The organism is Pseudomonas sp. TSRC2-2, assembly GCF_049897785.1.
In the GTDB taxonomy this organism is placed as follows: domain Bacteria; phylum Pseudomonadota; class Gammaproteobacteria; order Pseudomonadales; family Pseudomonadaceae; genus Aquipseudomonas.
Genome location: NZ_JAFCWZ010000001.1, coordinates 281186 through 336888 on the forward strand (window position 1 = coordinate 281186; position 55703 = coordinate 336888).

54 protein-coding genes (2 of these 54 running past the window's edge) are annotated in these 55703 nt (G+C 59.7%); 25 read left to right on the forward strand and 29 right to left on the reverse strand.

Going from position 1 to position 55703, the window contains the following annotated elements:
- Together ACP7D9_RS01305 and ACP7D9_RS01310 are read right to left on the reverse strand one after the other, a co-directional pair.
- Window positions 1–391 carry the 5' portion of a LysE family translocator gene (locus tag ACP7D9_RS01305; RefSeq protein WP_426155190.1) on the reverse strand. Its footprint begins 206 nt before the window's first position, so 391 of the gene's 597 nt are visible here — the first part of the coding sequence; its start codon is at window positions 389–391; its stop codon lies off the left edge, out of view.
- A gap of 54 nt (window positions 392–445) precedes the next feature.
- A complete protein-coding gene (locus ACP7D9_RS01310; protein ID WP_426155192.1) occupies window positions 446–1282 on the reverse strand; it encodes an AraC family transcriptional regulator in 837 nt (278 codons plus the stop codon).
- A 682-nt stretch (window positions 1283–1964) separates the two neighbouring features.
- Between ACP7D9_RS01310 and ACP7D9_RS01315 the strand changes: the two genes are divergently transcribed.
- On the forward strand, window positions 1965–2183 hold the full coding sequence (locus ACP7D9_RS01315; protein ID WP_101155291.1) for a hypothetical protein: 219 nt from the start codon (window positions 1965–1967) through the stop codon (window positions 2181–2183).
- A gap of 79 nt (window positions 2184–2262) precedes the next feature.
- Here the strand turns inward: ACP7D9_RS01315 and ACP7D9_RS01320 are convergent, their stop codons facing one another.
- Genes ACP7D9_RS01320 through ACP7D9_RS01330 form a run of 3 tightly spaced genes read right to left on the reverse strand, consistent with a single transcriptional unit; the run spans window position 2263 to window position 5807 of the window.
- Window positions 2263–3501, reverse strand: a complete 1239-nt coding sequence (locus ACP7D9_RS01320) for a nucleoside permease (protein WP_313004712.1) — start codon at window positions 3499–3501, stop codon at window positions 2263–2265.
- A gap of 43 nt (window positions 3502–3544) precedes the next feature.
- Window positions 3545–4627 (reverse strand): sugar phosphate isomerase/epimerase family protein, encoded by a 1083-nt coding sequence (locus tag ACP7D9_RS01325; protein WP_426155195.1) that lies wholly within the window; start codon window positions 4625–4627, stop codon window positions 3545–3547.
- Window positions 4617–5807 carry a Gfo/Idh/MocA family protein gene (locus ACP7D9_RS01330; protein ID WP_426155197.1) on the reverse strand — a complete coding sequence of 397 codons (1191 nt, stop codon included), beginning with the start codon at window positions 5805–5807 and terminating at the stop codon, window positions 4617–4619. The genes ACP7D9_RS01325 and ACP7D9_RS01330 overlap by 11 nt, the downstream gene beginning before the upstream one ends.
- Before the next feature lie 180 nt (window positions 5808–5987).
- On the opposite strand from ACP7D9_RS01330, the gene ACP7D9_RS01335 reads away from it, so the two are divergent.
- The gene (locus tag ACP7D9_RS01335; RefSeq protein ID WP_426155199.1) at window positions 5988–7001 is read left to right on the forward strand and encodes a LacI family DNA-binding transcriptional regulator; all 1014 of its coding nucleotides are present in this window, start codon (window positions 5988–5990) and stop codon (window positions 6999–7001) included.
- A 5-nt stretch (window positions 7002–7006) separates the two neighbouring features.
- Here ACP7D9_RS01335 and ACP7D9_RS01340 read toward each other — a convergent pair whose 3' ends face one another.
- A complete protein-coding gene (locus ACP7D9_RS01340; protein WP_397478887.1) occupies window positions 7007–9388 on the reverse strand; it encodes a DUF3772 domain-containing protein in 2382 nt (793 codons plus the stop codon).
- Window positions 9389–9552: 164 nt separating this feature from the next.
- On the opposite strand from ACP7D9_RS01340, the gene ACP7D9_RS01345 reads away from it, so the two are divergent.
- The 6 genes from ACP7D9_RS01345 to ACP7D9_RS01370 all read left to right on the forward strand — a co-directional run bounded on the left by ACP7D9_RS01345 (window position 9553) and on the right by ACP7D9_RS01370 (window position 12707).
- A complete protein-coding gene (locus ACP7D9_RS01345; RefSeq protein ID WP_426155201.1) occupies window positions 9553–10062 on the forward strand; it encodes a CinA family protein in 510 nt (169 codons plus the stop codon).
- The gene (locus ACP7D9_RS01350; RefSeq protein ID WP_101155279.1) at window positions 10059–10577 is read left to right on the forward strand and encodes a hypothetical protein; all 519 of its coding nucleotides are present in this window, start codon (window positions 10059–10061) and stop codon (window positions 10575–10577) included. The genes ACP7D9_RS01345 and ACP7D9_RS01350 overlap by 4 nt, the downstream gene beginning before the upstream one ends.
- Before the next feature lie 7 nt (window positions 10578–10584).
- Entirely contained in the window at window positions 10585–11040 is a 456-nt protein-coding gene (locus tag ACP7D9_RS01355) for a DUF421 domain-containing protein (RefSeq protein WP_101155277.1), read from the forward strand.
- Between the two features lie 86 nt (window positions 11041–11126).
- A complete protein-coding gene (locus ACP7D9_RS01360) occupies window positions 11127–11354 on the forward strand; it encodes a PLD nuclease N-terminal domain-containing protein (RefSeq protein WP_024012535.1) in 228 nt (75 codons plus the stop codon).
- Between the two features lie 40 nt (window positions 11355–11394).
- Window positions 11395–12564: a zinc-dependent alcohol dehydrogenase gene (locus ACP7D9_RS01365; RefSeq protein ID WP_426155204.1), complete on the forward strand. Its 1170-nt coding sequence runs from the start codon at window positions 11395–11397 to the stop codon at window positions 12562–12564.
- Window positions 12561–12707: a hypothetical protein gene (locus tag ACP7D9_RS01370; protein ID WP_178081127.1), complete on the forward strand. Its 147-nt coding sequence runs from the start codon at window positions 12561–12563 to the stop codon at window positions 12705–12707. The genes ACP7D9_RS01365 and ACP7D9_RS01370 overlap by 4 nt, the downstream gene beginning before the upstream one ends.
- A gap of 50 nt (window positions 12708–12757) precedes the next feature.
- Here the strand turns inward: ACP7D9_RS01370 and ACP7D9_RS01375 are convergent, their stop codons facing one another.
- The gene (locus ACP7D9_RS01375) at window positions 12758–13930 is read right to left on the reverse strand and encodes an MFS transporter (RefSeq protein ID WP_426155582.1); all 1173 of its coding nucleotides are present in this window, start codon (window positions 13928–13930) and stop codon (window positions 12758–12760) included.
- 158 nt (window positions 13931–14088) lie between these two features.
- On the opposite strand from ACP7D9_RS01375, the gene ACP7D9_RS01380 reads away from it, so the two are divergent.
- On the forward strand, window positions 14089–14544 hold the full coding sequence (locus ACP7D9_RS01380; RefSeq protein WP_426155207.1) for a winged helix-turn-helix transcriptional regulator: 456 nt from the start codon (window positions 14089–14091) through the stop codon (window positions 14542–14544).
- Between the two features lie 25 nt (window positions 14545–14569).
- Here the strand turns inward: ACP7D9_RS01380 and ACP7D9_RS01385 are convergent, their stop codons facing one another.
- A complete protein-coding gene (locus ACP7D9_RS01385; protein ID WP_426155209.1) occupies window positions 14570–15433 on the reverse strand; it encodes an MBL fold metallo-hydrolase in 864 nt (287 codons plus the stop codon).
- 92 nt (window positions 15434–15525) lie between these two features.
- On the opposite strand from ACP7D9_RS01385, the gene ACP7D9_RS01390 reads away from it, so the two are divergent.
- From ACP7D9_RS01390 to ACP7D9_RS01400, 3 genes are all read left to right on the forward strand, one after another.
- A complete protein-coding gene (locus ACP7D9_RS01390; RefSeq protein WP_008086967.1) occupies window positions 15526–15867 on the forward strand; it encodes an ArsR/SmtB family transcription factor in 342 nt (113 codons plus the stop codon).
- 167 nt (window positions 15868–16034) lie between these two features.
- Window positions 16035–17279 (forward strand): FAD-dependent oxidoreductase, encoded by a 1245-nt coding sequence (locus ACP7D9_RS01395; protein ID WP_426155211.1) that lies wholly within the window; start codon window positions 16035–16037, stop codon window positions 17277–17279.
- A 9-nt stretch (window positions 17280–17288) separates the two neighbouring features.
- Window positions 17289–18089 carry a sulfite exporter TauE/SafE family protein gene (locus ACP7D9_RS01400; protein WP_426155213.1) on the forward strand — a complete coding sequence of 267 codons (801 nt, stop codon included), beginning with the start codon at window positions 17289–17291 and terminating at the stop codon, window positions 18087–18089.
- Window positions 18090–18182: 93 nt separating this feature from the next.
- On the opposite strand, the gene ACP7D9_RS01405 is transcribed toward ACP7D9_RS01400, so the two are convergent.
- The 6 genes from ACP7D9_RS01405 to ACP7D9_RS01430 form a co-directional block, all read right to left on the reverse strand.
- Window positions 18183–19463 carry a TRAP transporter large permease gene (locus tag ACP7D9_RS01405; RefSeq protein WP_394503466.1) on the reverse strand — a complete coding sequence of 427 codons (1281 nt, stop codon included), beginning with the start codon at window positions 19461–19463 and terminating at the stop codon, window positions 18183–18185.
- The gene (locus ACP7D9_RS01410; RefSeq protein ID WP_101155260.1) at window positions 19463–19990 is read right to left on the reverse strand and encodes a TRAP transporter small permease; all 528 of its coding nucleotides are present in this window, start codon (window positions 19988–19990) and stop codon (window positions 19463–19465) included. Before ACP7D9_RS01410 ends, ACP7D9_RS01405 begins: the two co-directional genes overlap by 1 nt.
- 75 nt (window positions 19991–20065) lie before the next feature.
- Entirely contained in the window at window positions 20066–21040 is a 975-nt protein-coding gene (locus ACP7D9_RS01415) for a TRAP transporter substrate-binding protein (protein ID WP_101155258.1), read from the reverse strand.
- 60 nt (window positions 21041–21100) lie between these two features.
- Entirely contained in the window at window positions 21101–21994 is an 894-nt protein-coding gene (locus tag ACP7D9_RS01420) for an SMP-30/gluconolactonase/LRE family protein (RefSeq protein WP_313004952.1), read from the reverse strand.
- A gap of 44 nt (window positions 21995–22038) precedes the next feature.
- The gene (locus tag ACP7D9_RS01425; protein WP_426155217.1) at window positions 22039–22863 is read right to left on the reverse strand and encodes an NAD-dependent epimerase/dehydratase family protein; all 825 of its coding nucleotides are present in this window, start codon (window positions 22861–22863) and stop codon (window positions 22039–22041) included.
- A 277-nt stretch (window positions 22864–23140) separates the two neighbouring features.
- Window positions 23141–24436 carry an OprD family porin gene (locus ACP7D9_RS01430; RefSeq protein WP_101155252.1) on the reverse strand — a complete coding sequence of 432 codons (1296 nt, stop codon included), beginning with the start codon at window positions 24434–24436 and terminating at the stop codon, window positions 23141–23143.
- Between the two features lie 371 nt (window positions 24437–24807).
- Here ACP7D9_RS01430 and ACP7D9_RS01435 point away from each other — a divergent pair, with 371 nt between their 5' ends.
- The 4 genes from ACP7D9_RS01435 (at window position 24808) to ACP7D9_RS01450 (ending at window position 29599) form a co-directional block, all read left to right on the forward strand.
- Window positions 24808–26463, forward strand: coding sequence for an MFS transporter (locus tag ACP7D9_RS01435; protein WP_101155250.1), 1656 nt, complete (start codon window positions 24808–24810; stop codon window positions 26461–26463).
- Entirely contained in the window at window positions 26460–27602 is a 1143-nt protein-coding gene (locus ACP7D9_RS01440; RefSeq protein WP_426155219.1) for an HlyD family secretion protein, read from the forward strand. Before ACP7D9_RS01435 ends, ACP7D9_RS01440 begins: the two co-directional genes overlap by 4 nt.
- 105 nt (window positions 27603–27707) lie before the next feature.
- Window positions 27708–29204, forward strand: coding sequence for a helix-turn-helix transcriptional regulator (locus tag ACP7D9_RS01445; RefSeq protein WP_426155221.1), 1497 nt, complete (start codon window positions 27708–27710; stop codon window positions 29202–29204).
- A gap of 137 nt (window positions 29205–29341) precedes the next feature.
- Entirely contained in the window at window positions 29342–29599 is a 258-nt protein-coding gene (locus ACP7D9_RS01450; RefSeq protein ID WP_101155245.1) for a DUF1652 domain-containing protein, read from the forward strand.
- 907 nt (window positions 29600–30506) lie between these two features.
- Here the strand turns inward: ACP7D9_RS01450 and ACP7D9_RS01455 are convergent.
- The 6 genes from ACP7D9_RS01455 to ACP7D9_RS01480 all read right to left on the reverse strand — a co-directional run bounded on the left by ACP7D9_RS01455 (window position 30507) and on the right by ACP7D9_RS01480 (window position 35210).
- Window positions 30507–31274, reverse strand: coding sequence for an SDR family oxidoreductase (locus tag ACP7D9_RS01455; RefSeq protein ID WP_024013283.1), 768 nt, complete (start codon window positions 31272–31274; stop codon window positions 30507–30509).
- Between the two features lie 36 nt (window positions 31275–31310).
- Window positions 31311–32378, reverse strand: a complete 1068-nt coding sequence (locus ACP7D9_RS01460) for a phosphotransferase family protein (protein ID WP_101155241.1) — start codon at window positions 32376–32378, stop codon at window positions 31311–31313.
- A gap of 163 nt (window positions 32379–32541) precedes the next feature.
- On the reverse strand, window positions 32542–33510 hold the full coding sequence (locus tag ACP7D9_RS01465) for a 2-hydroxyacid dehydrogenase (protein ID WP_426155223.1): 969 nt from the start codon (window positions 33508–33510) through the stop codon (window positions 32542–32544).
- Between the two features lie 167 nt (window positions 33511–33677).
- Entirely contained in the window at window positions 33678–34100 is a 423-nt protein-coding gene (locus ACP7D9_RS01470) for a hypothetical protein (protein ID WP_426155225.1), read from the reverse strand.
- Between the two features lie 15 nt (window positions 34101–34115).
- A complete protein-coding gene (locus tag ACP7D9_RS01475; RefSeq protein WP_426155227.1) occupies window positions 34116–34598 on the reverse strand; it encodes a DUF4822 domain-containing protein in 483 nt (160 codons plus the stop codon).
- Between the two features lie 228 nt (window positions 34599–34826).
- Window positions 34827–35210 (reverse strand): tautomerase family protein, encoded by a 384-nt coding sequence (locus tag ACP7D9_RS01480; RefSeq protein ID WP_426155229.1) that lies wholly within the window; start codon window positions 35208–35210, stop codon window positions 34827–34829.
- 341 nt (window positions 35211–35551) lie between these two features.
- Here ACP7D9_RS01480 and ACP7D9_RS01485 point away from each other — a divergent pair, with 341 nt between their 5' ends.
- Window positions 35552–36832 (forward strand): HAAAP family serine/threonine permease, encoded by a 1281-nt coding sequence (locus tag ACP7D9_RS01485; protein WP_426155231.1) that lies wholly within the window; start codon window positions 35552–35554, stop codon window positions 36830–36832.
- 173 nt (window positions 36833–37005) lie between these two features.
- Here ACP7D9_RS01485 and acnB read toward each other — a convergent pair whose 3' ends face one another.
- On the reverse strand, window positions 37006–39615 hold the full coding sequence (acnB, locus tag ACP7D9_RS01490) for a bifunctional aconitate hydratase 2/2-methylisocitrate dehydratase (protein WP_203422059.1): 2610 nt from the start codon (window positions 39613–39615) through the stop codon (window positions 37006–37008).
- A 467-nt stretch (window positions 39616–40082) separates the two neighbouring features.
- On the opposite strand from acnB, the gene ACP7D9_RS01495 reads away from it, so the two are divergent.
- The gene (locus tag ACP7D9_RS01495) at window positions 40083–40553 is read left to right on the forward strand and encodes a DUF1289 domain-containing protein (protein WP_101155227.1); all 471 of its coding nucleotides are present in this window, start codon (window positions 40083–40085) and stop codon (window positions 40551–40553) included.
- An 86-nt stretch (window positions 40554–40639) separates the two neighbouring features.
- Here the strand turns inward: ACP7D9_RS01495 and ACP7D9_RS01500 are convergent, their stop codons facing one another.
- A complete protein-coding gene (locus ACP7D9_RS01500) occupies window positions 40640–41503 on the reverse strand; it encodes a universal stress protein (RefSeq protein WP_426155233.1) in 864 nt (287 codons plus the stop codon).
- 160 nt (window positions 41504–41663) lie between these two features.
- On the opposite strand from ACP7D9_RS01500, the gene ACP7D9_RS01505 reads away from it, so the two are divergent.
- The 3 genes from ACP7D9_RS01505 (at window position 41664) to ACP7D9_RS01515 (ending at window position 44444) form a co-directional block, all read left to right on the forward strand.
- Entirely contained in the window at window positions 41664–42272 is a 609-nt protein-coding gene (locus ACP7D9_RS01505; RefSeq protein WP_041480839.1) for a tRNA-(ms[2]io[6]A)-hydroxylase, read from the forward strand.
- Between the two features lie 177 nt (window positions 42273–42449).
- Entirely contained in the window at window positions 42450–43157 is a 708-nt protein-coding gene (locus tag ACP7D9_RS01510; RefSeq protein ID WP_426155235.1) for a response regulator, read from the forward strand.
- The gene (locus tag ACP7D9_RS01515; protein ID WP_426155237.1) at window positions 43158–44444 is read left to right on the forward strand and encodes an ATP-binding protein; all 1287 of its coding nucleotides are present in this window, start codon (window positions 43158–43160) and stop codon (window positions 44442–44444) included. It begins immediately after the preceding gene.
- 32 nt (window positions 44445–44476) lie between these two features.
- Here the strand turns inward: ACP7D9_RS01515 and ACP7D9_RS01520 are convergent, their stop codons facing one another.
- Entirely contained in the window at window positions 44477–44965 is a 489-nt protein-coding gene (locus tag ACP7D9_RS01520) for a GFA family protein (protein ID WP_426155239.1), read from the reverse strand.
- 139 nt (window positions 44966–45104) lie between these two features.
- On the opposite strand from ACP7D9_RS01520, the gene glsB reads away from it, so the two are divergent.
- Both glsB and ACP7D9_RS01530 read left to right on the forward strand, forming a co-directional pair.
- Window positions 45105–46013 (forward strand): glutaminase B, encoded by a 909-nt coding sequence (gene glsB / locus ACP7D9_RS01525; protein ID WP_024013269.1) that lies wholly within the window; start codon window positions 45105–45107, stop codon window positions 46011–46013.
- 101 nt (window positions 46014–46114) lie between these two features.
- On the forward strand, window positions 46115–47617 hold the full coding sequence (locus tag ACP7D9_RS01530; RefSeq protein WP_426155241.1) for an aldehyde dehydrogenase family protein: 1503 nt from the start codon (window positions 46115–46117) through the stop codon (window positions 47615–47617).
- 50 nt (window positions 47618–47667) lie between these two features.
- On the opposite strand, the gene ACP7D9_RS01535 is transcribed toward ACP7D9_RS01530, so the two are convergent.
- A complete protein-coding gene (locus ACP7D9_RS01535) occupies window positions 47668–48327 on the reverse strand; it encodes a carbonic anhydrase (protein ID WP_426155243.1) in 660 nt (219 codons plus the stop codon).
- A gap of 58 nt (window positions 48328–48385) precedes the next feature.
- On the reverse strand, window positions 48386–48853 hold the full coding sequence (cynS, locus tag ACP7D9_RS01540; RefSeq protein WP_426155245.1) for a cyanase: 468 nt from the start codon (window positions 48851–48853) through the stop codon (window positions 48386–48388).
- A 121-nt stretch (window positions 48854–48974) separates the two neighbouring features.
- Here cynS and cynR point away from each other — a divergent pair, with 121 nt between their 5' ends.
- Window positions 48975–49856 (forward strand): transcriptional regulator CynR, encoded by an 882-nt coding sequence (cynR, locus tag ACP7D9_RS01545; RefSeq protein ID WP_426155247.1) that lies wholly within the window; start codon window positions 48975–48977, stop codon window positions 49854–49856.
- A 79-nt stretch (window positions 49857–49935) separates the two neighbouring features.
- Here cynR and ACP7D9_RS01550 read toward each other — a convergent pair whose 3' ends face one another.
- Together ACP7D9_RS01550 and ACP7D9_RS01555 are read right to left on the reverse strand one after the other, a co-directional pair.
- Window positions 49936–50265, reverse strand: a complete 330-nt coding sequence (locus ACP7D9_RS01550; RefSeq protein WP_073471181.1) for a hypothetical protein — start codon at window positions 50263–50265, stop codon at window positions 49936–49938.
- A gap of 543 nt (window positions 50266–50808) precedes the next feature.
- Window positions 50809–52752, reverse strand: coding sequence for a DNA topoisomerase III (locus tag ACP7D9_RS01555; RefSeq protein WP_426155249.1), 1944 nt, complete (start codon window positions 52750–52752; stop codon window positions 50809–50811).
- Between the two features lie 193 nt (window positions 52753–52945).
- Between ACP7D9_RS01555 and ACP7D9_RS01560 the strand changes: the two genes are divergently transcribed.
- Window positions 52946–53308 carry a DUF427 domain-containing protein gene (locus ACP7D9_RS01560; RefSeq protein WP_313004788.1) on the forward strand — a complete coding sequence of 121 codons (363 nt, stop codon included), beginning with the start codon at window positions 52946–52948 and terminating at the stop codon, window positions 53306–53308.
- Window positions 53309–53362: 54 nt separating this feature from the next.
- On the opposite strand, the gene ACP7D9_RS01565 is transcribed toward ACP7D9_RS01560, so the two are convergent.
- Window positions 53363–54985: an MFS transporter gene (locus ACP7D9_RS01565; protein WP_101155206.1), complete on the reverse strand. Its 1623-nt coding sequence runs from the start codon at window positions 54983–54985 to the stop codon at window positions 53363–53365.
- A gap of 127 nt (window positions 54986–55112) precedes the next feature.
- Window positions 55113–55703: the final stretch of a GMC family oxidoreductase gene (locus ACP7D9_RS01570; protein ID WP_426155252.1), read on the reverse strand. It continues 1077 nt past the right edge of the window; the window shows 591 of its 1668 coding nt (coding positions 1078–1668); the start codon falls outside the window, past its right edge — the gene reads right to left on this strand; the stop codon is at window positions 55113–55115.

Genomic DNA, 55703 nt, shown 5'->3' on the forward strand with positions numbered 1-55703 from the left:
CGCTGACCACGGCCACGGCCATCATCCACACCTTGGGATTGACCAATTGCAGCAGCGCCGCGCCGAATACGCTCAAACCTCGTTCTTGTGCGGCACTGGGGTCCACCGACGGCGGTGGGCTGCGAAAAATCTGCCACGCCAGCCAACTCAACCAGAGCACGCCAGCCCAAGCCATGGCTTGCTGCACGCGCGGAAAGCGCAACAGGGTTTCACCAGCACCGAGCCCGACCAGCAGCACAATCAACGCCGCCGCCGCGCAGGCGCCGAAAATGATCGGCAGCGTGGCGATCAACCCGCGCCGCGAACTGTGGCTCAGCACCAGAATATTGGTCGGCCCCGGAGTGATCGAGGCGACGAAAGCAAACAGCAGAAAGGGCAGTAAAGAAGCCATGGTGCAAATTCCTGAAAGTCGAAACAGGGCACCATGATCCTCAGCGGCGGGGCGTCAGTCTGGAAGATTTGAGCAGCGTTTGCGGTAGTCCGCCGGGGTCAGTTGATAAGCGCGGCGGAACCAGCGCCCAAGATGACTCTGATCGGCAAATCCGAGCACGCTGGCCACCTGTGCCGGCGTCTCACCGCGCGCGAGCAATTGCCGCGCTTTGGCCAGGCGCAACTGGATGAGATAAGCGTGCGGCGCCAGGCCGAAAGCGGCCTTGAACGCGCGGGTCAGGCGAAAACGATCGACGCCGCACGCTTTGGCGAGGTCGTCGAGGCCGATGTCTTCGTAGGTGCGGGCATGCAGATAGTCGCGCGCAACCTGCGCAACCAGTGGCAGGCGCGGATCGACGTCCTGACGCTTGCGCCAGTCGAGATGGCGGGTGAGGGACGCCAGCAGGCCATCCAGCGCCGTCTGCCGGACGATACGCAAGTCACCGTCGTGCAAGGCGTGGAAGGCTTGCACGATTGCCATCGACAGACGCGGATCGTGGCTCAGGGTATCGGCAAAGCCCGGGTGGCTGTCGGCGGGCGCCTCTTCGAACAGCGCGTGCAGTTCGCGCTCCAGCCAGTGCGGATCGAGGTACAGCATCGAGTAGGTGAAGCCGTCCTCGGTCGGCGCATGGCCATCGTGGATTTCACCCGGCTCGAGCAAAAACACATGCCCCGGCGTACTGCGATGACGCACACGTCGACAATTGAACTGCTGCACGCCTTGCTCGGTAACGCCGACGAGAAAACTGTCGTGCCAGTGCGGATCGTAAGCATGCCCACGGAAATGCGCACGAATCGACTCGATCCCGGTATCGACATCCTGGGACAGGGAGATCCAGTTGCGTTTGTCCATGGGAGTACTCCAGGGGCGGTTGAGCAGGGGCGTTTTTACGATACCGCGTGGAGCTGGAGAGTGTTTAGAAGATTTGTGCAGGTGAGGAGGGGAACTCGAGCTGGGAGATGTGATGGGAGAAGGGTTTCGCAAGAAAATGCAGACGAAAAAAAACCGCCTTCGCGGGGCGGTTTTTGGTTGGCCTCAATTTGCGATCGAAGCCATGTGCTTCACCAGCCACCTTAACCAGTCGGCTGAAGGCACGCATGGTCCGGTAAGTTTGCTGCAGGTTTGGCCGCCAGCCCTGGAGGCCTAAACGTTTGAAGCTTTTGCTGCGAACGCTGAGCCTTGTAATGGGGATTGTTGAAAGCCTTGCGCTTTTACGAGTTCCTGCGAGATCACTTTGACGACTTGTAAAGGTTGTCTGAGTGAGAAAGACCCGTTTCGGTTTCGACTGGTACGGGTCTTTTTCGTGTGCATAAGGCTGTCAAATATAAGATTTTCGGTTGTATGCTTTTCGACTTTGTAAGGCGTTTCGCTTGGAGACGTAAGCAATATCACGAATATCGACCCGATGGTGGCTCATGCTCAACCAGCTATTGATTGCGTCAATAACAACCATTAAGTCAATGAAGTTCTCATATCCACGGTGCGGCGTAAGATCAGTTCCATTCCCAATCACTGCACCTCGGAGCACACCATCATGAAACGCCAGACTATCCTCGGTATCGCTTTCTCGGTTTTTGCACTGAATGCCTTCGCTGCCACTGAAACCGACCCACTGTTCAGTGACGCCGTAGCCGCGACCGAAACCGATCCATTGTTCAGCGATGCAGTCGCTGCCGACGGCTCCGATCGCCTGAAAGGTAACCTGGTCGCTGAAGGCGGTGCCGACCGCCTGCTCGAACGCCGTACAGCTTGAGTGCAACAATGAGCATCGACAGCGAATGCCGCCTCAAACACAAGCGGCATTCGTTTGGCTCAAGCGCCACGATGTTCAGTTAAATCGTCGTCGGCAGTACGGCCTTGTCGCGATTGCGACCCTTGAACGTTGCCCAGAAACACAGCAATACCGCCACGGAAAAACCGGCAGGGAACAGCCAGATGCTTCTCCAGTCATGGCCCGCACTCGAAGTGAAGTGGTCAGTGATCCGCCCCGCAATCCAGAAACCCATCAACATGCCCAACCCGTACGTGGCCAAGGTGATCAAGCCTTGCGCTGAGCTGCGGAAGCGTTCCGGTGCCTTTGCGTCGGTGTAGATCTGCCCGGAAACGAAAAAGAAGTCGTAGCACACGCCGTGCAGGGCAATGCCGATCAGCAACATGAATGCCTGATCGTCGTTATTGCCGAAAGCAAACAGCACATAACGCAACGCCCATGCCGCCATGCCCACCAGCAGGGCGATTTTGATACCAAAACGATGGATGAACAGCGGCAACAGCAGCATGAACAGCACTTCCGACACCTGACCGATGGTCATCTTTGCCGTTGGGTTGGGCACGCCGATCTCGGCCAGAAACGGATTGGCATTCTGGTAATAGAACGCCAGTGGGATGCAGATCAGGATTGAGGCAAGGAAGAACACCAGATAACTGCGATCCTTGAGCAAACCCAGCGCATCGACGCCGAGCATCTGCTTGAGGCTGGATGCGCCTGCGGCGTTCTTCAGCGGCGCAGTGTTCGGCAGGCTGAAGCTGTAAAGCCCCAACAGCAGCGACGCCACGGCGGACATCAGGAAAGTATTGCGCAAGCCTCCCGCCACGATGCTTTGTTGCGAGTCCCAGGCGAATACGAAGCTGATAACCACGCCGGCGACAATCCAGCCCACCGTGCCCCACACGCGAATGCGCGAGAACTCCAGCGCCGGATCTTTGATCTGGCGGAACGCCACGGCGTTGACCAGTGCCAGCGTTGGCATGTAGACCATCATGTAGGCGAGTACGTAGGGATAAAACACGCTGAAGTCCGCTGCGCGATAGAGCTGATAGAGCAGCACCGCGCCGAGCAGATGCAGCACCGCAAGAATGCGTTCGGCATTGAAAAACCGATCGGCAATCAGGCCAATGACAAACGGCGCCACAATCGCGCCCCAGGATTGCGTAGCGAACGCCATGCCGACCTGCGCACCGCTGGCAGCGAGCGTCGTAGCCAGAAAAGTGCCGAGGGTGACGAACCAGCCACCCCAGATAAAAAACTGCAAAAACATCATCACGCTGAGTCGCGCATTCATTACGTTCATTTCAGATCACCGTATTGTTTTTATGTCGGTAAACGCGGCTGAATCAGTCGTCGGCCAGGCCGAGCAGGCGCCGATTGGAAGCGGCGTCAGCGCTGACCCCGGCGAAATCGTCGAAGGCCTTGGCGGTCTTGCGGATCATGTGCCGCTCGATGAAAGCCGCACCCTCGGCCGCACCCTGCGCGGAATCTTTCAGACAGCATTCCCACTCCAGCACCGCCCAGCCGTTGAACTCGTATTGGCACAATTTGCTGAAGATCGATTTGAAATCGATCTGGCCATCGCCCAGCGAACGGAAGCGCCCGGGGCGTTCGACCCAGCCCTGATAACCGCCGTAGACGCCGGAACGCGCATCGGGGCGAAATTCGGCATCCTTGACGTGGAACATGCGGATGCGGTCGTGGTAGCGATCGATGAAGCCGAGGTAGTCCATCTGCTGCAGTAACAGATGGCTCGGGTCATACAAAATCGCAGCGCGAGGATGATGATTCACCGCTTCGAGAAACTGCTCGAACGACGCGCCGTCATGCAGGTCCTCGCCAGGATGGATTTCGTAGCACAGATCAACGCCAGCCTCTTCGAAGCAGTCGAGTATCGGCAGCCAGCGTTTGCCCAGTTCAGCGAAGCCTTGCTCGACCAATCCAGCCGGGCGTTGCGGCCACGGATAGACGTAGGGCCAGAGCAGGGCGCCGGAAAAAGTTGCGTGGGCGGTGAGTCCCAAGCGCTGACTGGCACGGGCCGCCAGTTTCAGCTGTTCGATGGCCCACTCGGTGCGCTCGCCGGGTTTGCCGCGCAGTGCCGCTGGGGCGAAGTCGTCGAACAGGCTGTCGAATGCCGGATGTACCGCGACCAGTTGCCCTTGCAGGTGCGTCGATAACTCGCTGATGACTACACCGGCGCGGGCGCAGACGCCGATAAGTTCGTCGCAGTAATCCTGACTTTCAGCAGCGCGCTGCAAATCGATGAACCGTGTGCCGAGGGTCGGTACCTGGATGGCTTTGTAACCTTGCGACGCCGCCCATTTGGCGATGTTGGCGAGCGAGTCGAAGGGCGCTTCATCAGCGATGAACTGTGCGAGGAAGATGCCTGGGCCTTTCAGGCCCGTAGCGGTCTGCTGATCATTCATCATTGTTCGTGGCTCCTGTCAGTTGGCCCGGGATCTCGCTCCACTTTGCGTTGCCCAGGTGATTGGCAATGGCGGTTTCGATGAAAGCCATGCCGCGCAGGCCTGTCTCGATACCCGGTACACCCGGCGCCTGATGGCGTCCGGTGTCGTGAAGAATTGCCTCTGCGAGATCGCCGTACAGATTGGCCATGGCCTCCAGATAACCTTCAGGATGCCCGGCAGGCAGGCGCATGCGTTGGTTTGCGGCGGCACACAACCACGGCTGACCGACCCCGGATCGCAGCACGCGCATCGATTCATTCAATGGCCGATGAATCAGAGTGGCCGGCTCTTCCTGCCGCCACTCCAGCCCACCCTTGTCCCCGTAGACGCGGATCTTCAGCGGATTTTCTTCACCGGCGCAAACCTGACTGGCAAGCAATACGCCGCTGGCGCCGTCGCTCATCCTGAACAGCATCGCCACATCGTCATCCAACTGCCGGCCCTCGACATGCGAACCAAGCATTGCACTGATGAACTGCATCGGCTGACCGGCAACAAATTCGGCCAGGGAAAATGCGTGGGTGCCGATGTCGCCGATGCAGCCGCCGATCCCGGATTGCGCCGGGTCGTCGCGCCAGCCGGCCTGTTTGTTGCCTTGCCCGGCGACATCGGAGCTGAGCCAGCCTTGCGGGTATTCGACGATGACTTTGCGCACGCGCCCGAGCACGCCGCTGGCGACCATTTCGCGGGCCTGCCAGACCATCGCATAGCCGAGGTAGGTGTGCGCCAGCGCGTAAATGCGCTGGCTATTGATGACCACCGAATGCAGCGCTTGCACCTCGGCCAGGTTAAGCGCCGCGGGTTTCTCACTGAACACGTGGAAACCGGCGCTCAATGCTTCACGGGCAATCGGTGCGTGCAGATGATTGGGCGTGACGATGATCAGCAGTTGCATGCGCTGTTCGGCGGGCAGTGCGGCCTCGCCGGTGAGCAGTGTTTGCCAATCGTCGTAACAACGCTCGGCGGGCACACCCAGTGCAGCAGCGGTGCGCTGATTATTCTCGCAGTCGCGGCTGAACGCGCCGCAGACCAGTTCGAAGCGTCCATCCAGGCCGGCAGCTTGCCGGTGGGCGCGGGCGATGAAGGCGCCTTCACCGCCTCCGACAAAACCCATTCTTATTTTTGTTGCGGCAGCGTACATGGCAGTCGTCTCGGTAGCTGGATGCAATTCTGATCAATGATGTAACCGGTTACATCGTGGAGCAAAATCTAGGCGCGAAACAGCCGGGTGTCAAACGAGAGCGGATGATTGACAGCATTTCGATCGGTCGTCGCCTGCGGTAAGCTCCGCGCCTGATCGGTGTTAAACAACGAGGTGGTTTTGTCCAATATTCGCGAAGTGGCTCGGCTGGCAGGCGTTTCCGTGGCGACGGTGTCGAGGACGCTGAAATCGCCCGAGCGCGTCCTCGCGCCAACCCGTGAGCGCGTGATGGCCGCGGTGGAGCAGGCGGGCTATCGGCCGAACCTCATGGCGGTGCAATTCCGCTCGCGGCGCACCGGCAATCTGGTGATTCTGGTGCCGACCATCGCCAACACCTTTTTCGCCCGGGTCATCAGCGGCGCGCAGCAAGCGGCGCAGGCCGCCGGCTATCGCTTGCTGCTCTGCGACACCCAAGGGCGGGAAGAGCTGGAGCGGCAGTTCGCCGAGCTGGTGTACGCCCATCAAGCCGACGGTGTGATCCAGTTGCGCGCCTACGATCCATTCGAAAACGCGCCAGCAGACGCCGATTTGCCGCCGCTCGTCAACGCTTGTGAAGTGATCAAGGCAGGGCGTTATCCGACCATCAGCCTGGACAACGTCGCCGCTGCCAAAGCCATGACCGAGCACCTGATCACTTTGGGGCATCGACGCATCGGCCTGATCAAAGGCTCGAAGAACAGCCCGCTGACCCGTGATCGTCTGGAGGGCTACGAAGCGGCATTGCGTCAAGCCGCTATCGCCTTCGACGAGGCACTGATCTGTCATGGCAACTTCAGCCTCGAAGCCGGTTTCGCCGGAGCGGAAAAGATGCTTGCGCTGACCAACAGACCCACTGCGCTGTTCTGTGAAAATGATGAAATGGCCATCGGCGCGCTCAAGCGCATCCGGCAAGCGGGGCTGCGGGTGCCCGAGGACATTTCACTGGTCGGCTTCGACGACATTCCCATGGCCGCGTACTGCGATCCGCCGCTGACCACCATCTCGCAACCGGCCGAGGCCTTTGGAACAAAAGCGGTCGAGATGCTGATTGCCCTGATCGAAAAACAGCCGCTGCCAGACAGGCACGTGATCCTGCCGTTCGAGCTGACGCCACGCACCAGCACGATCGGCATCGACAGTTCGGGCGAGCGGTAACCGAATCACGTCGCTGGCGGCTTCGCCAGCACAATTCCAGCGGCGCCCAGGCGCTTGAGCACTTCGAACAACAGGTCGCTTTTGGTCAGCCCGACGATCCTTGGGCTGCCGACATAACCGGTGACCGTCAACGTAATGCCGTCCGGGGACAATTTGCTGAAGCGCACGAACGGCCCGGGTTTGTCGAGGATGGTTTCGTTCTCGTGATAGATGTCGAGCAGCAGTTGCTTGACCTCCTCAGGATCGATATCCAGTGGAAACACCAGCTCCAGCGACGCCACGCCCTGAGCGCTGCCGCCGAGGGTAACGTTGCGCAGATTCTGCGAGATCAGTTGTGAGTTGGGCACGATCACGATCGAGCGGTCGCTGAGCTGGATTTCCGTGGCGCGCACGTTGATCCGCCGGATATCGCCCTCGACGCCGCTGATGCTGATCAGGTCGCCGACCTTGACCGGGCGCTCGGTGAGCAGAATCAGGCCGGAAACGAAGTTCTTGACGATCTCCTGCAAGCCAAAGCCGATGCCCACCGAAAGCGCACTGACAATCCACGCCAGGTTGGTCCACTGCACACCCAACGACGACAGCGTCAGCAGAATCACAAAGGCGTAGCCGATGTTGGAAAACAGCGTGCTCAGCGACGCGCACATGCCCGGGTCCATGTCGGTCTTGGGCAAAAATTCATTGTCGAGCCAGCGGCTCAATGCGCGGATCAGCCAGATGCCGATCAGCAGCGCCAGCAGCGCGTTGAGCAGATGCCCCGGCACGATGTTCAGCTTGCGCAAACCCGCGCCGCCGAGGATCGACATGATGTTGGTCAGCAACTGGCCGAGCGTGGTGCCAATGCCGCCGACGAACAATGAAATCAGGGCCATCAACATCAGTCCGGCGCGACTGAATCCGGACAGCAGAATCGAAATCTGATCGAGGCGCCGATCGCTGATGCCGAGCAGTTGCTTGAGTGCTTTGCCGCTCGCGTGTTTGGGCGAAAAAAGGTGTTCGCAGGCGTCCTTGACCAGCTGAATCAGCAGGTAGAAGCCCGACAGCACGATGTAGCCCCACACCAGTTCATAACTGATGAACCGCGCCAGCGAGACATACCCCGCCAGCAACGCGATGGCCGAGACAAACATCGAAACGCTGGCAACGCTGTAGATCAGCCCGGCGAACACGCTGTTTACCGCCGTGGCGTCATTGGCCGCGACCAGCGCCTTGCGCACGTTGCCGACGCGCAACAACATCGTGCCGATGATCGCCAGTACCACCATCGAAATAACGCCGCGCCCGGCCATGACGATGTGGCTGCTCATGCCCGTGGCGTTGCCAACCTGTACCAGCGTCACCAAGACCAGTAGAGAGCAGGCGAGGATTCGCGGATAAGGCTTGAGGGCGAGCGCCACCGGATCGGCAATGGCCGGCAGGCGCCACGACGGATGTTCGGTCGACAGCAGCGCGCGGCTGAGCCCGGTGATCAGTACGCAGGCATACACGACTTTTTCGAACTCTTCGGAAAACGTTTCCAGCACCGGCGGCAGGGCTTCGTGGCGAGTGCAGGCGTAGAACAGCAGTTTCAGGGCGATGGCGGTGGTGATGAAGGTCGCGATGGCTGAGGCGAATGCCAAGGCACTGCGGCGAAGGCGGCCTTCCGCCACCCGGTGAATGCAGAACCAGGTCAGCCCGCGCTCAGCCAAACGCCGGCCGAGCGTCCAGACCAGCAGCGCCAACAGCACCAGTACGCAGGTAAAAAAACGTTCGCCCGGCGCCCAGACCGTGGCCCAGACGTCACTCACCTGCGCAACGAACAGTCGCAGCCGCTGGCGGTCGTCCTCGCTTGGATTGGCCAGTGGCGCCCAGAAATTCGGGCTCAATACGCTGCGGGTACTCAAGGTCAGTTCGCTTTCCAGCAGCGTGCGACGGATGCCCGCGATTTGCGTGATCAGATCGGCGGCATTCTGTTTCAGTGCGGCGAGGCTTTTGAGCGTGCCATCGACCTTGCTTTTCTGCTCCGCCAGTGCCGCCCGCTGCGCGACGATATCGGCTTGCTCGGCGGCCACCTCGGCGTCTGGCGCCGTGCCGAGCACGCCCAGTTGCACGGCCAGTTGCGCCTGCTGCGGCAACAGCGCAGCCGACAATCGGTCGACATCGAGAATGAACGCCTGGACCCGATCCTGCGGACCTTCGAGCTGGTTGTAGTTGTTTGCAGCCGAAATCTGCTGCTTGAGCCCATCGAGGCGTTGTTGCAGGGCTTGCAGATCGCTTTGCGAAATCACCGGCAACGGCGCTGCGCCTGAGTTGGCCGGCGCTGCAAGGTCCGCCGCCCACAGCGCAGCGCTGCCCGGTATCAGCAGCAGGAACAGGATGAAAAACAGTGGCTTGAATGAACAGCGCATGGGGACGGCGGACTCAAGTGGTTCACACAGTCTATGAGGGTAGGTGATCGCGCTGGACAGGGCGGAAAACTTTCTCTGCAAGAGGCTTCATACGCTCATCCAATCCAGCGGAATGATCAGCGCAGCGCACGGTCAACCGGCAATAACAGCTTCGAGAGCACGCCATGTCCATTGCCAAGGAAACGATTGAATACCTGCGTCAACAGTCGTTGGTGATCACCACCGCCGAATCCTGCACGGCCGGGGAAATCGTCATGCTGCTGTCAGAAGTGCCCGGCAGCGGCAAACTGATCGAATGCGGTTACGTGGTCTATTCGCCGCAGGCCAAGCAGCGCTTGCTGCACGTCAGCCCGGCGACCATGGAAACCTTCAACCTGACCAGCGTTGAAGTCGCCAGTGAAATGGCCATCGGTGCGCTGCGCGACAGCACGGCCAATGTAGCAGTCGCCACCACCGGCATTCTCGGTCCCGACGATATGGATGGGATCAAAGCGGGAACGGTATGTTTCGCCTGGGCATTTCAGTTCGATCAGCAACATTTTCTGTTCAGCACCCAGCAATGGTTTCCCGGGTCACGCAGCGAAGTGCAGACCCGAGCCTCGGAATTCACCTTGCAGCAACTGCCGGATTTTCACCGTCGTGCCTTGCGCGGTGAAGGAGGGTGGCGCCAATGAAGGATGATACTGACCATCCCGATCTGCGTAGCAGGCAGTTCCCGGTACAGGAGGACATGGCTTATCAACTGAAGGTCTGGCGCTTCGAACACATCGGTTGGTACCTGTTGGTGGTGTGCATGCTCTTGGGCCTGTTGGGGCTGTTTTCCCGTGGTGTGCTGAGTTCGCAGGACGCCCGCAGCGCCGATGGCAGGGTTCAGGTCGAATACGAGATGTTCCACCGCAACGGCTCGACCAATCCGCTGAAACTCAGCGTGCATGTGGCGCCTGAAGCCACCGTCGAACTGGACATCGGCGGCGAACTGCTCGATGGCTTCAGCATTGAAACGCTGCAGCCGGCGCCGGTGCGCATGCGTAGCTCAAAACAGGGCATGCGCCTGTGGTTGCAGGCGGATGCGCAGGGCCAGGCAACGCTTTACCTGACGCTGCGCGGCGACGGACTGGGCCTGTTTCGCAGCCATATCCGCATGCCCGGCTCGAGCGACGTGAAGCTCAATCAATTCATTTATCCATAGGTGACCCATGGATTCGGTCTTGCGCGCACTCGCGATGTATCTGGCACTGATGGTGCTGTTCAAAATTGCCGGCCGGCGTTCGCTGGCCGAGCTGACGACGTTTGATTTCGTCTTGCTGATGATCATCGGCGAAGCCACCCAGCAAGCATTGCTGGGCGATGATTTCTCGCTGACCAACGCGTTTCTGGTGATCATCACGCTGATCGCCGTGGATGTCGGTTTTTCCCTGCTCAAGCAACGTTCCGGCTGGGTGTCGCGGCTAATCGATGGCGAGCCGACGATCATTGTCGAGAATGGCAAGCTGTTGCACCGACGGCTGCGCCATGCGCGGCTGGTCGAGGCGGATATCATGGAGGCGGCCCGCTCCAGCCAAGGCATTGAAACGATTGAGCAGATCAAATTCGCAATCATCGAACGCAACGGCAAGATTTCGGTGATCCCGCAGGATTCAGGAAAAGGTTGAGCCGCCGGTGATGTTCGCCGGCAATTTTTTTGAACGCTCAATCGCCCCTAAAGCCCAATGCTTACCAGTCATTGGAGGATCGCGAAATGAACGAGGCAGCGAGTTATTTTTCCATCGCCGTGGCGGTGATCATTCTGCTGGTCGACCTGTGGGCGATTGTCAGCGTGTTTCGCAGCAACAAGAGCGTCGGCGTCAAAGCCGCCTGGGCGATTGGCTTGATCGTGTTCCCGGTGCTCGGCCTGATCGTGTGGGGCATCGCTGGCCCGCGCGGCGTCAAGGAAGGGCCTTCGTCGCCGGAGCACAGCAAGGGCTGAGAACGCGGATTAGCGCCATCCGGAAAATTGGAGGTGAACGATGAAAGCTGTTGTATTTCATGGCGTCGGTGATATTCGGCTGGACGATGTGCCCGAGCCAACCATTCAAGCGCCAACCGATGCCATTGTCAGGCTCACCGCATCGGCTATTTGCGGCACCGATCTGCATTTCATTCGTGGCAGCGCGCCGGACATGCAGCCCGGTACGATTCTCGGACATGAAGGCGTGGGCATCGTCGAAGCGCTTGGCGAAGACGTGCGTAATCTCAAGATTGGCGACCGCGTGCTGATTCCTTCGACCATTGCCTGCGGCAATTGCTCGTACTGCCGTGCCGGCTATTTCGCCCAGTGCGATGTGGCCAACCCCAACGGAAAAACCGCTGGCACTTCATTCTTCGGCGGGCCGAAAACCACCGGGCCGTTCGATGGCCTGCAAGCCGAAAAAGCGCGAATTCCCTTTGCCAACATCGGCCTGATCAAACTGCCGGATGCCATCACCGACGACCAGGCAATCGCCATGTCGGATATATTTCCTACAGCCTGGTTTGGCGCCGACATGGCGCGAATCAAGGACGGCGACACGGTGGCAGTGTTCGGCTGCGGGCCGGTCGGACTGTTTGCGATTATCAGCGCGAAGCTGATGGGCGCGGGTCGCGTGTTCGCCATTGACGGGCTGGAAGATCGCCTCGCTCGCGCTCAAGCGCTGGGTGCCGAGTGCATCAACTTCGAAAAAGAAGATCCAGTTGAAACCATCGCTCGCTTGACGGCCGAAATTGGCGTGGATCGCGTGATCGAAGCCGTGGGCATCGACGCTAACCATTGCCATCACGGCCATCATCATCCTGCGCAGTGGCAACCCGGAGACGCGCCGTCGCAAGCGCTGGAATGGGCGGTGAAGGCTGTGGCCAAGGCCGGCACGATTTCCATCATCGGGGTCTATCCCGCCGGGTTCGACAGCTTCCCGATCGGCGAGGCGATGAACAAGAACGTGCGCATCAACATGGGCAACTGTCATCACCGCAAATACATTCCCAAGCTGATCGAAATGACCCAGGCCGGGCGCGTCGATCCTGGGAAAGTGCTGACTCAGGATGAGCCGTTGACTGATGCGATTTCCGCATTCAAGGCGTTTGATCAACATCAATCCGGATGGATCAAGGTCAAGCTTGAACCGGGTAGCGATACCACTGCTGACAGGAGACCGTCATGAAAAAAATCTGTGCATGTCTGGGGCTCTGTTCAATGTTTCTGTTGAGCGGCTGCTTTGACTCCAACGACGCACCCAACAAGGACAGCGACAAGAGCAAGCCGTCGGTGCAAATGCAGACCGAAAAGCCCGAGGAGGGCAAGTAGCTCCCTTGGTAAAAACCTGTGGGAGCGAGCAGGCTCGCTCCCACAGGCGTTCAGTCGCGCAAGTGACCCCGCGCCAGCCAGAGCCAATACACCAACGCAACAGTGCTGATCCCGGCGCCCAGTATGCACACCCCCACCCAGCCAAACAGCGCGTAGCTATAGGTCGCCGCGATGGCGCCCAAGCCGCTGCCTACCGAGTAAAAACACATATAAGCGCCGACCAGTCGGCTCTGCGCGTCGGGTCGTGCGGCGAAGATCAGGCTCTGATTGGTCACATGCACTGCTTGCACGGCGAAGTCGAGCAGGATCACGCCAACGGCCATCGCCAGCAGCGAATGCTCGACAAGCGCGATAGGCAGCCAGGACAGGGTCAACACTGCCAAGGCGATGCCGGTGGTGCGATTGCCCAGCCCCCGATCCGCCAGATGCCCGGCCCGCGCAGCGGCAAGCGCGCCCGCCACCCCGGCCAGACCAAACAGGCCGATCTGCGTATGCGACAGCGACAGTGGCGGCGCGCTGAGTGGCAGCACCATCGATGTCCACAGAACGCTGAATGCGGCGAAGATCAGCAGGGCGAACGTGCCTCTGATGCGTAATACGCGCTCAGTCAAAAACAATTGAAACACCGAGCGCAGCAATCGCCAGTAACCGCGCTGCGCGGGAGGTTTCGCCGTGGCGGGCAGGGTACGCCATAGCAGCAGCGCCATGCCGACCATCAGTGCTGCAGAGACCAGATAGACAGCGCGCCAGCCCGCCAGATCGGCAACTACCCCGGAGGTGAAACGCGCCAGCAGGATGCCGAGCACCACGCCGCTGGTGACGGTGCCCACGGCTGCACCACGCTCATCCGGGCTCGCCAGGCTGGCGGTGCAGGCGACCACTACTTGCACCACCACCGCCAGCAGACCTACCAACGCCATCGCACCGAGTAGCACGCCCCAGCTCTCGGCCAAGCCGACTGCACACAGCGCCACCGCCGACAACAGCAATTGGCTGACGATGAGTTTCTTGCGATCGAGCAGATCACCCAGCGGCACGATGAACAACAGGCCGAGGGCATACCCGGCTTGTGTGGCTGTGACAACAACGCCGATTGCCCCGGATGAAACACCGAGGCTTTGCGCCATGGTTTCGAGCAACGGCTGAGCGAAGTAAACGTTGGCCACGGCCATGGCGCAGGTGATTGCAAAGAGAAACGTCTGTAGGCGACTCAGGCCAATCATTGTGCTGTCAGCTGCGGTGTGCGCGGTGATCAGGGTTTGCGTCTGGCAGGGCATCCTTGCATCCTCGTAATGTGGTTTTGAAACGAGACCGATGCATTGATCTTTATCCATTCGAGTTGTTAAATGCAACCACATTCAGCGACCACCCCAGGAGCAACATGGCCCGACAGCAATTACTGGCTCAGAGCGAATGCCCCGTCGCCCGGACCCTTGAAGCGATCGGCGATCGCTGGGCCTTGATGATCATTCGCGATGCGTTCGATGACGTACGCCGGTTCAGCGAATTCCAGAAGCGACTGGGCCTGGCGAAGAACATCCTCTCGGTCAAACTGAAAATGCTCGCCGAGCTCGGTGTATTGCAGATTCAACCGGCGTCCGACGGCAGTGCTTACAAGGAATACGTGCTCACCGACATGGGCCGCGCGGTGTTTCCGATCGTCGTCAGCCTGCGCCAGTGGGGCGAGCGCTTCCTGTTCGCGCAAGGCGAGGAGCATTCGGTGTTGCTCGACAACGAGCGGGCCGAGCCCGTCGAAACCATAGCGGTGCGTTCGGCGGCCGGCGCAGTGCTGACTCCGGCCGAATGCCACCGAAAGCTGGTGACACGCGGGGGATGAAGCGGACCGGCTGCAATGTCGTGTGTCAGAGTTTGTTGAGCGGGATTTTCAAGTACACAACGCCGTTGTCTTCGGCCGCTGGCAGGTTTCCCGCGCGCACATTTACCTGAATGGCCGGCAGCAGCAACGTCGGCATTCCAAGCCCGGCATCACGCTGGTTACGCATCTGGACAAATGCCGCTTCATCGATGCCGTCGTGTACATGAATGTTGTTTTTGCGCTGTTCGCCGACCGTGGTCCGGCATTGTGAGGCGCGGCCCTCGGGCGGGTAATCGTGGCAGACGTAAAGCGTCACGCTGGCCGGGAAAGCCAACAGCTTCTGGATCGATTTGAACAATTGCTGCGCATTGCCGCCGGGGAAATCGCAGCGCGCTGTGCCGACATCGGGCATGAACAGCGTGTCGCCAACGAGGATCTGTTCACCGCCGATCAGATAGGCCATGTCCGCTGGGGTATGGCCGGGAACGTGCAGGGCAGTGGCTTTGAGATTGCCGATCATGAACGACTCATTCGGTGCAAACAGATGGTCGAATTGCGAGCCATCGACGCGAAATTCCGGCTCGAGATTGAACAGCGCCTTGAACACGTTCTGCACTTTGCTGATCGATTCGCCAATGGCGATCTTGCCGCCCAGCTCCCGACGCAAATAAGGCGCGGCTGACAGGTGGTCGGCGTGAGCGTGAGTTTCCAGCAACCACTGCACCTGCAGGCGGTGTGCGCGCACGAACGCGATGATCTTGTCTGCCTGCACAGTGCCGGTGCGCCCGGCGGCACCGTCGTAATCGAGCACCGGGTCGACGACTGCGCAATGCCCGCCGTCGGCTTCGTAGACCACATAGCTGTAGGTCGAGGAGGCGGGGTCGAGAAACGCTTCAATCAGGGCGGGCATGGCAGAAACCTGTGCTGGGGAATTTCGGGTTGCAACAGTTTATGTAAAAACATAATGTTCGCAGCTTAAGTGACCTTCAAGGCCTCGTGCAAATGCAATCCAGTCTGACCGAATGTGAAGTCGCCCAACTACGCGCCTCGGCGTCCAAAGCCTGCGCGCTGCTCAAAGCGCTGGCCAACGAGGATCGCCTGTTGATTCTCTGCCAACTGACACAAGGCGAACGCAACGTCGGCGAGCTGGAAACCATGACCGGCGTACGCCAGCCGACGCTGTCCCAGCAACTGGGTATCTTGCGCGACGAAGGGCTGGTCGCGACTCGCCGGGAAGGCAAATACATTTTCTATGGCCTGGCCAGTCACGAAGTAATCCAGGTGATGAAGACCCTCTCGGGGCTTTATTGCGGAGCGGTGCTCAAAAGCTGGGAACAGCCATAAATGCCAGCTATCACACCCTTTCAGTTGTGGGAGCGGGCTTGCTCGCGAAAGCGGCGTGTCAGTCGAACATTCATTGCCTGACACGACGCCTTCGCGAGCGAGCCCGCTCCCACACTGCTTTGGGGTGTGAAGACTGAAACCCTTGCGTGCAGCAAAAGGAACAAGCAATGAACGATCAACACTGGGGCCCATCCATCAGTGCAGACATCGTGGTCATCGGCGGCGGGACGGCCGGCATCGGTCTAGTCGCCAGCCTGCTCAAGCGTGACCCGCATCTCAACATCACCGTGATCGAACCGAGCTCACAGCACTACTACCAACCGGCATGGACGCTGGTCGGCGGCGGCGCTTTCGATGTGAAAGACACCGTCAGACCGATGAGCAAAGTCATGCCGCGACAGGCGACCTGGATTCAGACCAGCGTCAGCGCCATCGACCCGCAAAGCCGCCAGCTCACCCTCGATGATCAACGCACCGTCAGCTATCAGAACCTGATCGTCTGCCCCGGCCTGCGCCTGGCCTGGGAGAAAATCGAAGGGTTGCAGGAAAGCCTCGGTCAGCACGGCGTCACTTCCAACTACAGCTATCAACACGCCCAATACACTTGGGATCAAGTGCAGAAACTGCGCGGCGGCCGGGCGCTGTTCACCCAGCCGGCGATGCCGATCAAATGCGCCGGCGCGCCGCAAAAAGCCCTGTACCTGTCCTGCGACCATTGGCGCAAAAGCGCGGTGCTGCACAACATCATTGTTGAATTCAATCTCGCCGGCGCCGCACTGTTTGGCGTGCCGACCTTCGTGCCGCCGCTGATGAAATATATCGAACAGTACAACGCGCAACTCGCGTTCAACTCAAACCTCGTCAAGGTCGATGGCCCGGCGCAAACCGCGTGGTTTGAAGTCAAAGATGCCGATGGCAACGTCAGCCGCGTAGCGAAAACCTTTGATCTGCTCCACGTCGTCCCACCCCAGGTGTCGCCGGACTTCATCGCGCAGAGCCCGCTGGCCGATGCCGGCGGGTGGTGTGAGGTCGATCCGCACAGCCTGCAGCATCCGCGCTATCGCGAAGTGTTCGCCCTGGGCGATGCCTGCGGCACCAGCAACGCGAAAACCGCGGCCGCGGTGCGCAAGCAGGTTGTCGTCGTTGCGCAAAACCTTCTGGCCGCACGCAAAAAACAGCCGCTGCCACTCAAGTACGACGGCTACGGCTCGTGCCCGCTGACGGTGGAGAAGGGCAAGGTGATCCTCGCCGAGTTCGGCTATGGCGGCAAACTGCTGCCGACTTTCCCGCTGGATCCGACCGTACCCCGGCGGTCGGCGTGGTGGCTGAAAGCAACATGGCTGCCATGGTTCTACTGGCACGGCATGCTCAAGGGCCGCGAGTGGCTGACGCGTCTGTCCAAGGTCGACTGAGAAAACCCTATGTTGCTGGCAAGTCTGTTTGGCGTGGTGATGGGGTTGGTCCTCGGCCTGACCGGCGCGGGTGGCGGGATTCTCGCCGTGCCGGCGCTGGTGCTCGGGCTGGGCTGGACGATGACGCAAGCGGCGCCGGTGGCCCTGTTTGCGGTCGGCAGCGCGGCGGCGATCGGGGCCATTGACGGTTTGCGACGTGGTCTGGTGCGTTACCGTGCGGCGTTATTGATCGCAGCATTGGGCGCGGTGTTTTCGCCGCTGGGGATCTACTTTGCACATCAGTTGCCGGAGAAGGTTCTGATGATCCTGTTCAGCCTGCTGATGGTCCTGGTGGCCTGGCGAATGTTGCGTAAAGAGCGTCAGCAAGCGGGACCGAGCGATCACGGCCATGCCAGTTGGGGCCAGAAGAACTGCATGCTCAACGAGCAGACCGGTCGCTTCGACTGGACCACCAAATGCACCGCCACGCTGGCTGCTCTGGGGGCGATTACCGGTGTGGTCTCGGGATTGCTCGGCGTCGGTGGCGGGTTCCTGATCGTCCCGGCCTTCAAGCAACTGACCGATGTGCAAATGCGCGGTATCGTCGCCACGTCCTTGATGGTGATCAGTCTGATTTCAGCGATCGGCGTGATCGGCTCGTTTCAGGCGGGCGTGCGCATCGACAACCAGGGCGCAGCCTTCATTGTCGCCAGCATCGTCGGCATGATCATCGGCCGCAGGCTGTGCGCGCAGGTGCCGGCGCGGGCGTTGCAGGTGGGATTTGCCAGTGTCTGTCTGGTGGTGGCGGGGTACATGTTGTTTCGGGCGTGACGATTATAAGATCGCAGCCTCGTTGCACTCGACAGCTCCTACAACAGATTGCGGTTCTGTAGGGCTGCCGGAGGCTGCGATCTTTTCAGCGGTTTACAACACCAGGTGCGGCAGCCACAGCGAAATGGCCGGCACGTAGGTGACGAGCAGCAGCACCATGAACAGCACGGCGTAGAACGGCAGCAGCGCTTTGACGGTGCTTTCGATGCTGACTTTGCCGATCGCCGAACCGACGAAGAGCACGGCTCCCACCGGCGGTGTTATCAATCCGATCCCCAGATTGACCAGCATGATCATGCCGAACTGCACCGGGTCGACTCCGATCCCCAGAATCACCGGCATCAGGATCGGTGTAAGGATCAGGATCAGCGGCGCCATGTCCATCACCGTGCCCAGCAACAGCAGCATGACGTTGATGCACATCAGGATCACGTAACGGTTGTCCGACAGGGTCAGAAACAGCGTGGTGATCTTCGCCGGGATCTGCATCAGGGTCATGACGTAGCCGAAGCTAGCAGCGAAACCGATCAGGATCATTACGATGGAAATCGTCCGCACCGTGCGGTGCATCAGCTTGGGCAGCTCGCTCCATTTGTAATCGCGATAAATGAACATGGTCACGAAGAACGACCACAGCACCGCGATGGCTGCCGATTCAGTGGCAGTGAAAATCCCCGAGAGGATGCCGCCAAGAATGATCACCATGGCCATCATGCCCCACAGCGCTTCACCGACGATTTTCAGCGCCTGGCGCATCGGGATCACTTCGCCCTTGGGGTAGTTGCGCTTTTTCGCGAAGATCAGGCACAGCACCATCAGGCACGCGCTCATCATCAAGCCCGGGACAATGCCGGCCATGAACAGCGAAGCAATCGACACCGTACCGCCGGCAGCCAGCGAGTAGAGCACCGAGTTATGGCTTGGCGGCGTCAGCAGGGCTTGCACCGAACCGCTGACGGTCACGGCGGTGGAGAACTCCCGCGGATAACCCTTGCGTTCCATTTCCGGAATCAATACCGAACCCACCGAAGCGGTATCGGCTACGGACGAACCGGAGATCGCACCGAAGAAGGTTGACGCGACAATGTTGACCAGTGACAGGCCACCGCGCACGAAACCGACCAGCACTCCGGCACACGCCACCAGACGGCGGGACATGCCGCCCTCGGCCATGATCGCACCGGCCAGTACGAAGAACGGAATGGCCAGCAGCGAGAATTTGTTTACCCCCGAGGCAACCTGGATCATCACCGCCTGGAATGGAATGTCGATCCACCATGCACCGATCAGCGCGGCGGCGCCCAACGCGTAGGCGACGGGCATGCCAACCAGGATCAACACGATAAAACTGCCCAGCAGAATCAGAGCGTCCATTAAACGGCACCTTCACTTTCTTCAACCAGGTCGAACTGCACGACCCGACGTTTGCTCTGGTCACCGAGCAGGAGTTTTTCCAGGACGAAAATCAGCGTCAGCAAGCCGCCCAGCGGAATCGGCAGGTAGGTCACGCCAACCCGCAGATCGGGCAGGGCGGCCATGAACTGGTTCCAGGTGGACATGCACAACTTGGCGCCCCAAATGGTCATGAAGATGCAGATTGCCGCCATCAGCAGTTGGGAGAAAATCGCCGCTGCGGATTTCAGCTGCGCTGGCATACGGTCGGTGAGCATGGCCACGGCCATGTGCGCACCGGCGCGGTAACTGGCGGCAGCACCGATGAAGGTGAACACCATCATCAGCAGAATCGCCGTGGGCTCAGGCCAGCTCGAGCCAGTGCCGAGCACGTAGCGGGCGAACACGCCCCAGGGAATCATCAGGGAAATCGCCAGGACGGAAAGGCCGGCGACCCAGATGCACGTCATGTAGATCTTGTCGTTGATACGCAGCAGCAAATTCTTCATCGGGTTCCACCGTAACCGGGCGCGCCTGAGTCATCAGGTGCGCCGGGCCTTTTTCAAAAGTACGAGCGGGGGGCGTTACTGAACGGCTTCGATTTTCTTGATCAGGTCGGCGTATTTCGCGCCGTATTTTTCCCGTACTGGAGCGGTGGCGTCGTAGAAGGGTTTCTTGTCGACTTCGATGAACTCGACACCGGCGGCCTTGAGCTTTTCTTCACTGGCAGCGGACTTCTTGTCCCACAACACGCGTTCTTCAGCCTGGGCAGCCTTGGCGGCTTTCTTGACCAGGGTCTGCTGATCCGGGGTGAGTTTTTCCCAGGTGATTTTCGACATCACGATCGGCTCTGGCAGGATCAGGTGACCGGTCAGGCTGTAGAACTTGGCGTTCTGGAAGTGGTTGTGTTCGAGCAGGGTCGGCGGGTTGTTTTCCGCGCCGTCGATCACGCCGGTCTGCAGGGCGCTGAAGATCTCGCCAGTGTCCATGGCAATGCCGTTACCGCCCATGGCGTTCATCATGTCGATGAACATCGGGTTGCCCTGCACACGGATTTTCATGCCCTTGAGGTCTTCGAGCTTGCGCACTGGTTTTTTGGTGTAGATGTTGCGCGTGCCGCCGTCCATCCACGCAAGAGCCACCAGGCCGAATTCGGAGTTGGTGATTTTATCGAGGATCTCGTCGCCCACCGGGCCATCGATGACGTTACGCATGTGTTGCTGATCGCGGAAAATGAACGGCATGTTGAACACGTTCACGTCCGGCACCACCGGGCCGACGATCCCCAGGCTGACGCGCGACAACTGGACAGCACCGACCTGCATCTGCTCGATGACTTCCTTTTCCGAACCCAGCACGCCGCCCGGGAAGTATTGGAACGTCAGCTCGCCGTTGGTTTCCTTGGTCAGGGTATCGCCCATGGATTTTTCGGCCACTACGGTTGGATAACCGGCGGGGTGAATGTCAGCAAATTTGAGTTTCATTTCTGCCTGAGCGCCACCAGCAAAGGTGAACATCAGCGGGAGTGCAGCGGCGAGCAAGGTGCGTTTGAAGTTCATGGGGGTGAGTCTCCAGTCTTGTTATTTTTGTGTTCAGGGCGCAGCGGTGCAGCAGAGGGTCTAAAGCAAATCGTTGAATTGCGGTTCGGCGAGGCCCTTGACGCCAGGCTTCAGGGCGAACACGCCGCCGGCCAGGGATTGCGGATCATGGTCGTCGCCGGGGCGAATCGAGGCGACGAACAGGGTGCTCATGTCGCTGCCGCCGAAGGCACACATGGTCGGTTTCTTTACCGGCACTTGCAGTGAAAAATCCAGGCTCCCGTCCGGGGCGAAGCGGTGGATCAGTCCCGCGTCGTTGGCGCAGATCCAATAGCAACCTTCGGCATCCACGGCGGCGCCATCGGGGCGGCCGGGGAAATGATTCATGTCGACGAAGATTCGGCGATTCGATGGCGTGCCGGTTTCGCTGTCGTAATCGAAAGCCCAGATCAGTTGCACGTTGGGGTGCGAATCCGACAGGTACATGGTTTTGCCGTCAGGGCTGAAGCCGAGGCCGTTGGGCACGATGAAGCCGTCGAGTTGCGCTTCGATCACGCCGGACTGGCCAGCGCTGTAGCGATAGAGCCGGCCTTCAGGCGCGTTGAGGCCCATGTTCAGCACCATGCTGCCGGCCCAGAAACGCCCCTGACGGTCGCAGCGGCCATCGTTCAGGCGCATGTCGGGGCGACTGTGCTCGACGGTTGCAAGCAATTCGCTGTCGAGGCTGCCATCACTGTGCGGGTGCAGGCGAAAGAAGCCGCTTTCCAGGCCGGCCACCCAGCCACCGCTGCGGTGGGGCGTGATGCAGGCGAGCATTTGCGGGGCTTTCCACGACGCAACATGCCCGGTGTCGGCGCTCCAGCGTTGCAGTCCGCCGTTGGGGATATCCACCCAGTACAGCGCGTTTTCCTGCGGCACCCAGACCGGGCTTTCACCGACCGCATTGCGGGCGTCGACGATCAATTCGGCTTGCATACTCATTCCCATGGTTTTTATTGGAGGGGGATCAAGTCGAGCGGTCAATCGCCAAAAGGCCCTGCTGCAACAAAGGCGCCGCCCTGGTAGATCCGCGCCGGATCATCGTCGGCCGGCATCGGCTGCGCTTCGACCTTGTCGCGGAACACCTCGGAGGTGTCCTTGGCTTCGAAACCGAGGTGGTTGGCGTAGCGGTTGTCCCACCAGACGTCTTTGTTGGCGGACATGCCATAGACCACGGTGTGGCCGACATTCGGTGTGTACAGCGAGCGTTCGAGCAGTTGCGTGAGGTCGTCGAAGCTCAGCCAGGTGTGCATCATCCGGCGGTTCTGCGGCTCGGGGAACGAAGAGCCGATGCGGATGCTGACAGTCTCGATGCCGTAGCGGTCGAAGTAGAAACTGGCCATGTCTTCGCCGTAGGACTTGGACAAGCCGTAGTAACCGTCGGGGCGGCGTGGAGACGTGGCGTCGAGCTTCTCGTCCTGCTTGTAGAAACCAATGACGTGGTTGGAGCTGGCGAAGATCACGCGCTTGACGCCATGGCGGCGTGCGGCCTCGTAAATGTGGAAGACGCCGCTGATGTTGGCGCCCAGAATTTCTTCAAACGGACGCTCCACCGAAACGCCGCCGAAGTGCAGGATCGCATCGACGCCTTCGACCAGTTGATGCACGGCTTGCTTGTCGGCGAGGTCGCAGAGCACGACTTCTTCGTGTTCATCCACGGCCGGGGTGAGTGCGGCGATGTCGGACAGGCGCAACACGTTGGCGTAAGGGCGCAGGCGTTCGCGCAGGACTTTGCCCAGGCCTCCGGCGGCACCGGTCAGCAGCAGGCGATTGAAAGGAGCGCGGGGGGTAGAAGTAGACGTCATGGCAATACCTGAACACATTGTTATTAGGTTTGTTGTAGGTTGTCGTATGACTGCGCTGAAGTATCGGTAGGGTTTCCGGATCTTGTCAACGCGACTTTTGGTGTAGATGACGGAAGGGGCGATTCAATTTCCGTCGTCGACTCCGCTGCAATGCGATTCTCCTGTGGGAGCGGGCTTGCTCGCGAATGCGGCGTATCAGTGAACACATTCATGACTGACACGCCGCTTTTCGCGAGCAAGCCCGCTCCCATAGGGATATGCGCGATTTTCCCACTCGTTACAACAGCGAAATCGGATAGCTGATGAAGATCCGGTTCTCGTCAAATTCGTTGGTGCTGAAGTCCCGGCGAATCGTCGCATTACGCCATTTCACGTTGAGGCTTTTCAGCGGCCCACTCTGCACTGTGTAGGCCAGTTCCGATTCGCGGCCCCATTCCTTGCCGTCATCGGTGGTGGCGGTGTGCACGTTATCACCGCTGATGTAGCGGTTCATCAGGGTCAGGCCAGGCACCCCGAGTGCGGCAAAGTTGTAGTCGTGACGCAACTGCCAGGAGCGCTCCTTGGCGTTGTCATAACTGGCGTTGTAGCTGTCGTTGGCCAGGGTGCCACCGCTGGTGCCGTTAACACGCATCCAGGCATCATCGCCGGTGAGTTTCTGCAGGCCGACGTAGAAAGTGTTGCCACCGTATTTGGCCGAGAGCAGGGCAAATGCGGTCTTGTTATCGAGGTCGCCGGCCTGGGCGCTGCCGTCTTCCTTGCCAGTGAAGAACCCGAGGTTGGCGCCAAGAGTCCAGTCGCCCATCGGCTGGCTGTGGCTGAGGTTGAAATACTGCTGCTGATAGATATCAGTCAGCTCGGCGTACCACACACCGACCATGGTGCGTTTTTCGTTGAAGCTGTATTCGCCACCGCCGAAGTTGAAGCGATCGGAGGTGAATGCACCGCGGCCGTTCATCGACATGTCTTCCATGCTCGCGTCGTTGCGCGGGCTGTTGCCACGGAACTGGCCGCCGTAAACGGTCAGGCCGTTGATTTCGGTGGACGTGATCTGGCCGCCGCGGAAGGTCTGCGGCAGGGAGCGGCCATCGTCGGAGCGCAGGATCGGCAACACCGGCATCCATTCACCGACTTTCAGTTCGGTCTTCGACACCTTGGCTTTCAGCGCCACGCCGAGTCGACCGAAGTTGTCGGCCGGGCGGCCGTCATCGTGGATCGGCAACAACTGCGTGCCACCGGTGCCTTTACCGCCATCGAGCTTCTGCGAGTACATGCCAAGGATGTCCAGGCCGAAGCCGACCGTGCCTTGAGTGAAGCCGGATTTGGCGTCGAGGATGAAGCTCTGTGTCCACTCTTCTGCCTTGCCTTGCGGGTTGGCCGGGTTGACGAAGTTACGATTGAAGTAGGCGTTGCGCAGGTTCAGCGTGGCTTTGCTGTCTTCCAGAAAGCCTTCAGCACCGGCGCTCATCGGCAAGGCCAGGGCGAGGCTGCTGCAGCCGAGCAGGCTGAGGGTCGAACGCGGCTTGAAACTGGCAAAACGTGAAGGGCGGACGGAATTGCGGGCGAGTGGGCTCACTGTGATGCTCCCTGGATCGTTGTTGTTTTTATTATTTGTCATACGTCGTCGTACAACATCGATGCGGATATTTCCCAGATTTACAGGGAATGTCAACTGGAAGTTATACGACGACCCTGCAAATCGGCGCGTTCTCTTACAGACGTGACCTTTTACGGCAAGACCCGGCACTCGCTGATATGCGAGCCGCGTACGAAACCCTGTGGGAGCGGGCATGCTTGCGAAAGCGGTATGTCAGCCATAGACGAGTCGTATGACCTGACGCCTTCGCGAGCAAGCCCGCTCCCGCAGGGGTATTTTCAATGCCATGGAGTGTGTGTTGCTCGTGAAATTGCGGCAAACTTCCTCCACCCCCAGCACCAGGCCGAACCATGGATAAATACGCCCCGCGCAACTGGCAGCCCCACGAAAAGCCCAGCCTGCCCGGTTCTCCTTCGACGCCGCTGCACTCCACGCCCAAGCGCCTGGCCTACGCGGCGGTTGGTGTGCTGGTGGCGGTAACCGGTGGGCTGGGGAATTCACTGGTGGTAGCCAACCTGCCTTATCTGCAAGGCTCGCTCGGCGCGACCACAGCGGAAATGGCCTGGCTGCCGGCGGCGTACGTGATGACCAACGTGTCGATGAACCTGCTGCTGGTGAAGTTTCGCCAGCAGTTCGGGTTGCGGGCGTTCACCGAGGTATTCCTGGTGCTCTACGCGCTGGTGACCTTCGGCCATTTGTTCGTCAACGATCTGAATTCTGCGGTGGCGGTGCGTGCTGCCCACGGCATGGTCGGTGCCGCGTTGAGTTCGCTGGGTTTGTATTACATGGTCCAGGCGTTCCCGGCAAAGTGGCGGCTCAAAGCGTTGGTGCTCGGCCTCGGCACTTCGCAATTGGCGTTACCGCTGGCGCGGTTGTTCTCTGAAGACCTGTTGCAGATCGCCGAATGGCGCGGCTTGTACCTGTTCGAACTGGGCATGGCCCTGCTGTCACTGGGCTGTGTCTTGCTGCTGAAGCTTCCGCCCGGTGACCGCTTCAAGACCTTTGAAAAACTCGACTTCCTGACCTTCGCCATCCTCGCCACCGGGGTGGCATTGTTGTGCGCAGTGCTGTCGCTGGGGCGGATCGACTGGTGGCTGGAGGCGGACTGGATCGGCGTGGCGCTGGCGTGCTCGATCGCGCTGATCATCATGGGGCTGGCCATCGAGCACAACCGCAGTAACCCGATGCTGATGACCCGCTGGCTCGGCAGCGGAACGATGATCCGCCTGGCGCTGGCGGTGACCCTGATTCGCATGGTCACCTCGGAGCAATCGACCGGCGCGGTTGGCTTCATGCAGAACCTCAATATGGGCTATGAGCAGTTGCACAGTCTGTACGTGGTGATGCTGATCGGCAGCATTGCCGGGCTTGCCACCAGCGCGCTGACCATCGACCCGAAACACTTGTTGATGCCGTTGATCATCTCGCTGGCGCTGATGGCCACCGGTTCGGTGATGGACAGCTTTTCCAACAACCTGACCCGTCCCGCCAACATGTATTTCAGCCAGTTCCTGCTGGCGTTCGGCAGTACGTTTTTTCTCGGCCCGACCATGGTCTTCGGCACGCGCAACGTGCTGACCAATCCGCGCAACCTGGTGAGTTTTTCCGTACTGTTCGGGATCTGCAACAACCTCGGCGGACTGCTCGGCGCGGCGTTGCTCGGCACTTTTCAGATCGTGCGGGAGAAGTACCATTCCAGCCACATCGTCGATCATCTGGTGATGTCCGACCCGTTGGTGGCCGCGCGGGTGCAGAGCGGCGGCTCGGCCTTCGGTTCGTTGCTCGCCGACCCGAGCCTGCGCAATCTGGCCGGCATTCGCAGCCTCGCCAATGCGGCGACACGCGAAGCGAACGTGCTGGCCTATAACGATGTCTTCATGCTGATTGCGGTCATTGCCGTCCTGACCATGATCTGGCTTTCGATTCGTGCGTTGTGGCTGGTGAGCACCACCAAAGCCATTGAGCCGACACCTTCCGTACCACCCAGCGGTGCCACTTCTTCATGACCGAACCGACCACCACAACCACCAACGCCATCGCCGCCACACCTGAAGGGGAGGCGCCGCCTGCATCAGCCAACACCGCACCACGTTCGCTACGGGTGCGGATCATTTCTTCGCTGGGCTTTGCCGCGATCGCTATCGTTGGCGTGCTGATCGTGTTGTATGCCTGGCAATTGCCGCCGTTCAGCAGCGCTGTGGAAACCACTGAAAACGCCTTGATTCGCGGGCAGGTGACGATTATTGGCCCACAGCTCAGCGGTTATGTATTCGAGGTGCCGGTGCAGGACTTCCAGTACGTCAAGGCCGGGGATCTGCTGGTGCGTCTGGACGACCGCATTTATCAGCAACGCCTCGACCAGTCCCTGGCGCAACTGGCGGTGCAAAAGGCCGGGTTGGCCAACGTCGTGCAGCAGCGCAACAGCGCCGAGGCAACGATCAAATTGCGCCAGGCGGTATTGGCCGACAGCCAGGCGCAGTTGCGCAAGAGCGAGGCCGATCTGCGGCGTAATCAGGAACTGGTGCGCGACGGTTCGGTGTCCAAACGCGAGTTCGACGTGACCCTCGCTGCCAATGCGCAGAGCACGGCGGCGGTGGCGCAGGCCAAGGCCAATCTGGAAATTGCCCGCCAGGATCTGCAAACGGTGATCGTCAATCGCGGCTCGCTGGAGGCCGCCGTGGCCAGCGCGGAAGCGGCGGTGCAACTGGCGCGGATCGACCTGTCGAACACGCGCATCGTCGCCCCGCGCGACGGCCAGCTCGGGCAGATCGGCGTGCGCCTCGGCGCCTACGTCAACTCCGGCGCGCAGTTGATGGCATTGGTGCCGGATCAGAAATGGGTGATCGCCAACATGAAGGAAACGCAGATGGCCAACGTGCGTGTCGGGCAGCCGGTGCGCTTCACCGTCGACGCCTTGAACCACCGCAGATTCACCGGGCATGTGCAGCATATTTCGCCGGGCACCGGTTCGGAATTCGCCTTGCTTCAGGCCGACAATGCCACTGGCAATTTCGTCAAGATCGCTCAGCGCGTGCCGGTACGCATCACCATCGACCCGGATCAGGACGAGGAGGAACGTCTGCGTCCGGGGATGTCGGTGGTCGTCAGCATTGACACTGCCGCAGGCGATACCCAACCCCACTGAGCTCTACACCCGATATAGGGTTTTCGGCGATTTCAGGGGCGCCGCACGATCCCGAGCCGCTGCGGTCGTACTCATCACCTAGCCGCATCACAGTGTGGAGATCCAATGAGCCAGGAAGTCCTGACTACCGAAACCAACCGTCGCCAGTTGCAGCAGATCATCGCCGGGCTGTCGGACGGGGTGATTCTGCTGGAGCTCGACCAAAGCATCCTTTGGGCCAACGAAGCGGCGTTGACCATGCATGGCGTCAGCACCATCGGTGATCTGGGCACCAACGCCGACGAGTACGCCAAGCGCTTCACGCTGCGCTATCGCAACAATCATGTCTTGCCGCCCGAGAACTACCCGATCAGCCGCGTGGCGCGCTGCGAGGTGTTCAATGATGTGTTGATCGAAGTCTCGTCCGTGGCCGATCCGGAGCATGTCTGGGTACATAGTGTGCGCAGCATGGTACTGACCGACCGCGTGGGGCAGCCCGAGTCGCTGGTGCTGATCATGAGTGACGTCACCGACTGGGCCAACGCCGAACTGCGTTTCGAAAAGACCTTCAACGCCAACCCCGCGCCAGCGGTGATCTGCCGGCTCAGCGATCTGCGTTACATCAAGGTCAATCCGGGCTTTCTGGAAATGACCGGCTATACGCGCGATCAGGTGATTGGCACCTCAGCCTATGAAATCGACATCTTCGAACAGGCTGATCAGCGCGATCTGGCGATTCAGCGCTTGCGCGATGTCGCGACCATCCCGCAGATGCAGGCGCAATTGAGCCTTCCGGACGGGGGCAGCAAACAGGTGATCGTCGCCGGGCAACCGTTGCTGCTCAATGACGAGAATTGCATGTTGTTCTCTTTCGTCGATATGGAGCCACGGCGCCTTGTCGAACTGGCCTTGCGTCAGAGTGAGGAGCGGTTTGCCAAGGCGTTTCGCCTGACGCCGGTGCCGATTCTGATCTGTACGGCTGACAAGCAGGAGGTCATCGACGTCAACCAGGCGTTCCTCGATACCCTCGCTTACGACAGCGACGAGGTGCTCGGCAAGACTGTCACGCAGTTGAGCTTTATTCACGATGACGGCGCCCGCACGCGGCTGTTGTCGGCCCTGGCGAAGAACGGTCGGGTGGATCGCGTCGACGTGCAGGTGCGCAAGAAGGACGAGGAGTTGCTGGAATGCGCGGTGTCCGCTGACACGGTTAACATCCATGACACGTCCTGCTATCTGCTGGTGTTGATGGACATGACCGAGCGCAAGCGCACAGAGCTTGAATTGGTAGCGGCAATTGAAGAGGTGATGAAGGATGCTTCGTGGTTCAGCCGCACGCTGATCGAAAAACTGGCCAACGTGAAGAAAATCAATTCGCCGCAGCTGCCCAGCGCTTCGTTCACTGATCTGACGGCGCGCGAGCGCGATGTGCTGGGTTTGATCTGTGAAGGGCTGGCGGACAAGGAGATCGCGGCGCGGTTGAAACTGGCGCCCAATACCGTGCGCAATCACGTGGCCACGGTGTATTCGAAGCTCGACGTGCACAGCCGCAGCGAGGCGATTGTCTGGGCTCGTGAGCGGGGCTTGTTTTCCGGAGAGTGGAGCACCAAGGGGCAGCGCTAAGGGTGCAAATGCACTAATTGCATAGGTGCAAATTCATGTATTGGCGCGGGCGCTGTGTTCTTAGGCTGGTGGGGTGCGGTGTAAGCCATTTCGGGCTTGCGATCGCGCCCCTTGAAGCAGCCATAGGAACAACGTCAATGATGAATCTTGCGCAGTTGCGCGCTCGGCTCGAGCACAGTTTTGCGCCGCTCGCTTGTGAGTGTTCGGTCGATGGTGACCATTCGCTGACGGTCAAGTTGTATCACCCGGATTCCGGGCAGGTGGATCTGGTGATCAGTGGCCTGGATCTGGCTTCGCTGCGAACGCCGCAGGCGCTTGAAGCGCTGGTGGGTGAGTTGCGGTATGAACTTGAGAGCAATTCTTTGCGCTCCTCGCGAGATCCGGATCTGGCTTAGCGGTTTTTGGACTTGGCGGCCTTTGGGCTGGCCATGCTCTGGGGGGGTGGGGGTATACCCGTTCCTGCGGGTGCTGCGACTTACGATTTCGAGCTTACGGCGAGGCACTTTTTCCAGACGCCCGGAATGCCGGCCCAGAAAAAAGTACCCAAAAAGGCGTCGCCCTGACGTTCGGCCCGCTCGCTGAGGCTCGGGGTTCCTTCGCTCCGGAATCGATCCCTCTACTGGGCTCTGAAATCAAGATCAAAAGCGGTACTCGAGCTCACGCTCATTGTTTTGAGTGGTGAAGCGCGGATGAGCTTTGCTTTTGCTTTTCTGTGGGAGCGGGCTTGCTCGCGATGAGTCCCTTGCCGGCAACGATGATCTCAATCCAGCCTTCTGCTGAAAAATCCCCGCAAAACCGACCGCCAATCCCACCCAGCCACCTCCATCCACTGGCGCTAACAAGGCGCTCAGCTATAAAGAATGAGTGGTCAGGTCTTCCGCGGCCGGTTGGGTTGCGGGAGTTTGTCTCTCATTACCGCGGATCGTCCTATGAATAATCCTGGGAAACGCGTCTTGCCGTTGGCTTTTCTTGCTGTGCTGTTGACCGGTTGTGCCAGTGCGCCGCCTCCTGCGCCTGCCGCGCCGCCGCCACCGCCGGAACGCCGGTGTGAAGTGCTGGAGAATACTGAGGTGGTTGGGGACATGTATGTGGATGGGCAGGTGACACGCCAGATCACGACTACCCGCTGCATAACCCAATAAGACTCGCGATTGCTCGATTCCACGAGGCCTGGAATCCTGCAGTGACCCTGTGGGAGCGAGCCTGCTCGCCAAGGCGTGGTATCAGTCGAAACCAGCTGACTGACGCGGCGCTTTCGCAAGCAGGCTCGCTCCCTCACGGGTTAGCAATTTGCCGGGGAAATCAGGACAGGAATCCGCCATCCACATTCAGTGCCACACCCGTGGTGTAACTCGACGCATCGCTGGCCAGGTACAGCACCGCGCCGGCCATTTCGCTCGGGTCGGCTACGCGCTTGAGCGGGATCTGGGTCAGCGCCTGTTTGAGAATCGCGTCGTTTTTCACCAGTGCCGAGGCGAATTTGGTGTCGGTCAGGCCGGGGAGCAGGGCGTTGCAGCGGATGCCGAATTGCGCGCATTCCTTGGCGAAGACTTTGGTCATGTTGATGACCGCCGCTTTGGTCACCGAATAAATGCCCTGGAAAATCCCCGGCGAGATGCCATTGATCGAGGCGACGTTGATGATGCTGCCGCCACCGTTTTCGCGCATCAGCTTGCCGGCCTCTACCGACATGAAGAAGTAGCCGCGAATGTTCACATCGACGGTCTTCTGGAACGCACCGAGATCGGTGTCGAGCACGTTGCAGAATTGCGGGTTGGTCGCGGCGTTGTTGACCAGGATGTCGAGGCGGCCGAACTGTTCCTTGATCCCGGCGAAGACCTGGCTGATCTGCTCCATTTCACCGATGTGGCAGGCCACGGCAGTCGCCTTGCCGCCGGCGGCGGTGATGGCGTCGGCGACGTGTTGGCAACCTTCGAGCTTGCGGCTCGAAACAATCACGTGGGCGCCTTGCTGGGCCAGCAGTTTGGCGATGGCTTCGCCGATGCCACGGCTGGCGCCAGAGACGAAAGCGATTTTGCCGTCGAGGTCGAACAACTGAGTCTTGGACATGGGATTCCCTTGTAAAAAGTCTTGTTATTGCCCGGATCAGAGGCTGGATTTCTGAATCACCTGCAGGCTCATCTGCTCCAGCAGTTTGTTCATGTGAATGAACTGCGCGAAGCGTTTGTCCTGGGTCTGGCCATGGTAAAAACGGTAGTAAATCTGCTGGACAATGCCGGCCAGGCGAAACAGGCCGTAGGTGTAGTAGAAATCGAAATTGTCGATGCTGATGCCCGAGCGCTCGGCGTAGTAGTCGACGAATTCGCGGCGCGTCAGCATGCCCGGTGCATGGCTTGGCTGGCGGCGCATCAACTGCACCGGCGCCGGGTCGCCCGCTTCGATCCAATAGGCGAGGGTGTTGCCCAGGTCCATCAGCGGGTCGCCGAGGGTGGTCAGTTCCCAGTCGAGCACGCCGATGATCTGCATCGGGTTGTCCGGGTCGAGGATGACGTTGTCGAAGCGGTAATCGTTGTGGACGATGCTCGATGTCGGGTGGTCGGCCGGCATCTTGTCGGCAAGCCAGGCTTTCACGGCTTCCCAGTGCGGCGCATCCGGGGTCAGGGCTTTTTCGTAGCGCTCGCTCCAGCCTTTGATCTGCCGCGCGACGTAGCCTTCGGGCTTGCCCAGATCGCCGAGGCCGCAGGCATTGTAATCAACGCGGTGGAGTTCGACGAAACGGTCGATGAAGCTTTTGCACAGTGCTTCGGTCTTCGCTGAGTCCAGGCCCAGTTCCGGCGGCAGTTCGGCGCGCAGGATGATGCCCTTGACCCGTTCCATCACGTAGAACTCGGCGCCCATCACCGATTCGTCCGTGCAGTGCACGTACGCCTTCGGGCAATACGGGAAGCCGTCGCGCAGTTGATTGAGGATGCGGAATTCACGGCCCATGTCATGGGCGGATTTGGCCTTGTGGCCAAACGGCGGTCGGCGCAGGACAAACTCCTGTTCCGGGTATTCGAGCAGGTAAGTCAGGTTCGAGGCACCGCCGGGAAACTGGCTGATCTGTGGGCTGCCGGTCAGGCCCGGGATGTGCGCCTTGAGATACGGATCGATCAGGCTGGCATCAAGTTCTTCGCCAGAGCGGATCCGGGTGGACTGGTCAGTAAGCGCCATGCTTATCCCTTCTGCTTATTTTGGAGGCCAGACATCATTGGCTAATCTAATGGCGCGCTCGGGTGCTCACAAGTGCGGGTCGGTCTTATAGGTCAGCGTGTTGCCGGATAATCAACTCTGGGAATGGGCGAGGATCGGCGCAGACCTGGGAAGGCCGCGCCGGTTAGTGCACGCGCTGGTTACTCAGTCTTGGGGGCAAAGCGACGGGCGTCAGCACCGGCTGCCCGGAGAAAAACGCCATCAGGTTCTTGCCAACCAGTTCCACCGTGCCTTGTATAGCCTCAGGGGAGAGTCCCGCGACATGCGGAGTCAGGACAACATTGCTGAGACTTTTCAGGGCATCGGGCACTTCCGGCTCGTGATCGAACACATCCAGGGCGGCGCCGGCGATACGCCGTTGTTCAAGTGCGGTGATCAGGTCTGTCGTAGCGATCACACTGGCTCTTGCGATATTGACGATGAATCCATTTGGCCCGAGCGCATCGAGCACTGCTCGCGTCACCAGATGCTGCGTTGTAATGCCACCGGGCGTGGCGACCACCAGAAAATCCGAAGCTCGAGCCAGATCGGCCGGTGTCGAGCAGAAAGAATAAGGGACGTCGCTGCGCACCTGGCGGTTGTGGTAGCTGATCTGCATGTCGAAGCCCAGTTCAGCGCGCTTGGCGACCGCCATGCCCACTGCGCCCAGCCCGAGTATTCCGAGACGTTTGCCCGCCAACGATGGGCGCATGATTTTCGGCCATTCACCGCGGCGTACAGCTGCATCGCAGCGCGGGATATCGCGAACCAGCGCGAGCAGCAGCGCCATCGCATGATCGGCCACCGACGAGGCGTTGACCCCGGCGCCGTTGGTGACAGTGATGCCACGGTCGCTGGCGGCTTGTAGATCGACCTGTTCATAGCCTGCGCCGATTACCGTGATGATTTTCAAGGCGGACAGGGCGCTGATCTCGTCGGCAGTCAGGCCCAGCGGACCACGAGTGAGCACAGCGTCGATGCGACTGCCATGGGTGAAGATGGCCTGCGCCCGCTCGGCGGGCGTGGGTGCAAGGATCAGATGGAACCCCTGATGCTCGAGAATCGGCAGATAGTCATTGATCGTTTCAACCAGTACCAGAACGGTTGCGGGCATTGCGCGGCTCCTGTGATTGGCGGCGGGTAGGTCGCGAACGTCGGCTCAGAGTGCTGAATCCGCAGCGGCTTGGCAATCGTTGCATTCGTGCGGTGATGCTCTGATTCTGGACGGCTTCATGCAAGAAGCAAGAACCCGCACACCGGTGATCCGGTGTGCGGGCGATCTCATTGGGCAGCTTGCGCTTTGCTCTGTTCGGCCAGGGCGATCGGTTTGAAATCATAGGTGGGATAGAACTCGGTGCGGTAGGTCCCCCACGCGGTATTTTCCAGCGCCAGGTTCACTTCTGCGAGTCGAGAGGCCGGGAAGCGCACGGTAACGACCTGCCCGATGCCCATCATGATGTTCCAACTCACCACTTCGACGCCGGCTGGCGGGAAGGTTTTATAAAAGCCTTGCTGGGCAAGTTGTGCCTTGAGTTCGCCGAGCGGCCGCGACTGATCATGCTTGAGAAACACCGTGAGCATCATGGTGTTGTGAGTGGCGACTTCTTTAGTCGGGGCCGTGGTGGCTTGCGCGCTGCTGACAGCGAGCAAGCTCGCGGACATCAGGGCCGTGGATAACAGCAATGACTTGAACGTCTTTTTCATAGTGAGCTCCAGAACTTACTTCAGCATGGCTGAGTTTGTTTTAACACTTCCGGTATAGGGCGCGTGAACTACATGAATGCGTACAGGTGGATTGCTTTCAATCATGTCGCGAGGCACTTCGCGAGAATAGGTAAATTCGTTTTTATTCAGGGTCTCCAGGCGTCGGACAATAGATTTGGTTGGGCCGATGTCCGGTACCAGAACATGCTTTTTCTGGTCGCCGGTCACGAAGAAATAACCGCCACCACCGTTCTTGTATTTGGATTCGCCAGTGTCGGTATAGAAGAATTCGTAGCGGTTTGTTTCGGGATCCCAAGTCGATATTCCGACGACGCCAGGGTATTTCTCTTTCACGTCAGTCTGCGGAGCGCCTTCGACGTACACCTTGGTGGTCAGCCAGCGGGGAGAGGAGCCTAGCTCGCGGATGTCGGCCTGGGCGCTCGCAGTGGGTATCAACAGCGCTGCAAACAGTAATCGGATTTTGTTGTGTTTAATCATGAGTCATCCTCGTTATCAGTTCGCGTGAATACAGAGTGTGGTCATTCAGGTTCAAGCGCAGGAAATATAGGCAGAGATTTGAAAGTGGCTCAAGAGTGAGGTAGCTGCTTGTAACAAACTAAGTGGTCTGTGTTTTTTGTATTAATTTGTCGCTAAATTAATCGCGTTCTAGTTTGTAGGATTAGTCTGAAAGTTATTGCTGATAATGTTTCAAGTTGGTTCAAGATTTCATGTGACGTATTGCGCGATGCCATTGCCGAACGACCAGTTCTCTTTCTTTACCTCCAGCAAATTGATGAACACATCCTCCAGTCGGATGCCCAATTGCGCATGCAGACTTTCAGCAATGGTTTTGAACAGCAATTGTTTCTTCTCCACGCTGCGGCCTTCGCTGATGGTGATCTGGATGAACACCACGCCGTCGGTGCGCGGGATGCCGAGGTAGTGAGGGTCATACACGAAGTGCTGGCTGTCGTGCTCGTTGAGAATCTGAAAATTGTCGTGCTCCGGCACATCAATACAGGTGCGCAGGGCGGCGTAGATCTGTTCGCCGATGCGTCTGGCGAAAATGGGGTCGGGGTTTCGCTGGATATCGATACGAACCAGTGGCATGACAGCCTCCTTGGGTTGTGGCTTCTATCACGCTAGATCAACGGCGGGATTCTGGTAGGTGGTTGGTCCGGAATATGTCGGATTCCGTGTATGAGGCGGACTACGTGGAATTTGTAAGCGGAGTCGGAAAACGACATTTAACGTGGCTGAAAACGGCAAAAACATTGCTGAAAACGACTACCCATCAATCTGCTCCGCACAACCATTCCTCAGCTAAGTCTTTGCTTGTGTTGATTTATCACGGAGAATCGCGCCCCTGTTTCGGCCGGAGCATGTCTGTCGGTTTTTTCCGACGCGTCCTGACCGAGTGGCAAGTGACCGGAATGCGGAGATCCGACCGGATGAATGATCAGGCCAATAGCCTCGAAAAGCGCTTCGACGCAGCAGCACCTGCTGAACTTTCGAGCTGGAATCGCCAGGACACCACCTGGATGCTGGGACTGTTTGGGACGGCAATTGGCGCCGGCACCCTGTTTTTGCCGATCAACGCAGGGCTGGGTGGCTTCTGGCCGCTGGTGATCCTCGCGCTGCTGGCGTTCCCGATGACGTTCTACGCACACCGTGGCCTGACCCGTTTTGTGCTGTCCGGCCGCGAAGGCGCCGATATCACCGAGGTGGTCGAGCAGCATTTCGGCATCAAGGCCGGCGCGTTGATCACGTTGCTCTACTTCTTCGCTATCTTCCCGATCCTGTTGATCTACAGCGTCGGCCTGACCAACACGGTCGCCAGTTTCCTCGAACACCAACTGCACATCACGCCGCCGCCGCGCGTGCTGCTGTCGTTCGTGTTGATTCTCGGCCTGCTGGCCGTGGTGCGCTGCGGTGAACAGGCGATCGTCAAGGCCATGAGCCTGATGGTCTATCCGTTCATCGTTGCGCTGCTGTTTCTCGCCGTGTACCTGATTCCGCACTGGAACGGCGGCATCCTCACCACCGCCTCGCAAGTGCCGGCGCCGGCCGCGCTGCTGCACACGCTTTGGCTGGCAATTACGGTGATGGTGTTCTCGTTCAATCACTCGCCGATCATTTCGGCGTTCGCGGTTGATCAGAAGCGTCGTTATGGCGAACACGCTGAAGAACGCAGCTCGCAGATTCTCGCGCGCGCGCATGCACTGATGGTGCTGATGGTGATGTTCTTCGTGTTCAGTTGCGTGCTGACACTGTCGCCGGCACAACTGGCTGAGGCCAAGGCGCAGAACCTGTCGATCCTGTCTTACCTGGCCAACCATTTCAGTAATCCGACCATCGCTTTTGCGGCGCCGCTGATTGCTTTTGTGGCGATCTCCAAGTCGTTCCTCGGTCACTACATCGGTGCCAGCGAAGGTCTCAAAGGGTTGATCGTCAAAAGCGGCAAACGCCCGGGGGCCAAAGCGCTTGATCGCATCGTCGCTGCGCTCATGCTGGTGATCTGCTGGATCGTGGCGACGCTGAACCCAAGCATTCTGGGGATGATCGAGACGATTGGCGGTCCGGTGATCGCGGCGATTCTGTTCCTGATGCCGATGTATGCGATTCGCAAAGTGCCGGCCATGGCGCGGTATCGCGGGCAGGCGTCGAATGTGTTTGTCACGGCTGTTGGTCTGGTGGCGATTTCAGCGCTGGTTTACAAACTGGCCGTGTGAGTGATCGTTCCCACGCTCCGCGTGGGAATGAAGCCCGGGACGCTCTGCGTTCCCAGGCGTGACGCGGAGCGTCACAGGAGGCGTTCCCACGCAGAGCGTGGGAACGATCAGCACAGGCATAAAAAAACGCCGCTCATCTCACGATGGGCGGCGTTTTTTATTGCGTTGCAGCGTTAGGCTTGAACGACCGGGATCTTGGCGTTCGCAGCAGCCTCACGGAACTCGGCGATCTGGTCGAAGGACAGGTAGCGGTAGACATCGGCGGCCATGCTGTCGATCTTGCCAGCGTATTCCATGTACTCCTCGACGGTCGGCAGGCGACCCAGGATCGAAGCAACGGACGCCAGCTCAGCCGAGGCCAGGTAGACGTTCGCGCCGTCGCCCAGACGGTTCGGGAAGTTACGGGTCGACGTCGACACCACGGTGCTGTTCGGCTCAACGCGTGCCTGGTTACCCATGCACAGCGAGCAGCCTGGCATTTCCATGCGTGCGCCAGCCTTGCCGTAGATGCCGTAGTAGCCTTCTTCGGTCAGTTGGTGAGCGTCCATCTTGGTCGGCGGCGACAGCCACAGACGGGTTGGCAGCTGACCCTTGACCTGATCCAGCAGTTTGCCGGCAGCGCGGAAGTGACCGATGTTGGTCATGCACGAACCGATGAACACTTCGTCGATCTTCTCGCCAGCAACGCTGGACAGCAGACGGGCGTCGTCCGGATCGTTAGGCGCGCAGAGCACAGGCTCGTTGATCTCGGCCAGATCGATTTCGATGACTTCGGCGTATTCGGCGTCGGCATCGGCTTCCATCAGTTCCGGATTGGCGACCCAGGCTTCCATCGCCTGAGCACGACGCTCCAGAGTACGTGCATCGCCGTAGCCTTCGCCGATCATCCAGCGCAGCAGGGTGATGTTGGACTGCAGGTACTCGGTAATCGACTCTTTCGACAGCTTGATGGTGCAACCGGCAGCCGAACGTTCGGCCGAGGCGTCGGACAGTTCGAACGCCTGCTCCAGGGTCAGACCTTCCAGGCCTTCGATTTCCAGGATGCGGCCGGAGAAGGCGTTTTTCTTGCCTTTCTTCTCGACGGTCAGCAGACCGTTCTGGATAGCGAAGTACGGAATGGCATGAACCAGGTCACGCAGGGTGATGCCAGGTTTCATCTTGCCTTTGAAACGCACCAGGATCGATTCCGGCATGTCCAGTGGCATTACACCAGTGGCAGCGGCGAACGCGACCAGACCGGAACCGGCCGGGAACGAGATGCCCATCGGGAAGCGGGTGTGCGAGTCACCACCGGTACCGACGGTGTCCGGCAGCAGCATGCGGTTCAGCCACGAGTGGATGATGCCGTCGCCCGGACGCAGGGAAACGCCGCCACGGGTCATGATGAAGTCAGGCAGCGTGTGGTGGGTGGTCACGTCGATCGGCTTTGGATAAGCCGCAGTGTGGCAGAACGACTGCATCACCAGATCAGCCGAGAAGCCCAGGCACGCCAGGTCTTTCAGTTCGTCACGGGTCATGGGACCTGTGGTGTCCTGAGAACCCACGGTGGTCATCTTCGGTTCGCAGTAGGTGCCAGGACGAACGCCTTGGCCTTCTGCCAGACCGCAGGCCTTGCCGACCATTTTCTGCGCCAGGGTGAAACCCTTGGTGCTTTCAGCCGGAGCTTCAGGCTTCTTGAACAGATCGAATGCCGGCAGACCCAGTTCGGCACGAGCCTTCTCGGTCAGGCCCCGGCCAATGATCAGCGGGATACGACCGCCGGCACGGACTTCGTCCAGCAGCACCGGGGTTTTCATTTCGAAGGTGGTGATGACTTCGTCGGTACCGTGCTTGCAGACTTTGCCAGCGTGCGGGTACAGGTCGATCACATCGCCCATGTTCATGTTCGACACGTCGAACTCGATCGGCAGGGCGCCGGCATCTTCCATGGTGTTGTAGAAGATCGGAGCGATCTTGCTGCCGAAGCAGAAACCGCCAGCGCGCTTGTTCGGCACGTACGGGATGTCGTCGCCGAAGAACCACAGCACCGAGTTGGTTGCCGATTTACGCGAGGAACCGGTACCGACCACGTCACCGACGTAGGCGATCGGGAAACCCTGGCCGCGCATTTCTTCGATCTGCTTCATCGGGCCGGTCTTGCCTTGCTCGTCCGGAACGATGCCGTCACGGGCCATTTTCAGCATGGCCAGGGCGTGCAGCGGGATGTCAGGACGCGACCAGGCGTCTGGCGCAGGGGAGAGGTCGTCGGTGTTGGTTTCGCCGGTGACCTTGAATACGCGCAGGCTGATCTTGTCGGCCAGCACCGGGCGCTTCTTGAACCACTCGCCGTCAGCCCAGGATTGCAGCACGGCCTTGGCGTGAACGTTGCCGTTCTTGGCTTTTTCCGCGACGTCGTGGAAAGCATCGAACATCAGCAGGGTGTGCTTGAGTTCTTCGGCGGCGACTGGCGCCAGCTCGGCGTCGTCCAGCAGTTCAACCAGAGTGACGATGTTGTAGCCGCCCTGCATGGTGCCGAGCAGTTCGACAGCGCGTTTCTTGTCCAGCAGAGGGGAGGAGGCTTCGCCCTTGGCCAGGGCAGACAGGAAGCCGGCCTTGACGTAGGCGGCTTCGTCCACTCCAGGCGGTACGCGATTGGTGATCAGGTCAACGAGGAAAGCTTCTTCGCCAGCCGGAGGGTTTTTCAGCAGCTCGATCAGGCCTGCTGTTTGTTCGGCGTTAAGCGGCTGGGGAACGATACCCAGGGCTGCACGCTCTTCGATATGTTTGCGGTAGGCTTCAAGCACAGTTATTACCCTCATCAGTGGTCCCAAATGGGTGTCCGGGACGCTCATCCCGAAATTGCCGTACTCATGCGCCTCACGACGTTGTGGGTCGTTCGGCCAGAATTACCGGCAATTCCTTACAGAAGCTGCTTTCAAAGTTTTACGCCTGCAGAACGGGGAGCTGATGAGGGTTGGCGTTGGGCTTTTCCCCGCTGGAAAAACCCTTCGCCAACACCGCTCTGAAGGAACGACTGTGCTCGTGACGCTTTGAAAACAGCTTCTAACGGACATTGGCGCCTTAAAAGGCTGGCTGATTCTACGGCAAAAAAAATTTAAAGGTAAGTCGCGCTCTATTGGACTTTCGTGGCAATAAGCGCGGCCGGAGCAAACGTGAGGCGCTGGCGAGACCTTGCTGTTTGAGGGGTGATCAATGCCCGACAAAGGGCTAACATGCCGGCCTGTTCCGCGTTTCAGTGTTCTGCCCATTTATGCCCAATCAGACCATCAAGACCCCCTGCGTCGGCCTCTGCTCCACCGTTTACGGTGACCTGGTGTGCCGTGGCTGCAAGCGTTTCCACCACGAAGTGATCCATTGGAATGGGTACAACGAGGAGGAAAAGCGCGCGGTCTGGCTGCGTCTGGAGCAATTGCTGTCACAAGTGATGGCGAGCAAGGTCGAGATCTTCGACCCGGCGCGCCTGCGCGAGCAGCTGGAGCAGCGCAAGATCCGCTTCGTACCGCATCAGTCGGAATATTGCTGGGCCTATCAGCTGATTGCCCGGGGCGCGCGGGTGATCGTTAATCTGGAAGCGTACGGGATGGTGTTGCTGCCGGAGTTCCGCGACTGGAACCTGCCGGAACTGCGTGACGCCATTGATCGTGAGTTCTTCCTGCTGTCGGAAGCGCATTATCAGCGCTACATCGCCCCCGGTTTCCTCAAAGACGCCTTTGGCGCCTGAGCAGCAAAAGATCGCAGCCTTCGGCCGCTCCTACATGGGAATGCGTTCTACCCGCAGGAGCTGCCGAAGGCTGCGATCTTTTGCTTTTAATGTTTCACGGTCAATTCCACCAGATGATCCTCAACTTCCTGCGGCTTGAGCACCAGCACATCGCTCTCAAGCGCATCCAACACTGCTTCGGCGGTATTGCCGATCAACGCACCTGTCAGGCCGCTGCGCGCCACCGTGCCAATCACCGTTACCGCGGCCTGGAGCTTGTGCGCCATGAACGGGATCAGCACATCCGCCGGGCCTTCCTCGATGTGCAGGTGCTCGTCATCGACATCGAACTCCGCCTGGAACGCCCGACACTGTTCGCGATATTTGGCTTCTATGGTCGATTTGAGCTGAAACGTCGGATCGGCTGCCGAGAGCATCGGTGACGGATGCGCGGTGATCACATGCAGATGCGCCTTGGCCAGGCTGGCGATGTCGTAGCCATGATCAATGATGGTGCTGTGCAAATGCCGGTGCTCACCGTCGGCATTGCCGACATCAACAGCCGCGAGGATGACCTTGTCCTTCCACGAACCAGCGGTTTTCACCAGCAGCAACGGAGTAGGGCAGTGGCGCAGCAACTTCCAGTCGGCCGGGGTCAGCAGAGCCTTTTTCAGTGAGCTGTCGGGAAAGTGCTGCTTGATTACCAGACCGCAACCCTCGGCCTGCTGCACATCGATGATGGTTTCGTGCAGGCTCTCGTTCCATGCCTGTTCGGTGGTCACGCTGTAGCCTTCGGCGAGCAATGCAGCCTTGAGCACGCTGAGCAGCCCAGCGTGATCATGCTTCTTGTCGCACACCAGTAGATGCAGGTGGGCCTGAGTGACGCCGGCGATCAGCTTGGCGCGCTTGAGCGCCAGGCTTTGCGCATGTTCAGGTTCGATGACCACCAGAATGCTGCGAATGGCTTGCATGAGCGGAGTCTCCAGCAAAGAAAAGGCACGGCGTTGCACAACTATAGTTGCTACCCGAACGTCTGCGACTTGATGCATATCAACAGCCGCTGCTGGTGGTCTGCGGGCAGGCCGGTATAATCGGCGCCCTTCGCTCGAACACCTTTTTACCGTGAGCCCCATGATCCTTCCCGAAATCCACGAATTCCTTGGCTGCCGCACCCCCGACGCCTGGGTCCAGGCGGCACTGGCCGATCAGGAAACCCTGCTGATCGACCACAAGAACTGCGAGTTCAAGGCCGCCAGCACGGCGCTGAGCCTGATTGCCAAGTACCACGCCCATGTTGACCTGATCAACATGATGTCGCGCCTGGCCCGGGAAGAACTGGTGCACCACGAGCAGGTCATGCGCATCATGAAGCGGCGCAAGATCGAGCTGCGTCAACTGCACGCCGGCCGTTACGCCTCGGGCCTGCGCAAAGTGGTGCGCAGTCACGAACCGGTGAAACTGGTGGATACGCTGGTCGTCGGTGCCTTCATCGAAGCACGCAGTTGCGAACGCTTCGAAGCACTGGTGCCGCATCTGGATGAAGAACTGGGCAAATTCTATTTCGGTCTGCTGAAAAGCGAGGCGCGGCATTTTCAGGGTTATCTGAAACTGGCGTATCAGTATGGTGATGCCAAGGATGTCGCTCAGGTGATCGAGCGCGTCCGCGCGGCCGAGCAGGAACTGATCGAATCGCCGGACGAGGAATTCCGCTTCCACAGCGGTGTTCCGGTCGCCGCATGACGGGGCAGCTCCTACAAAAAACGAACATCATCGTCTGATTGTAAAAAACTCTTAAGAGAATGAAACATCACCGAAAACCGGCCCGCGTAGCCGGTTTTTGCTGTTTACCGTCATCGCCTGTTCGATGAATGCCCGCATAATATCGGCCCTTCCACGTTTGGCTTGGCAACGGTCGTTATGGATAACCTGGGTTTCGGCAAAGTCCTGCTGGTCGAAGACGACGAACGTCTCGCCGCACTGATTGCACACTTTCTTGAGCAACACGGCTACGAGGTACGCACGGTGCATCGCGGCGATCTGGCCGTGGCGGCGTTTCTCGAATTCAAGCCGAAAATGGTGGTGCTGGATCTAATGTTGCCGGGGCAGAGCGGGTTGCAGGTCTGCCGGGAAATTCGCAGCGTGTCGGATACGCCGATCGTCATCCTCACGGCCAAGGAAGACGACCTTGATCACATTCTCGGCCTGGAATCAGGCGCTGACGATTACGTCATCAAACCGATCAAACCGCCGGTACTGCTCGCACGGCTGCGTGCGCTGCAACGGCGACAGATGCCGGACACCAGCGTGGTCAGTTCGCTTGAGTTCGGGCAATTGAGCATCGACCGCAGTTGCCGTGAAGTGCGCTTGGCCGGTGAGCTGATCGAGCTGACGACCATGGAGTTCGAGCTGCTCTGGTTGCTCGCCAGCGCGGCGGGCAAGATTCTTTCGCGCGATGACATTCTCAATCGCATGCGCGGCATTGCCTTCGACGGGCTCAACCGCAGCGTCGACGTCTACATCAGCAAATTGCGCAACAAACTCAAGGACAACCCTCGCGAGCCGGTCTGCATCAAGACCGTGTGGGGCAAGGGCTATCTGTTCAATCCTTTTGCGTGGGAATTGTAGATGCTGCGCTTATTCCTCGGTCTGTTTCTGGTGATGACAGTGGGGCTGGTGCTGGCCTTGCAGACGGTCGAACACACCTTCAACGCGTTGCTCGACAGCCAGATGCAGGATTACAACCGTGAAGCCGTGCGCGGTCAGGCGTGGTCGCTGGTCGATCATTTGCAAGGGCGGCAGGGTGCCGAGCGTGAACAGAAACTCGATTCGTTGCGCGCGCATTACGGCCTGTCGCTAAGTCTGATCGAGGCCGATCAACTGGCGCTGACGCCGCAAGAAAAGGCCGAACTGGCGCAGAATCTGCTGGTGATCCGCGACGATTACACGCAGTTCATCAGCAATATCGATGGCGGCTCGCAATTGCTCAGCATCAAGCTGCCGCCGGAGCCGAGCCTGATGCCGTTCTATATCACGGCGGCCTACATGATGTTGGCGGTTTTGATCGGCATCGTGCTGTTTTTCTGGGTGCGCCCGCACTGGCGCGATCTGGAAAAGCTGCGGCTGGCCGCCGAGCGTTTCGGCGCGAACGATTTGTCGGTGCGCATCCAGTTATCGCGGCGCTCGAACATCCGTGATCTGGCCGAGCACTTCAACCTGATGGCGGCGCGCATCGAGGGGCTGATCGCCAACCAGCGCGAACTGACCAACGCCGTGTCTCACGAATTGCGCACGCCGATCGCGCGGCTGTCGTTCGAACTCGATCAGCTCAAGCAACAGCCGGACCCAAGCCAGAATCGCGAGCTGATCGCCGACATGTATGCCGACCTCGGTGAGCTTGAGGAAATGGTCTCGGAGCTGCTGACCTACGCCAGCCTCGAGCACGGCGCGACGGTAATCAAACGCGAGAAAATTCACGCGGCCGACTGGCTCGACAGCGTTGTCGGCAGTGTCGCGTTGGAAGCTGAAGCGGCGGGTGTGCAGTTGTCGATCTCAGGTTGCCAGGTTGACATCGTGAGCATTGAACCGCGTTTTATGGCGAGGGCGGTGATCAACCTTTTGCGCAACGCCATCCGCTATGCCGAGCAGCGCGTTGAGGTGTCTCTGCTGCGCAACGGCGATGACTATGAAGTGCGGGTCAGCGATGACGGGCCGGGCGTGCCGCTGAATGGACGGGGAAAAATCTTCGAACCGTTTTCGCGACTCGACGCCAGCCGTGACCGGCGCACCGGTGGTTTCGGGCTGGGTCTGGCGCTGGTACGGCGGGTGTCGCAGTCCCATGGTGGGCAGGTTGAGGTTGGCGATTCGGTGTGGGGTGGAGCGTTGTTCAGGATGACCTGGGCGCATCTGGACTGATTGATATTGCCTGCTCGCGAAGGGCGCGGTATTCAGCGGGTCACGCCGAGTCGCTCATGCCACTGGGCGATCGATTCTTCGGGATATTCATCAAACTGCTGATCCTTCGGCTTGGCCTCGAGCTCAACCCACGGCGCTTTCGAACCAAGCATCAGGTGCGTGTGTTCCGGTGGCACCGGTAGCGGCGTATCGATCGCCGAGGCGAATGGATGAATCAGCTCCGGCCACTGCGGGCTGAACAGCCACAGGCCGCTGCCGCACAGCGCACAGAAGTGGCGCTCGGCGCTGCTGCGATGGGCGCGCTTGTCGCCCTCGGCTTTCATTTTCGCGTGATAGACGCTGATGTTTTTGCGCCCGCGAACCTTGAGGGTAGTCGCATCGCCGCCGAGATTGATCGCATAACCGCCACCGCCCTGCGTCTTGCGACAGATCGAGCAGTAGCAGCGTTGATAGGGATAAGGATGGGCGCTGTCGAGGCTGAACGTGACTTTGCCGCAATGGCAGGAGCCTTCGAGGTGCATGGTGCTCTCCTGTGTCTGAATGGTCCGCTTGAGCCTAGAACATTTTGCGCCGCGCTTGCCGGTGTGATGCGACCGGCGGGCGCAGCGTCTAGCCCCAGTGTCCCCGCAATCCCATGGGGCGAAACTTTCGGAACCCGGCATGCAAGCGCTGTTGAACGAGATCCTTGACGCCGTCCGGCCCCTGATCGGGCAGGGCAAAGTTGCTGACTATATTCCCGCCCTCGGCACCGTGCCGGCCAACCAATTGGGCATTGCCGTGTACAGCAACGATGGCGAAATGTACTGCGCCGGCGACGCTGAAACGCCGTTCTCGGTGCAGAGTATTTCCAAGGTGTTCAGCCTGGTACAGGCCATCGATCATTCCGGCGAAGCGATCTGGGAACGGCTTGGCCACGAGCCGTCCGGCCAGCCATTCAACTCGCTGGTGCAACTGGAATTCGAGCGCGGCCGCCCGCGCAATCCGTTCATCAATGCCGGGGCACTGGTCATCTGCGACATCAACCAGTCGCGCTTCGCCGCGCCGACATTGTCGATGCGCGACTTCGTCCGACGCCTGTCGGGCAACCCGCAGATCATGATCGACGGCAAGGTCGCCGACTCCGAATACCAGCACCGCGCGCGCAATGCGGCGATGGCGTATCTGATGCAGTCGTTCGGCAACTTTCACAACGATGTCGAAGCAGTATTGCGCAGCTATTTCAGCCATTGCGCGCTGCGGATGAATTGCATCGATCTGGCCCGGGCGTTCTGCTTCCTGGCCAACGACGGTTTCTGCAAGCACAGCGGTGAGCAGATCCTGACGCGCCGCCAGACCCAGCAGGTGAACTCGATCATGGCGACCAGCGGTTTGTATGACGAGGCAGGTAACTTTGCTTATCGCGTTGGTCTGCCGGGCAAGAGCGGGGTAGGTGGCGGGATTGTTGCGGTAGTGCCGGGGCAATTCAGTGTGTGCGTCTGGTCGCCGGAGTTGAACGCGGCGGGTAATTCGCTGGCGGGGATGGCGGCGCTGGAGTTGCTGAGCTCGCGGATTGGCTGGTCGGTGTTCTGACCCACCTGAACACCACAGGTTTGTTTAGTGTTTGTAGAGGTGTATTTGAGCCCGTATTGCGCTACATTTTCCGGCCGCTCTCTGCATGGTGAATCCGCTTCATGTCTCTTGCGCTCGAACGTCTAGTCGCTGGCACGCCGATCCCTTTCGCTGGTAACCGCGTCACCGTGGTCAGCCCCGAACTGGCCGCGCGGTTTCAGCCCGGAGACCATTTGCTGGTCGAGCAAGTTACAGGCGAGTTGTTGCTGATCCCTGTGGCCGATCAACAGGCCGCCTCGGTGGCGATCGAGCGTGCGGCTGCGGCATTCAGCGCTTTGATGACAGTGCCCGATGAAGCCATCGGTCAATTCTTCGACCTGTTCGCTCAGCGCCTGGAAAATCCTGAATGCTGGACGCAGATCGAAGCTGCCAACCGCGCGGACATCGAGCGGGCCAAGGCGCGCGGTCGTTCGACCACACGCTTGCTCGCGGATGAACGCATGCGCCGCGACATGATCGCCGGGCTGCGCGCCTGGCGTGATGCGCCACCGACGCGTGGCAAAGTCATCAGCAGCGTCGAGCACGACGGCTGGAAGGTTGAGCAAGTCGTCTCGCCGCTGGGCATCGTCGCATTTGTCTTCGAAGGCCGACCCAACGTATTTGCTGACGCTGCCGGGGTGTTGCGCACTGGCAATACCGCTGTGCTGCGCATCGGCAGCGATGCGTTGGGCACCGCGCAAGCCATCGTCACCCATGGATTGAACCCGGCACTGGCCGAAACCGGCTTGCCGGTTGGCGCGGTGTCGTTGGTCGAAAGCGTCAATCATGCCGCCGGTTGGGCGATGTTCGCCGACCGGCGTCTGTCGCTGGCGGTGGCGCGTGGCTCGGGGCGCGCGGTCAGCCAGTTGGGCAGCATTGCCCAGCAGGCGGGCACCGCCGTGAGCCTGCATGGCACCGGCGGCGCGTGGCTGGTCGCCGACCGTGACGCAGACGCCACACGCTTCGCGGCGGTGGTGCGCAACTCGCTGGATCGCAAGGTCTGCAACACCCTGAATGTCTGCCTGATTCAGCGTGAACGCGCCGCTGAACTGGTGCCGCTGTTTCTCGATGCGTTGAAAGGCGCAGGCACGGCGCGCGGCCAAGGCTGCAAATTGCACATCATCGAGGGCAGTGAAAGTTGCCTGCCAAGCGAATGGCAGAACGCGACGGTCGAGGTTTATCGTGCGCAGGGTTACCGGACCGAAGCGCTGGCCGAATCCTTGCCCGAGTCGGACCTGGGCCGCGAGTGGGAATGGGAGGAAACCCCGGAAGTCAGCCTGATGATCGTCGAGGACCTGGATCAGGCAATTGCGCTGTTCAACCGTTACAGCCCGCAATTCACCGTGTCGTTGATCAGTGAGGATGCGGCGGCTCAGGAGCGTTTCTATAACGCCGTGAATGCGCCGTTCGTGGGCAACGGCATCACGCGTTGGGTCGATGGCCAGTACGCGCTGAACAAGCCGGAACTGGGCCTTTCAAATTGGGAGAGCGGGCGCCTGTTTGCGCGCAGTGCAATTCTCTCCGGCGATGGCGTTTTTACCGTGCGCAGTCGCATGACTCAGATTGATCTCACGGTGAAACGCTGATCTGTTGATCGTTCCCACGCAGAGCGTGGGAACGATCACCGGCCCGGGCGTCAGGCTGCGTTGGAAGTCCTAGCGCTGATCGCGCAAGTGGTTGGTTGCTCGGCCAACGGCACAAAGGTGCGACGATCGGAAGTGAGGGCGTCGATCGCACCGGTCTCGATGTCATAGACCCAGCCATGCAGATTCAGCCGCCCTTGCTCCTGGGCCAGGCGCACACTCGGGTGGGTCTGAATATTCGCCAGTTGCGCGATCACGTTCTCACGCAACATCGAACTTAATTTCGCCGCATCGCTGCCATGCACGCGCGCTTCGTTCATCACCTTCGCCGACTCGGCATGCTGCAGCCAGCCGCTGACGGCGGGCAGGTGATCCATGCATTTGCACTGGGCAATCGCGGTCATCGCGCCGCAATCGGAGTGGCCGCAAATCACGATATCGGTCACTCCCAACACCGCCACCGCATACTCCACCGTCGCTGACACGCCGCCCGGATGCGGGCTGTAGGAGGGCACGATATTGCCGGCGTTGCGGATCACGAACAGCTCGCCGGGTTCCTGCTGGGTCAGCAGCTCAGGCACCACACGGCTGTCGGAACAAGTGATGAACAGCGTGCCGGGTTGCTGTGTGGTCGCCAGGTGTTTGAACAGTTCGCTGCGTTGCGGAAAAGCTTCGTTCTGGAATTTCAGGAAGCCATCGATGAGATTTTTCATGGGGCGTGTCCTCTTGGCGGAAATCGGATGGCCCGCACGCAGTGTGCGGGCCGGCGCATCAGAACGGGCGCAGGGGCAGAAACTTGCCGTCGAGGGTGACCACGGCGCGGGAGCCGCCTTCCGGGTCTTCGACTTTCTTGATGTCCAGTTTGAAGTTGATCGCGCTGATGATCCCATCACCAAACTGCTCATGAACCAGCGCTTTGAGGGTGGTGCCGTAGATCTGGATCATTTCGTAAAAACGGTAGATGGTCGGATCGGTCGGCACGCCGCTGAGGCTGCCACGCAGAGGAATGATCTGCAGGGCGGCAACGTCATCCGCGCTGAGGTCGAGTTTGTCGCCGACCACCTTAGCAGCGTTTTCCGGCAACGGATGCTGGCCGAGCAGGGCGGCAGTGACGTAGGCCAGGCTGAGGCCGGTGCCGTCAGCAAGATCCTGCCACGACAGATCTTTTTTCGCCTTGGCGTCGAGAACGCGGGTGGTCAGGGCCAGGCTGTTGTCGTTGTAGGCGTGGGACTGTTGCATGGTGTCACTCCTTTCAGGGGTTGGCTTGCTTGTGTGGAAACAATGTTGCGCCGGTCGATTCATAGCGTCCAAGACCGATATACAATGCTTTGCATAAGTCTTGCCTATAGATGGTGTCCCCATGCTGTTGCGACATTTGCGTTATTTGCTCGCCGTTGCCGATTACGGTGGCTTCACCCGCGCCGCCGAAGCGCTGCATGTGTCGCAGCCGACGTTGTCGCAGCAGATTAGGCAACTGGAAGAAACCCTCGGCGTGAGCCTGTTCGATCGCACCTCACGCACGGTGAAACCGACGGATGCCGGCGCGGCTTACATCGAATGCGCGCGGCGCGTGCTGGTGGAGCTGGAGGCCGGGCAGCGCGCGTTGCACGACGTGAAGGATTTGTCCCGCGGCACGCTGCGCCTGGCGATGACGCCGACGTTCATGGCGTATCTGGTCGGGCCACTGGTGCGCGACTACGGGGCACGGTTTCCCGGGATTCATCTGGAGATCTCCGAGTTGTCGATGGACGACATCGAGGCCGGGCTGGCGGATGACTCGCTGGATGTCGCGATCGCGTTTACGCCGGTGCGCAATGCCGATCTCGAATGCATTCCGGCATTTACCGAGACGCTGGGAATCATGGTCGGGCCTGGGCATCCGCTGTATGACAGCCATTCGGTGTTGACGCCGGTGGAGGTTGCTTCACTGGATTTCGCCTTGCTGGCGCCGGGCTTCATCACGCGGTTATCGGTTGATGAGTATTTCCGCGAGCAGGGGATTACGCCGCAGGTGCGGATCGAGGTGAATTCGGTGAGTACATTGCTGGAAGTGGTGCGCCATTCGCCGCTCGCGACAATGCTGCCCGAGGCGATTGCCAGCGAAGACCGCGCATGGCGCCGCTTGCGGGTCGAAGGGGAGGCGCCACAGCGTGGAGCGGCGTTGTTGCGGCGCAGGAATAATTATCACAGCGCGGCGGCGCTGGCGTTTGTTGACCTTGTTCTGCAAACGCATAACGCATGAACATCTTTGCGCGCGTTCTGGATGTAAAAAGGGCCTGCTCCACCTTGGAAGCAGGCCCTTTCGTGATTGCAGCTATTACTCAATAAAACCGATCAATCACCCGAACTTCATTTTTGTTCTGCATCGAATCCCACGCCTGCTTCAGCGTCTGCAGCACGCTGCCAATGAAGTCCTTGTCGGCCGCCGCCTTCTTGCCGACATAACCGTGGCCGCGGCGGTACATCTTCAGGCGGGCCAGCAGGTTCTGATGGTTGCGGTCGAATTCTTCTTCGCCAGCGTGGGGCGACAGGCAGTCGATATGCACCTGACCCGACTTGCTGATCCAGAGAATGTGGCTGTCGTGGCTGTCTTTTTGCGCCGCGAACATCCGAGCCAGTTCTTCGATGGTGGGTTGATTATTCAGATTCATTGTTATGCCCCTTGACCAGTCTGGTGATCTTTCAAAGTTGATTCGCTAATACAGGTAGCCCATCGGTTAGTTGATCCCTGGCACCGAAACCAGGACGTCAGCGCTCGCCCGTGTGAAGTACGGGGTCGTGCATCTGTTGCATGTAGTCGTGTTGAATAACTGCTACGCAATAGCGTCACAACGAGGAGAAGCAGCGAAAACCGGGAGGCTCCTTGACGACATGTCCAGTGTCGACCACAAGCGTCTTGAGAATTTTCGCCAGCGCTTCTCGTCCTTGTACTGGACGTTCAGGCCAGGTCAGCTTCTTCAATCTGCCTTGTGGGCAGCGTGTATCCGGAAAAAACAACTCGGCGGTCAGACGAGTTTGCTCAAGCGTGTTACCAACGCTCCCGATCGGGGAACGTCTTCATCATGCAAAAGCAAAACGACGCCGTCAACGGTTTTGTAGTGATTATTTTCGAGCACTACATATTGTCGGACAAAGCTGTTTTGGAATGAGAAAAGATACGTTTCAGCAACCTGCAGAAGGCACCCCTAAGGGTTTCAGCGGGTCGCCGGCCGTGTCGTGCGTTTGCGCGGACCGGCGGTTTTGCTGGCCGTCGACTTGCGTTTTTTCTTCCACGGCGCTGCGGCTTTGCCGGCGGGAGGCGGGCCGCTGATGGTCAGTCTGAGGGCGGAGCAGCGGGTGACCTGCTTGCTCATCCACGCGGCCTGTTTGGTGACAAATTCTTCCAGACTCATCTCGCCGCTTTGCACCATGTCCAGCGCTTGTTCCCAAATGGCTGTGGTGCCCGGATCGGCGATTGCCCGTGGCACTGCGTCGATCAGGCTGAAAGCGGCCGGCGTCGCAGCCAGCGCCTTACCGTTCTTCACCAGATAACCTCGATCAAGCAGACCCTGGATAATCGACGCGCGGGTGGCTTCGGTACCGATGCCGGTGGTGTCTTTGAGTTTCTGTTTGAGCAGCGGATCTTCGACCAGTCTGGAGACGTTTTTCATTGCCTTGATCAGATCGCCTTCGGTGTAGGGTTTTGGCGGTTGCGTCCACAGATCCTTGAGATTCACCTTCGCCACAGCGCATTCGACGCCCTGGCTCAGAGCCGGCAAGGTTTGCGGCGCGGGCGCTTCGCGGCCCTTGGCCGGGGCCAGTGCCTCGGGCAATGCGCGCTTCCAGCCCGGTTCGATGATCTGCTTGCCCACGGCACGCAACGCCTGCCCGTTGCAGTCGAAATCGGCCTGGGTACGATCGTATTCGTGATTGGGCAGGAACTGCGCCAGGTAGCGCGCGCGAATCAGCGTGTACACCGCGCGGTGCTTGCCGCTCAGGCGTTCGAGATTCTTCGCGGCGATGGTGGGGATGATGCCGTGGTGAGCGCTGACCCTGGCGTCATTCCAGGCCCGCGAGCGCCGTTGCGGTTCGAGAAAGCCCTGCAGCGCCTCAAGGCTCGGATCCGCTTGACGCAACGCGGTGAGGATCGATGGCGCCTCACTGTGCTGGCTCAACGGCAGGAAGCCGCAATCGCTGCGCGGGTAGGTGATGACTTTGTAGGTTTCGTAAAGGGCCTGGGCGATGTCGAGGGTTTCCTGGGCGCCAAGGCCAAGCTTCTTCGAGCAGACTTCCTGCAAGGTGCCGAGATCGAAGGGCAGAGGCGCCACTTCGCGCATGCGCTCGGTTTTCAGCTTGATCACCCGTGCGCTGTCAGCATTGCTGATCGCAGCTGCCGCTTGTTGCGCCAACGTTTGATTCAGGCAGCGATCCTGATCATCACAAACGTCCGCTGGTGCGCGCCATTGCGCGGTAAACGCCGTGCCGTTGTGCAGCAAATCCACGTCGATTGCCCAGAACGGTACGGGAACGAAATCGGCGATGCTGCGGTCGCGGTCCACCACCAGTCGCAAGGTCGGCGTCTGCACTCGGCCCACCGGCAAAACGCCCTGATAACCCGACTGCCGGCCGAGCAAGGTGAACAGTCGACTCATGTTCATGCCGATCAGCCAATCTGCTCGCGAACGGCCCAGCGCGGAGTGATACAGGCTGAAAGTCTCGGCTCCCGGCTTCAGCGCAGCCAGGGCTTTGCGAATCGATGCCTCGTCGAGTGCCGACAGCCACAAACGGCGGATCGGCCCGCGATAGCGGCAATGTTCGACCAGTTCGCGGGCGATCATTTCGCCCTCACGGTCGGCGTCGGTGGCGATGACCAGTTCGCTAGCCTCGCCAAGCAGGCGCTTCACCGCTTTGTACTGACTGGCGGTGCGCGGCTTGACGGTCATTTTCCATTTGTCGGGAATGATCGGCAGATCGGCCAGCACCCAGCGTTTGTAGCGCGCGTCATAGGCATCCGGCGGAGCGGTTTCGAGCAAGTGGCCGATGCACCAGGTCACTGTGACGTCCGTCCCCAACCAGCAACCGTCGCCGCGACGCCTTGCGCCGAGCACGGCCGCGATGTCTTTGGCCTGGGAAGGTTTTTCACAGAGGTACAGCCGCATAGCTACCATCGCTGATTGGTTTGTGGGAGCGCACAGGATGGCTGGAGTCTGCGGCGCGAGCAACTTTTATCTGTATGGATATACAGATAAAACGATTGCCAAAGATTTTCGCCGTTCGGCTGCAATCTCAACCAGACCCGAGCCCATCGGCTATACCTGAACCGGTCTCTTCGCCGTCTTCAGGAGAATTCCCATGAAAAGCCCCAGCCCCGTGATCAGCGTCGAACAACTGAGCGGCTGCCTGCTGGTGAAATTCCACGGCATTCAGGTCGCCGCTTCCTCCCACGCGCTGATCCTCAACGAAGCCAACTACCCGCCGGTGTACTACATCCCCCGCGAAGACGTCGACGGGAAATATTTTGCCCGCACCGACCACAGCAGCTATTGCCCATACAAGGGGGACGCCAGTTATTTCACCCTGCAGGTGCCTGGGCATGAGGTCGCCAACGCAGCGTGGACTTACGAAAATCCGAAAGTGTCAGTCGCGCCGATCCGCGACTACCTGGCGTTTTATCCGGACCAGGTGAAATTCGAAGTGATCAAAGCGGACATCTGAGCCAAAAAAAATGGCGAGAGGATCGCGTCCCTCGCCATTGTTGTCAGCGCGTTTTCAGTTCTTGTCGAGATCGATATTCTTCGTCTCACGCAGGCAAATCATCCCCACCACCAGGCTCACCCCGGTAATCAGCACCGGATACCACAGCCCGTAGAAAATATCCCCGGTGTACACCACCAGCGCAAACGACACGGTAGGCAGGAATCCGCCAAACCAGCCGTTGCCGATGTGATACGGCAGCGACATCGAGGTGTAGCGAATGCGCGTCGGGAACAGTTCGACCATCAGCGCGGCGAGCGGGCCGTAGCACATAGCGGAAATGATAATCAGCGCGACGATCAGTGCGACGATCATAGGTTTGTTGATCTGCTGCATATCGGCTTGTTGCGGATAGCCGGCGAGGGTGATCGCGCCGCGCAGTGCCGCCTCATCGAAACCATCCAGCTTCACGTCGCCGACACTCACCTGCACGGCGCTACCCGCCGGCGCAGCAACGCTGGAGTAGGGCAGGCCTTGCTTGACCAGGAAGGTCTTGACCTTGTCGCAGGGACTGTCGAATTTGGCCTTGCCCACCGGATCGAACTGGAAGGTGCAAGTCGCCGGGTCGGCGAGCACGGTGATCGGTGCCTGACGGCTGGCCAGATCAATCGCCGGGTTGGCGTAGTGGGCCAGGGATTTGAAGATCGGGAAGTACAGCGCGGTTGCCAGCAGCAGGCCGAGCATCAGCACCGGTTTGCGCCCGACCTTGTCCGACAGCCAGCCGAAAAAGATGAAGAACGGCGCGCCGATCACCACGCTGATGATCAGCAGACTGTTGGCCACTGCCGGGTCCATTTTCAGGAACTGCGTGAGGAAGAACAGCACGTAGAACTGCGCGGCGTAGAAGGTCACCGCTTGCCCGGCGTTGATGCTGAACAGGGCGATCAGCACGACTTTGAGGTTTTCCCATTTGCCGAAGGATTCGCGGATAGGCGCCTTCGAGGTTTTGCCTTCTTCCTTCATTTTCAGATAGGCCGGCGACTCGTGCAGGCTCAGGCGAATCCAGGTGGAAATGCCCAGCAGCACGATCGACAGCAGGAACGGAATGCGCCAGCCCCAGACTTCAAACTGGTCGCCGGTGAAGTAGCGGCAACCGAGCACTACCAGCAGCGACAACAGCAGGCCGAGGGTCGCGGTGGATTGAATCCAGCTGGTGTGGAAGCCGCGTTTGCCGATGGGAGCGTGTTCGGCCACGTAGGTCGCCGCGCCGCCGTATTCGCCGCCGAGCGCCAGGCCCTGAAGCATGCGCAGCACCACTAGAATGATCGGCGCCGCGATGCCGATGCTGGCGTAGGTCGGCAGCAGTCCGACGCAAAACGTCGCCACGCCCATCAGAATGATCGTCGCCAAGAAAGTGTATTTGCGCCCGATCATGTCGCCCAAGCGGCCGAACACCAATGCGCCGAACGGCCGCACGATGAAGCCGGCGGCGAACGCCATCAGCGCGAAGATGAACGCGGTGGTGTCGTTGACTCCGGCGAAAAACTGCTTGCTGATCACCGCCGCAAGGGCGCCGTAGAGGAAGAAGTCATACCACTCGAACACCGTCCCGAGTGATGAGGCGAAGATGACTTTCTGTGTCGCATTGCCGGTCTCGGCGCTACCCGCGGCGTCCAGCGGCTGAGCGTGGTCTGACATATCGGTATCCCTCACAGTGATTGTTTTTGTTGTTCCACTGGTGTTGCGTGTCCGGATGAAGCGCGATGCCTTGAGTCTGCTGCAAAAAACTGTGGGAGGGGGCTTGCTCCCGAAGGGGCCGGGTCGGTCACATCAAGGGTGAATGACACTCCGCTTTCGCGAGCAAGCCCGCTCCCACATTAGAACTGTGTACAGGTTTAGCCAAAATCAGTTGAGCAGCCTTCTCGGCAATCATCAGCGTAGGCGAACAGGTATTGCCCGAGGTGATTTTCGGCATGATCGACGCATCGGCAATGCGCAAACCCGGTACGCCGTGCACGCGAAGTTGCGCATCGACCACCGCGTCGCCGTCGTTGCCCATGCGGCAAGTACCGACCGGGTGGAAAATCGTCGTACCGATTTTTGCCGCCGCTTCGTGCAATTGTTCTTCGCTTTGCAGGTCGGCGCCGGGCAGGTATTCCACCGGTTTGAACGCCTGCAGGGCAGGGGCACTGACGATGCGCCGGGTCAGGCGGATCGCATCGGCGGCGACGCGCAAGTCTTGCGGGTGGCTGAGGTAATTGGGCTGAATCAGCGGTGCCGCTTGCGGATCGGCCGAGCGAATCTCGATGAGCCCACGGCTCTGCGGGCGCAGGTCGCACACCGAGGCGGTGAACGCCGGGAAGCTGTGCAACGGCTCACCGAAACGCTCCAGCGATAAGGGCTGCACGTGGTATTG

What these genes read in the sequence shown, in the direction of transcription:
- cynR (WP_426155247.1), top strand. Translation starts at nt 48,975, where the DNA reads ATGCTGTTGCGACATTTGCGTTATTTGCTCGCCGTTGCCGATTACGGT.
- ACP7D9_RS01465 (WP_426155223.1), bottom strand. Translation starts at nt 33,510, where the DNA reads ATGCCCGCAACCGTTCTGGTACTGGTTGAAACGATCAATGACTATCTG.
- ACP7D9_RS01340 (WP_397478887.1), bottom strand. Translation starts at nt 9,388, where the DNA reads ATGCGCTGTTCATTCAAGCCACTGTTTTTCATCCTGTTCCTGCTGCTG.
- ACP7D9_RS01455 (WP_024013283.1), bottom strand. Translation starts at nt 31,274, where the DNA reads ATGTCCAAGACTCAGTTGTTCGACCTCGACGGCAAAATCGCTTTCGTC.
- glsB (WP_024013269.1), top strand. Translation starts at nt 45,105, where the DNA reads ATGCAAGCGCTGTTGAACGAGATCCTTGACGCCGTCCGGCCCCTGATC.
- ACP7D9_RS01515 (WP_426155237.1), top strand. Translation starts at nt 43,158, where the DNA reads ATGCTGCGCTTATTCCTCGGTCTGTTTCTGGTGATGACAGTGGGGCTG.
- ACP7D9_RS01565 (WP_101155206.1), bottom strand. Translation starts at nt 54,985, where the DNA reads ATGTCAGACCACGCTCAGCCGCTGGACGCCGCGGGTAGCGCCGAGACC.
- ACP7D9_RS01445 (WP_426155221.1), top strand. Translation starts at nt 27,708, where the DNA reads ATGAGCCAGGAAGTCCTGACTACCGAAACCAACCGTCGCCAGTTGCAG.
- ACP7D9_RS01320 (WP_313004712.1), bottom strand. Translation starts at nt 3,501, where the DNA reads ATGAACGTAATGAATGCGCGACTCAGCGTGATGATGTTTTTGCAGTTT.
- ACP7D9_RS01475 (WP_426155227.1), bottom strand. Translation starts at nt 34,598, where the DNA reads ATGATTAAACACAACAAAATCCGATTACTGTTTGCAGCGCTGTTGATA.
- ACP7D9_RS01330 (WP_426155197.1), bottom strand. Translation starts at nt 5,807, where the DNA reads ATGTACGCTGCCGCAACAAAAATAAGAATGGGTTTTGTCGGAGGCGGT.
- ACP7D9_RS01420 (WP_313004952.1), bottom strand. Translation starts at nt 21,994, where the DNA reads ATGCAAGCCGAATTGATCGTCGACGCCCGCAATGCGGTCGGTGAAAGC.
- ACP7D9_RS01480 (WP_426155229.1), bottom strand. Translation starts at nt 35,210, where the DNA reads ATGCCACTGGTTCGTATCGATATCCAGCGAAACCCCGACCCCATTTTC.
- ACP7D9_RS01355 (WP_101155277.1), top strand. Translation starts at nt 10,585, where the DNA reads ATGGATTCGGTCTTGCGCGCACTCGCGATGTATCTGGCACTGATGGTG.
- ACP7D9_RS01500 (WP_426155233.1), bottom strand. Translation starts at nt 41,503, where the DNA reads ATGCAAGCCATTCGCAGCATTCTGGTGGTCATCGAACCTGAACATGCG.
- ACP7D9_RS01530 (WP_426155241.1), top strand. Translation starts at nt 46,115, where the DNA reads ATGTCTCTTGCGCTCGAACGTCTAGTCGCTGGCACGCCGATCCCTTTC.
- ACP7D9_RS01495 (WP_101155227.1), top strand. Translation starts at nt 40,083, where the DNA reads ATGCCCAATCAGACCATCAAGACCCCCTGCGTCGGCCTCTGCTCCACC.
- ACP7D9_RS01560 (WP_313004788.1), top strand. Translation starts at nt 52,946, where the DNA reads ATGAAAAGCCCCAGCCCCGTGATCAGCGTCGAACAACTGAGCGGCTGC.
- ACP7D9_RS01410 (WP_101155260.1), bottom strand. Translation starts at nt 19,990, where the DNA reads ATGAAGAATTTGCTGCTGCGTATCAACGACAAGATCTACATGACGTGC.
- ACP7D9_RS01385 (WP_426155209.1), bottom strand. Translation starts at nt 15,433, where the DNA reads ATGCCCGCCCTGATTGAAGCGTTTCTCGACCCCGCCTCCTCGACCTAC.
- ACP7D9_RS01315 (WP_101155291.1), top strand. Translation starts at nt 1,965, where the DNA reads ATGAAACGCCAGACTATCCTCGGTATCGCTTTCTCGGTTTTTGCACTG.
- ACP7D9_RS01425 (WP_426155217.1), bottom strand. Translation starts at nt 22,863, where the DNA reads ATGACGTCTACTTCTACCCCCCGCGCTCCTTTCAATCGCCTGCTGCTG.
- ACP7D9_RS01390 (WP_008086967.1), top strand. Translation starts at nt 15,526, where the DNA reads ATGCAATCCAGTCTGACCGAATGTGAAGTCGCCCAACTACGCGCCTCG.
- ACP7D9_RS01520 (WP_426155239.1), bottom strand. Translation starts at nt 44,965, where the DNA reads ATGCACCTCGAAGGCTCCTGCCATTGCGGCAAAGTCACGTTCAGCCTC.
- ACP7D9_RS01370 (WP_178081127.1), top strand. Translation starts at nt 12,561, where the DNA reads ATGAAAAAAATCTGTGCATGTCTGGGGCTCTGTTCAATGTTTCTGTTG.
- ACP7D9_RS01535 (WP_426155243.1), bottom strand. Translation starts at nt 48,327, where the DNA reads ATGAAAAATCTCATCGATGGCTTCCTGAAATTCCAGAACGAAGCTTTT.
- ACP7D9_RS01505 (WP_041480839.1), top strand. Translation starts at nt 41,664, where the DNA reads ATGATCCTTCCCGAAATCCACGAATTCCTTGGCTGCCGCACCCCCGAC.
- ACP7D9_RS01400 (WP_426155213.1), top strand. Translation starts at nt 17,289, where the DNA reads ATGTTGCTGGCAAGTCTGTTTGGCGTGGTGATGGGGTTGGTCCTCGGC.
- ACP7D9_RS01360 (WP_024012535.1), top strand. Translation starts at nt 11,127, where the DNA reads ATGAACGAGGCAGCGAGTTATTTTTCCATCGCCGTGGCGGTGATCATT.
- ACP7D9_RS01485 (WP_426155231.1), top strand. Translation starts at nt 35,552, where the DNA reads ATGAATGATCAGGCCAATAGCCTCGAAAAGCGCTTCGACGCAGCAGCA.
- ACP7D9_RS01440 (WP_426155219.1), top strand. Translation starts at nt 26,460, where the DNA reads ATGACCGAACCGACCACCACAACCACCAACGCCATCGCCGCCACACCT.
- ACP7D9_RS01450 (WP_101155245.1), top strand. Translation starts at nt 29,342, where the DNA reads ATGATGAATCTTGCGCAGTTGCGCGCTCGGCTCGAGCACAGTTTTGCG.
- ACP7D9_RS01380 (WP_426155207.1), top strand. Translation starts at nt 14,089, where the DNA reads ATGGCCCGACAGCAATTACTGGCTCAGAGCGAATGCCCCGTCGCCCGG.
- ACP7D9_RS01375 (WP_426155582.1), bottom strand. Translation starts at nt 13,930, where the DNA reads ATGATTGGCCTGAGTCGCCTACAGACGTTTCTCTTTGCAATCACCTGC.
- ACP7D9_RS01460 (WP_101155241.1), bottom strand. Translation starts at nt 32,378, where the DNA reads ATGGCGCTTACTGACCAGTCCACCCGGATCCGCTCTGGCGAAGAACTT.
- ACP7D9_RS01345 (WP_426155201.1), top strand. Translation starts at nt 9,553, where the DNA reads ATGTCCATTGCCAAGGAAACGATTGAATACCTGCGTCAACAGTCGTTG.
- ACP7D9_RS01550 (WP_073471181.1), bottom strand. Translation starts at nt 50,265, where the DNA reads ATGAATCTGAATAATCAACCCACCATCGAAGAACTGGCTCGGATGTTC.
- cynS (WP_426155245.1), bottom strand. Translation starts at nt 48,853, where the DNA reads ATGCAACAGTCCCACGCCTACAACGACAACAGCCTGGCCCTGACCACC.
- ACP7D9_RS01310 (WP_426155192.1), bottom strand. Translation starts at nt 1,282, where the DNA reads ATGGACAAACGCAACTGGATCTCCCTGTCCCAGGATGTCGATACCGGG.
- ACP7D9_RS01405 (WP_394503466.1), bottom strand. Translation starts at nt 19,463, where the DNA reads ATGGACGCTCTGATTCTGCTGGGCAGTTTTATCGTGTTGATCCTGGTT.
- ACP7D9_RS01435 (WP_101155250.1), top strand. Translation starts at nt 24,808, where the DNA reads ATGGATAAATACGCCCCGCGCAACTGGCAGCCCCACGAAAAGCCCAGC.
- ACP7D9_RS01510 (WP_426155235.1), top strand. Translation starts at nt 42,450, where the DNA reads ATGGATAACCTGGGTTTCGGCAAAGTCCTGCTGGTCGAAGACGACGAA.
- ACP7D9_RS01350 (WP_101155279.1), top strand. Translation starts at nt 10,059, where the DNA reads ATGAAGGATGATACTGACCATCCCGATCTGCGTAGCAGGCAGTTCCCG.
- ACP7D9_RS01365 (WP_426155204.1), top strand. Translation starts at nt 11,395, where the DNA reads ATGAAAGCTGTTGTATTTCATGGCGTCGGTGATATTCGGCTGGACGAT.
- ACP7D9_RS01470 (WP_426155225.1), bottom strand. Translation starts at nt 34,100, where the DNA reads ATGAAAAAGACGTTCAAGTCATTGCTGTTATCCACGGCCCTGATGTCC.
- ACP7D9_RS01415 (WP_101155258.1), bottom strand. Translation starts at nt 21,040, where the DNA reads ATGAACTTCAAACGCACCTTGCTCGCCGCTGCACTCCCGCTGATGTTC.
- ACP7D9_RS01395 (WP_426155211.1), top strand. Translation starts at nt 16,035, where the DNA reads ATGAACGATCAACACTGGGGCCCATCCATCAGTGCAGACATCGTGGTC.
- ACP7D9_RS01325 (WP_426155195.1), bottom strand. Translation starts at nt 4,627, where the DNA reads ATGATGAATGATCAGCAGACCGCTACGGGCCTGAAAGGCCCAGGCATC.
- ACP7D9_RS01555 (WP_426155249.1), bottom strand. Translation starts at nt 52,752, where the DNA reads ATGCGGCTGTACCTCTGTGAAAAACCTTCCCAGGCCAAAGACATCGCG.